The organism is Schaalia dentiphila ATCC 17982, assembly GCF_000154225.1.
Classification (GTDB): Bacteria; Actinomycetota; Actinomycetes; order Actinomycetales; family Actinomycetaceae; genus Pauljensenia; species Pauljensenia dentiphila.
In genome coordinates, this window is record NZ_DS264586.1 from 1,759,201 (window position 1) to 1,816,871 (window position 57,671).

The 57,671-nt window shown below is 63.1% G+C and carries 45 protein-coding genes, 1 tRNA gene, 3 rRNA genes and 1 other RNA gene (2 of these 50 only partly in view); 14 read left to right on the forward strand and 36 right to left on the reverse strand.

The annotated features are described in order from the left end of the window. The 4 genes from ACTODO_RS07495 to ACTODO_RS07510 form a co-directional block, all read right to left on the reverse strand. Window positions 1–873 carry the 5' portion of an exo-alpha-sialidase gene (locus tag ACTODO_RS07495; RefSeq protein WP_003792757.1) on the reverse strand. 1,350 nt of this gene lie to the left of the window's left edge, so only the first 873 of its 2,223 coding nucleotides appear in the window; the start codon lies at window positions 871–873; the stop codon falls past the left edge of the window. Between the two features lie 656 nt (window positions 874–1,529). Continuing rightward, window positions 1,530–2,555, reverse strand: a complete 1,026-nt coding sequence (gene ilvC, locus ACTODO_RS07500; protein WP_034467551.1) for a ketol-acid reductoisomerase — start codon at window positions 2,553–2,555, stop codon at window positions 1,530–1,532. 2 nt (window positions 2,556–2,557) lie between these two features. Further along, window positions 2,558–3,070: an acetolactate synthase small subunit gene (ilvN, locus tag ACTODO_RS07505; RefSeq protein ID WP_003792759.1), complete on the reverse strand. Its 513-nt coding sequence runs from the start codon at window positions 3,068–3,070 to the stop codon at window positions 2,558–2,560. Further along, the gene (locus ACTODO_RS07510; RefSeq protein WP_003792760.1) at window positions 3,070–4,836 is read right to left on the reverse strand and encodes an acetolactate synthase large subunit; all 1,767 of its coding nucleotides are present in this window, start codon (window positions 4,834–4,836) and stop codon (window positions 3,070–3,072) included. Before ACTODO_RS07510 ends, ilvN begins: the two co-directional genes overlap by 1 nt. A 334-nt stretch (window positions 4,837–5,170) precedes the next feature. On the opposite strand from ACTODO_RS07510, the gene ACTODO_RS07515 reads away from it, so the two are divergent. Then, window positions 5,171–6,763, forward strand: a complete 1,593-nt coding sequence (locus ACTODO_RS07515; RefSeq protein WP_034512319.1) for an aspartate:alanine exchanger family transporter — start codon at window positions 5,171–5,173, stop codon at window positions 6,761–6,763. Window positions 6,764–7,305: 542 nt separating this feature from the next. Here ACTODO_RS07515 and ACTODO_RS10885 read toward each other — a convergent pair. The 13 genes from ACTODO_RS10885 to pheS form a co-directional block, all read right to left on the reverse strand. Beyond that, window positions 7,306–7,461, reverse strand: coding sequence for a hypothetical protein (locus ACTODO_RS10885; protein WP_003792764.1), 156 nt, complete (start codon window positions 7,459–7,461; stop codon window positions 7,306–7,308). After that, entirely contained in the window at window positions 7,458–8,753 is a 1,296-nt protein-coding gene (locus ACTODO_RS07520) for a threonine/serine exporter family protein (RefSeq protein ID WP_003792765.1), read from the reverse strand. Before ACTODO_RS07520 ends, ACTODO_RS10885 begins: the two co-directional genes overlap by 4 nt. A 312-nt stretch (window positions 8,754–9,065) precedes the next feature. Next, window positions 9,066–9,183: ribosomal RNA gene (gene rrf / locus ACTODO_RS07525) — 5S ribosomal RNA — on the reverse strand. 122 nt (window positions 9,184–9,305) lie between these two features. Then, a 23S ribosomal RNA gene (locus ACTODO_RS07530) occupies window positions 9,306–12,430 on the reverse strand. 321 nt (window positions 12,431–12,751) lie between these two features. Beyond that, window positions 12,752–14,292: ribosomal RNA gene (locus ACTODO_RS07535) — 16S ribosomal RNA — on the reverse strand. The 16S, 23S and 5S rRNA genes sit together here, the layout of an rRNA operon. A gap of 357 nt (window positions 14,293–14,649) precedes the next feature. Next, window positions 14,650–15,912: a tyrosine--tRNA ligase gene (tyrS, locus tag ACTODO_RS07540; RefSeq protein ID WP_003792766.1), complete on the reverse strand. Its 1,263-nt coding sequence runs from the start codon at window positions 15,910–15,912 to the stop codon at window positions 14,650–14,652. Between the two features lie 70 nt (window positions 15,913–15,982). Further along, window positions 15,983–17,410, reverse strand: coding sequence for an argininosuccinate lyase (gene argH / locus ACTODO_RS07545; RefSeq protein ID WP_034512322.1), 1,428 nt, complete (start codon window positions 17,408–17,410; stop codon window positions 15,983–15,985). 42 nt (window positions 17,411–17,452) lie between these two features. After that, the gene (locus ACTODO_RS07550) at window positions 17,453–18,808 is read right to left on the reverse strand and encodes an O-antigen ligase family protein (RefSeq protein ID WP_003792769.1); all 1,356 of its coding nucleotides are present in this window, start codon (window positions 18,806–18,808) and stop codon (window positions 17,453–17,455) included. Between the two features lie 99 nt (window positions 18,809–18,907). Then, window positions 18,908–20,128 carry an argininosuccinate synthase gene (locus ACTODO_RS07555; RefSeq protein ID WP_003792771.1) on the reverse strand — a complete coding sequence of 407 codons (1,221 nt, stop codon included), beginning with the start codon at window positions 20,126–20,128 and terminating at the stop codon, window positions 18,908–18,910. 62 nt (window positions 20,129–20,190) lie between these two features. Then, complete coding sequence (argR, locus tag ACTODO_RS07560; RefSeq protein ID WP_034512658.1) at window positions 20,191–20,712, reverse strand: arginine repressor; 522 nt, start codon at window positions 20,710–20,712, stop codon at window positions 20,191–20,193. A gap of 73 nt (window positions 20,713–20,785) precedes the next feature. Continuing rightward, window positions 20,786–21,274 (reverse strand): flavodoxin domain-containing protein, encoded by a 489-nt coding sequence (locus ACTODO_RS07565; RefSeq protein WP_003792773.1) that lies wholly within the window; start codon window positions 21,272–21,274, stop codon window positions 20,786–20,788. Between the two features lie 102 nt (window positions 21,275–21,376). Continuing rightward, the gene (gene pheT, locus ACTODO_RS07570; RefSeq protein ID WP_034512324.1) at window positions 21,377–24,025 is read right to left on the reverse strand and encodes a phenylalanine--tRNA ligase subunit beta; all 2,649 of its coding nucleotides are present in this window, start codon (window positions 24,023–24,025) and stop codon (window positions 21,377–21,379) included. A gap of 1 nt (window position 24,026) precedes the next feature. Beyond that, window positions 24,027–25,112, reverse strand: coding sequence for a phenylalanine--tRNA ligase subunit alpha (gene pheS, locus ACTODO_RS07575; RefSeq protein WP_003792775.1), 1,086 nt, complete (start codon window positions 25,110–25,112; stop codon window positions 24,027–24,029). 168 nt (window positions 25,113–25,280) lie between these two features. On the opposite strand from pheS, the gene panB reads away from it, so the two are divergent. From panB to ppgK, 3 genes are all read left to right on the forward strand, one after another. Next, on the forward strand, window positions 25,281–26,141 hold the full coding sequence (gene panB / locus ACTODO_RS07580; RefSeq protein ID WP_003792776.1) for a 3-methyl-2-oxobutanoate hydroxymethyltransferase: 861 nt from the start codon (window positions 25,281–25,283) through the stop codon (window positions 26,139–26,141). A gap of 27 nt (window positions 26,142–26,168) precedes the next feature. After that, window positions 26,169–27,053: a type I methionyl aminopeptidase gene (gene map, locus ACTODO_RS07585; protein WP_208853696.1), complete on the forward strand. Its 885-nt coding sequence runs from the start codon at window positions 26,169–26,171 to the stop codon at window positions 27,051–27,053. A gap of 138 nt (window positions 27,054–27,191) precedes the next feature. Beyond that, on the forward strand, window positions 27,192–27,944 hold the full coding sequence (gene ppgK / locus ACTODO_RS07590) for a polyphosphate--glucose phosphotransferase (protein WP_003792779.1): 753 nt from the start codon (window positions 27,192–27,194) through the stop codon (window positions 27,942–27,944). Between the two features lie 52 nt (window positions 27,945–27,996). Here ppgK and rnpB read toward each other — a convergent pair. Further along, window positions 27,997–28,360, reverse strand: an RNA gene (gene rnpB / locus ACTODO_RS10340) — RNase P RNA component class A. A 52-nt stretch (window positions 28,361–28,412) separates the two neighbouring features. Between rnpB and ACTODO_RS07595 the strand changes: the two genes are divergently transcribed. After that, window positions 28,413–29,225 carry a YaaA family protein gene (locus ACTODO_RS07595; protein WP_003792780.1) on the forward strand — a complete coding sequence of 271 codons (813 nt, stop codon included), beginning with the start codon at window positions 28,413–28,415 and terminating at the stop codon, window positions 29,223–29,225. 79 nt (window positions 29,226–29,304) lie between these two features. After that, the gene (locus tag ACTODO_RS07600) at window positions 29,305–30,642 is read left to right on the forward strand and encodes an alpha-L-fucosidase (RefSeq protein WP_003792781.1); all 1,338 of its coding nucleotides are present in this window, start codon (window positions 29,305–29,307) and stop codon (window positions 30,640–30,642) included. A gap of 3 nt (window positions 30,643–30,645) precedes the next feature. On the opposite strand, the gene ACTODO_RS07605 is transcribed toward ACTODO_RS07600, so the two are convergent. Both ACTODO_RS07605 and ACTODO_RS07610 read right to left on the reverse strand, forming a co-directional pair. Continuing rightward, window positions 30,646–31,389, reverse strand: a complete 744-nt coding sequence (locus tag ACTODO_RS07605) for a zinc ribbon domain-containing protein (RefSeq protein ID WP_003792782.1) — start codon at window positions 31,387–31,389, stop codon at window positions 30,646–30,648. Continuing rightward, the gene (locus ACTODO_RS07610; protein WP_003792783.1) at window positions 31,386–32,264 is read right to left on the reverse strand and encodes a Nif3-like dinuclear metal center hexameric protein; all 879 of its coding nucleotides are present in this window, start codon (window positions 32,262–32,264) and stop codon (window positions 31,386–31,388) included. Before ACTODO_RS07610 ends, ACTODO_RS07605 begins: the two co-directional genes overlap by 4 nt. Window positions 32,265–32,348: 84 nt before the next feature. Between ACTODO_RS07610 and lipB the strand changes: the two genes are divergently transcribed. From lipB to ACTODO_RS10805, 6 genes are all read left to right on the forward strand, one after another. Beyond that, complete coding sequence (lipB, locus tag ACTODO_RS07615; RefSeq protein ID WP_003792784.1) at window positions 32,349–33,026, forward strand: lipoyl(octanoyl) transferase LipB; 678 nt, start codon at window positions 32,349–32,351, stop codon at window positions 33,024–33,026. After that, on the forward strand, window positions 33,023–34,087 hold the full coding sequence (gene lipA, locus ACTODO_RS07620) for a lipoyl synthase (protein ID WP_003792785.1): 1,065 nt from the start codon (window positions 33,023–33,025) through the stop codon (window positions 34,085–34,087). Before lipB ends, lipA begins: the two co-directional genes overlap by 4 nt. Next, the gene (locus ACTODO_RS07625) at window positions 34,084–35,568 is read left to right on the forward strand and encodes a class I adenylate-forming enzyme family protein (RefSeq protein WP_003792786.1); all 1,485 of its coding nucleotides are present in this window, start codon (window positions 34,084–34,086) and stop codon (window positions 35,566–35,568) included. Before lipA ends, ACTODO_RS07625 begins: the two co-directional genes overlap by 4 nt. A gap of 88 nt (window positions 35,569–35,656) precedes the next feature. Next, window positions 35,657–37,024: an NAD(P)/FAD-dependent oxidoreductase gene (locus tag ACTODO_RS07630; RefSeq protein ID WP_003792787.1), complete on the forward strand. Its 1,368-nt coding sequence runs from the start codon at window positions 35,657–35,659 to the stop codon at window positions 37,022–37,024. 168 nt (window positions 37,025–37,192) lie between these two features. Further along, the gene (locus ACTODO_RS07635) at window positions 37,193–37,387 is read left to right on the forward strand and encodes a hypothetical protein (protein ID WP_003792790.1); all 195 of its coding nucleotides are present in this window, start codon (window positions 37,193–37,195) and stop codon (window positions 37,385–37,387) included. Window positions 37,388–37,605: 218 nt separating this feature from the next. Beyond that, window positions 37,606–40,281, forward strand: a complete 2,676-nt coding sequence (locus ACTODO_RS10805; protein ID WP_131332791.1) for a tetratricopeptide repeat protein — start codon at window positions 37,606–37,608, stop codon at window positions 40,279–40,281. 173 nt (window positions 40,282–40,454) lie between these two features. On the opposite strand, the gene ACTODO_RS07645 is transcribed toward ACTODO_RS10805, so the two are convergent. Both ACTODO_RS07645 and ACTODO_RS07650 read right to left on the reverse strand, forming a co-directional pair. Further along, window positions 40,455–40,528, reverse strand: a tRNA-Val gene (locus ACTODO_RS07645). A 102-nt stretch (window positions 40,529–40,630) separates the two neighbouring features. Continuing rightward, window positions 40,631–41,032, reverse strand: coding sequence for a DUF3052 domain-containing protein (locus ACTODO_RS07650; RefSeq protein ID WP_003792792.1), 402 nt, complete (start codon window positions 41,030–41,032; stop codon window positions 40,631–40,633). 323 nt (window positions 41,033–41,355) lie between these two features. On the opposite strand from ACTODO_RS07650, the gene aceE reads away from it, so the two are divergent. Both aceE and ACTODO_RS07660 read left to right on the forward strand, forming a co-directional pair. After that, on the forward strand, window positions 41,356–44,100 hold the full coding sequence (gene aceE, locus ACTODO_RS07655; protein ID WP_003792793.1) for a pyruvate dehydrogenase (acetyl-transferring), homodimeric type: 2,745 nt from the start codon (window positions 41,356–41,358) through the stop codon (window positions 44,098–44,100). Window positions 44,101–44,250: 150 nt separating this feature from the next. Further along, window positions 44,251–44,820 (forward strand): flavin reductase, encoded by a 570-nt coding sequence (locus ACTODO_RS07660; protein ID WP_003792794.1) that lies wholly within the window; start codon window positions 44,251–44,253, stop codon window positions 44,818–44,820. A gap of 71 nt (window positions 44,821–44,891) precedes the next feature. Here ACTODO_RS07660 and aspA read toward each other — a convergent pair whose 3' ends face one another. The 14 genes from aspA to ACTODO_RS07730 all read right to left on the reverse strand — a co-directional run. Beyond that, window positions 44,892–46,304: an aspartate ammonia-lyase gene (gene aspA, locus ACTODO_RS07665; RefSeq protein ID WP_003792795.1), complete on the reverse strand. Its 1,413-nt coding sequence runs from the start codon at window positions 46,302–46,304 to the stop codon at window positions 44,892–44,894. Window positions 46,305–46,439: 135 nt separating this feature from the next. Continuing rightward, complete coding sequence (locus tag ACTODO_RS07670; RefSeq protein WP_003792796.1) at window positions 46,440–46,811, reverse strand: acyl carrier protein; 372 nt, start codon at window positions 46,809–46,811, stop codon at window positions 46,440–46,442. Beyond that, a complete protein-coding gene (locus ACTODO_RS07675) occupies window positions 46,811–47,314 on the reverse strand; it encodes a DUF3145 domain-containing protein (protein WP_003792798.1) in 504 nt (167 codons plus the stop codon). Before ACTODO_RS07675 ends, ACTODO_RS07670 begins: the two co-directional genes overlap by 1 nt. A 170-nt stretch (window positions 47,315–47,484) precedes the next feature. Further along, on the reverse strand, window positions 47,485–47,976 hold the full coding sequence (def, locus tag ACTODO_RS07680) for a peptide deformylase (protein ID WP_003792799.1): 492 nt from the start codon (window positions 47,974–47,976) through the stop codon (window positions 47,485–47,487). A 1-nt stretch (window position 47,977) separates the two neighbouring features. Beyond that, window positions 47,978–49,786, reverse strand: coding sequence for a proline--tRNA ligase (locus ACTODO_RS07685; protein WP_003792800.1), 1,809 nt, complete (start codon window positions 49,784–49,786; stop codon window positions 47,978–47,980). A gap of 79 nt (window positions 49,787–49,865) precedes the next feature. Further along, window positions 49,866–50,306, reverse strand: coding sequence for a hypothetical protein (locus ACTODO_RS07690; protein ID WP_003792801.1), 441 nt, complete (start codon window positions 50,304–50,306; stop codon window positions 49,866–49,868). Window positions 50,307–50,387: 81 nt separating this feature from the next. Next, entirely contained in the window at window positions 50,388–50,891 is a 504-nt protein-coding gene (locus tag ACTODO_RS07695) for a hypothetical protein (RefSeq protein WP_003792802.1), read from the reverse strand. Between the two features lie 21 nt (window positions 50,892–50,912). Continuing rightward, complete coding sequence (gene ispG / locus ACTODO_RS07700) at window positions 50,913–52,079, reverse strand: flavodoxin-dependent (E)-4-hydroxy-3-methylbut-2-enyl-diphosphate synthase (protein ID WP_003792803.1); 1,167 nt, start codon at window positions 52,077–52,079, stop codon at window positions 50,913–50,915. A 117-nt stretch (window positions 52,080–52,196) separates the two neighbouring features. Then, complete coding sequence (locus ACTODO_RS07705) at window positions 52,197–53,438, reverse strand: M50 family metallopeptidase (RefSeq protein WP_034512329.1); 1,242 nt, start codon at window positions 53,436–53,438, stop codon at window positions 52,197–52,199. 2 nt (window positions 53,439–53,440) lie between these two features. Continuing rightward, complete coding sequence (gene dxr, locus ACTODO_RS07710; RefSeq protein ID WP_003792805.1) at window positions 53,441–54,712, reverse strand: 1-deoxy-D-xylulose-5-phosphate reductoisomerase; 1,272 nt, start codon at window positions 54,710–54,712, stop codon at window positions 53,441–53,443. Then, window positions 54,712–55,260: a DivIVA domain-containing protein gene (locus ACTODO_RS07715; RefSeq protein WP_003792806.1), complete on the reverse strand. Its 549-nt coding sequence runs from the start codon at window positions 55,258–55,260 to the stop codon at window positions 54,712–54,714. Before ACTODO_RS07715 ends, dxr begins: the two co-directional genes overlap by 1 nt. Next, complete coding sequence (locus ACTODO_RS07720) at window positions 55,257–55,661, reverse strand: DivIVA domain-containing protein (protein WP_244262542.1); 405 nt, start codon at window positions 55,659–55,661, stop codon at window positions 55,257–55,259. Before ACTODO_RS07720 ends, ACTODO_RS07715 begins: the two co-directional genes overlap by 4 nt. Further along, window positions 55,658–56,878 (reverse strand): dual-specificity RNA methyltransferase RlmN, encoded by a 1,221-nt coding sequence (gene rlmN, locus ACTODO_RS07725; RefSeq protein ID WP_003792808.1) that lies wholly within the window; start codon window positions 56,876–56,878, stop codon window positions 55,658–55,660. The genes ACTODO_RS07720 and rlmN overlap by 4 nt, the downstream gene beginning before the upstream one ends. 56 nt (window positions 56,879–56,934) lie before the next feature. Continuing rightward, window positions 56,935–57,671, reverse strand: the 3' portion of a protein-coding gene (locus ACTODO_RS07730; RefSeq protein WP_003792809.1) for a phosphatidate cytidylyltransferase. 175 nt of this gene lie beyond the right edge of the window; the window shows 737 of its 912 coding nt (coding positions 176–912); the start codon falls outside the window, past its right edge — the gene reads right to left on this strand; it ends in the stop codon at window positions 56,935–56,937.

Genomic DNA, 57,671 nt, shown 5'->3' on the forward strand with positions numbered 1-57,671 from the left:
ATCGTAGGACTTCACCGAGAACAGGAAGATCGTTCCGGTGGTGCGGTCCACGACGAAGGAGGGGTCGGAGTAGCCGATCTTCTGGGCGCCGGGGGTGCCGGCGAGGGCGGTCTTGATCGGGGTCCAGGACTTACCGCCATCCTTGGAGATGCGGTAGACGATGGAGTTGGCCTGAGGCGCGTCCTGGCAGGTGTTCGGGCGACCGTCCCACGAGGCGATGATCCAGCCGTTGTTGGCGGTGGTCAGAGCGGGGATGCGGTGGCAGCTGAATCCGGCGAGGCCGGGGGACGCGAGGCGAACCTTGTCGCCGATCGCGTAGTCCTGCGGGGTCTCCAGCGGATCCGGGGCCGGGGGACGATCGCCCTGGGCGACGGTCACCGGGTCTGCGTTGGCAGTAATGCCACCGGCGATGACGTCGGTGCCGTTGCGGTCACGGGTGGCTGCCCACGTTGAGGTGGGGGTGAAGCTACCGGCTGCTACGTCTGCTGCCGTCACGGTGTGGGTCGCGGTCGTGCACTGCTTGGTCGTGTGCGCGGCCAGGTTGTGCCAGCGGCAGTTGGGGGCACCGGTGGTGAGAACGCCGGATAGGTTGGAGTCCACCGGGAAGACGGTGAGCGCATTGTCGGTGTTGTTGGTGTAGGTGAAGGTGACGGTGATGAGGTCGCCCTCGTACACCTTGTCTCCGTGGGAGTCGGTGCGAGTGGCGGTGACGGTGATCGGGGCCGATTCTTCATCGGTTGTCGCGACCACCGTGGGAGCGGCGGCGTCAGTGTCACTGGTGGGCGTTGCAAACGCGGGAACTGAGAGCGTCGCGCATAGCAGCGCTGCTCCCGAGAGGGCCGCGAGGGCACGCCCGTAGTGGCGGAGGGTCATCGTTGGTCCTTCCGATGTGGGTGGTCATTCTGAGGCGAGCAAGTCATATCTCACTCTCCACAAGATTCATCATACAAATTTAGATGCTGACCAACCAGTTATACGACATGTATGCGCCCCATCAGACCCCATGGATAACGCAAAACCATAAGGACGCGAACAACTGTCACACCCCACTTGCTCGCCAGCTTCGCTCAGAAGGAGCCAATAGCACCATCCCAACGCACACGGACAGCTTCAGGTGTCACACTCTGTGCCTAAGGCATGATAGCGGCGCGCTTCCCGCCAACAAGCCAGCTCCCAATCGGTCAAACCCCATCTCTCTTGACCGAGTGACAGAGCTCGAACGTACACCCGACACACGTTTCCAGCGCGAAGAGAAGATTGGCTTGGGACAACGATGGGACCGCGCGCGATCGCGAGCACGACACCACGACGCTACAAGCTCCAAATTGTTGCCTCGCTCGAGCTCACGACAAGCGGCGCACGCATTGCCGTCAGCACTGAGAGGCCCTCGGTCCGTCTTGGCGCATCCACAGAGGCCAAACCCGAGCGCCGCCTCTGGCTCGCGGCAGACGAACGCATAGACCAGCCCCGGCCTCGTCCCATGTAGGAACGAGGCCGGGGCGTGACGCTATCCGAAACGGAGCTCGAGATCAGCGCGCGGCGCTGCCCTCGGTGTAGTCCTCGTCGGAGTCGGTCCAGCCGAAGGCCTTGCGCAGCTTCTGGCCGGTCTTCTCGATCGGGTGGGCCTCTTCCTCGGCGCGCAGCGCCTTGAACTCGAGGGCGCCGTTATCCTGATCGGCAATGAACTTGCGAGCGAAGGTGCCGTCCTGAATGTCGGCCAGAACAGCCTTCATGGCCTCCTTGGAGGACTCGTTGATGACGCGCGGGCCGGAGACGTAGTCGCCGTACTCAGCGGTGTCGGAGCAGGACCAACGCTGCTTGGTGATGCCGCCCTCGTTGATGAGGTCGACGATCAGCTTCATCTCGTGGCAGACCTCGAAGTAGGCGATCTCGGGCTGGTAGCCAGCCTCGACCAGGGTCTCGAAGCCGGCCTGGATCAGGTGGGAGACGCCGCCACACAGGACAGCCTGCTCGCCGAACAGGTCGGTTTCGGTCTCTTCGGTGAAGGTCGTCTTGATGACGCCGGCGCGGGTGCCGCCGATGGCCTTCGCGTAGGACAGGACGAGGTCCCAGGCCTGGCCGGAGGCGTCCACCTCAACGGCGACGACGTCCGGGGTGCCCTTGCCCTGGGTGTAGGTCTCGCGGACCTTGTGGCCGGGGCCCTTGGGGGCGACCATGACGACGTCGTGGCCCTCGGGGACCTCGATGTAGCCGTAGCGGATGTTGAAGCCGTGCGCGAAGAGGAGGGCGGCGCCTTCCTTCAGGTTGGGGGCAACCTGCTCGGCGTACACGTAGCGCTGGACCTGGTCGGGCAGCAGCAGCGAGACGACGTCGCCCTCAGCGACGGCCTCGGCCACGTCCTTGACCTCAAGGCCGGCGGCCTCAGCCTTGGCCCAGGAGGAGGAACCGGGGCGCAGGCCGACGACCACGTCAACTCCGGAATCCTTCAGGTTCAGCGCGTGCGCGTGACCCTGCGAACCGTAACCAATGATGGCAACCTTCTTGGACTGGATCAGCGACAGGTCTGCGCCGTCGTCGTAGATGATTTCTGCCATTTTCATTTCTCCTTCAGTTGATCCGTGATCGAGCGCGACCCGCGGCCGATAGCCACGGCGCCCGACTGGACGAGTTCGGTGACGCCGTAGGGCTCCAGGGCCCGCAGCAGCGCCTCCAGCTTGGATAGGGAGCCGATCGATTCGATGACGACCGACTCGGGTTGCACGTCGACGACGTGTGCGCGGAACAGGTCCACGATCTGCAGGACCGAGGTGCGACGGGTCTCGTCAGCCTGGACCTTCATCATGAGCAGACGCCGTTCGACGGAGTCTTCGGGTTCAAGCTCGACGACCTTGAGGACGTTGATGAGCTTGTTGAGCTGCTTGACCACCTGCTCGATGGGCGCGGAGTCTGCGTCCACGATGATGGTCATGCGGGAGATCTCCGGGTGTTCGGTCTCTCCCACGGTCAGCGACTTGATATTAAAGGCGCGGCGGGCGAAAAGCGCGGCGACGCGAGTGAGCACGCCGGGCTTGTTTTCGACCAACACGGCCAGAGTGTGACGATTCGTCATCAGTCTTCCACCTCCCAGTCGGGCGCCATGCCCTTGGCGTAACGAATCTCATCGTTGGACACACCCGCGGCGACCATCGGCCAGACCATCGAGTCCTTGGAGACGCGGAAGTCAATGAGAACGGGGCGATCGTTGATCGACATGGCCCATTCGATGGCCTCGTCGACCTCGTCGATGGAGCGAACGGTGCGCGCCGCCATGCCGTAGGCCTGCGCGAGCATCTCGAAGTTGGGGATCTGCTCGCCCTCGACGGGGTTGAGCGTCGTGTTCGAGTAGCGCTTGCCGAAGAACAGGGACTGCCACTGGCGGACCATGCCCAGCACCGAGTTGTTGATGAGGGCGACCTTGATCGGGATGTTGTTGATCGTGCAGGTGGCCAGTTCCTGGTTGGTCATCTGGAAGGAGCCGTCGCCGTCAATCGCCCACACGACCTTGTCGGGGGCAGCGACCTGGGCGCCCATGGCTGCGGGGATGCAGTAGCCCATGGTGCCGGAGCCGGACGAGGAGATGAAGCTGCGCGGGTTGTCGAGCGTGATGAACTGGGCGGACCACATCTGGTGCTGGCCCACGCCCGTCACGTAGATCGCCTCGGGGCCGACCTTGTCGGAGAGCTTCTTGATGACTTCCTGGGGTGCCATCATGCCGTCTTCGGGCTCGGCCCATCCGATCGGGTACTTGGTACGCAGGCGGTCGAGGTAGCGCCACCATCCGGAGATATCCGCCTTGTTTTCCGACGAGGCCTGGGCAATTTCCTCGGTGAGGATCGGCAGGGCAGTCGCCAGGTCGGCGACGATCGGGATGTCGGCGTGGCGGTTCTTCGAGATCTCCGCGGCGTCGATGTCGATGTGCACGACGGTGGCGCGGGGCGCGAAGGAGTCGAGGCGGCCCGTCACGCGGTCGTCGAAGCGGGCGCCGAGGGCCACGATCAGGTCGGCGCGCTGGAGGGCACCGACGGCCGCCACGGTGCCGTGCATGCCGGGCATGCCGAGGTTGTGGCGATCAGAGTCGGGGAACGCTCCGCGGGCGGTCAGCGTGGTGACGACGGGGGCGTTCGTGACCTCGACAAGGTCGGCGAGGGCGTCGGTGGAGCCGGAGCGCACGATGCCGCCGCCCACGTAGAGCACGGGGGCCTGGGCGTCGGCGATCGCGCGGGCAGCCGCGCGCACCTGCTTCATGTTCGGCTTGTCCGCGACGCGGTAGCCGGGCAGGTCGATGGCGGGAGGCCAGGAGAAGTCCATCTCCGCGACCTGCGCGGACTTGGTGATGTCCACGAGGACCGGGCCGGGGCGGCCGGTGCCCGCGAGGTGGAAGGCCTCGGCCAGGCGCGCGGGGATCTCCGCGGGATCCGTGACGAGGAAAGAGTGCTTGGTGATGGGCATCGACGCGCCCACGACGTCAGCTTCCTGGAAGGCGTCGCTGCCGATCAGGGATGCGCCGACCTGACCCGAGATCACGACGATCGGGACCGAGTCCATGCAGGCGTCGCCCAGGGCCGTCAGCACGTTGGTAGCGCCGGGGCCAGACGTCACGATCGCGCAGCCGACCTTACCGGTGGCCAGAGCGTAGCCTTCGGCGGCGTGGCCCGCGCCCTGCTCGTGACGGACAAGAATGTGGCGGATGGACGTCGACGCCAGCAGCGGGTCGTAGGTCGGCAGAATTGCGCCACCGGGCATACCGAACACGTCGGTAACGCCCAGGGCCTCGAGGCTGGCCACGATAGCCTCGGCTCCGGTCATGCGGGTGGTGTTGGCGGTGTCGCTCACCATTCGTCCTCTCAATCGTTGGGACCGTCTCAAAGAAAAAACCCCGTCAGATCCGGCTTTCGCGCGGATGCGGGGAATTCGGCGTGCGATCCATCCTCACGTTACACGGCAGGCATCGCACGCCCGGGTACGATGACCAGAGCGCGAATTCCAATTCCGCGAACGTTGAGCATGCCTTTACCGTATCTCTCCCGAGCGCTGCTCTCTTGTTCATCTCATTGTGCGGAACTTCCGGCTCTCATCGCCATCTAGGCCAAAGGACTGAGATACACAGCACGCTTTACTGGTTAAATTGACTCATACCTCATATCACAATCCACAACACGGAGACTTCATCGTGCATCAGGTATTCGAGATTCTGAGCGAACAGCCAGTTCTGTTCCTCTTCCTTCTCATCGGTATAGGCATGGCGTTCGGCCATGTGAAAATCAGGGGCATTAGCCTCGGCGCCGCCGCCGTTCTGTTCTTTGCCATCGTGTTGGCTGCGTGGGCGCAGTCCTACGACATCGAGCTGCGAGTCACCCCTCAGCTGGGTACTCTCGGCCTGACGCTCTTCACGTTCGCGATCGGCATCAACTCGGGTGCGTCGTTCTTCCACAACCTGAAGACCGCCGTCGGCCCGATTCTGTCGATGGTTGCCCTCTACGGCATCACCGCCACCGTCGGCCTCTACCTCGGTAAGGCCATGGGCATGGACGTTCCGCTCATCGCCGGTACCTTTGCGGGCTCGGTGACGAACACACCCGCTCTGGCCGCTGCCGGCGAGGCCTCCGGCGATCCTGCACGTGCGACGGTCGGCTACTCGATCGCCTACCTCTTCGGCGTCATCGGCATGCTTGCCGCTTCGATGGCCGCACTGCACTACGGCCGCAACGATAAGGACGCTCCCTCTCCCCTGTCGAACCGCACGATCCGCGTCGAGCGCGACGACCACCCCTTCGTCGGCGACATCTACGAGAAGCTCGGCGAGAAGGTCTCCTTCTCCCGTCTGCGCCGCGGCGAGACCGGCCCAATCACCCGTCCCCAGATGTCGGACACCCTGGATCCTGGTGACCTCGTGACGGTCGTCGGTCCCCGCGAGCTCGTCGCACGTGCGGCAACGGAGCTCGGCCACGCGTCCTCTCACTCCCTCATGCAGGACCGCTCCTACCTGGACTTCCGCCGCATGACGATCTCCAACCCGAAGGTCGCCGGACGCACGGTCGCCTCGCTCGGCCTCGCCAAGGAGTTCTCCGCGACGATCTCGCGCGTGCGCCGCGGCGACGTCGACATGGTCGCTGAGCCGGGCCTCGTCCTCCAGCAGGGTGACCGTGTGCGCGTCGTCGCTCCCACGTCCAAGATGGCCGAGATTACGAAGTTCTTCGGTGACTCGAGTCATGGTCTCACGGATCTCAACCCGATCGCCCTGGGCATCGGCATGGCGCTGGGTATTGCGATCGGCGAGCTGCCGATCCTGACCCCCTCCGGCGAGTACTTCTCGATCGGTTCCGCCGCCGGCACGCTCATCGTGGGCCTCATCTTCGGCCGCGTCGGCCGCATCGGCCCCATCGCGACGGCTCTGCCCTTCACGACCTGCCAGGTGATGGCCGAGCTCGGCCTGCTCATCTTCCTCGCGCAGGCAGGCGCGAAGGCCGGTGGACAGATCCTCGAGGCGTTCACCTCGGGCGCATGGATCAGCATCTTCGCCCTCGGCTTTATCATGACGTCGATTATGGCGATCGGCCTGTACTGCACAATGCGTTGGCTCTTCAAGATGGGTGGCACGAAGCTTGCCGGTCTGCTCGGTGGCGCTCAGACGCAGCCCGCCGTTCTCGCCTTCGCGAACGGCCGCACCAACGCCGATCCTCGCGTGGCGCTCGGCTACGCACTCGTCTACCCGGTCGCGATGGTTGGAAAGATCGTCGTCGCACAGATCCTGGGCGGCATGTAGCGGTAGTTTCTCCCGCGGGTTCGATCCTGCGACAACAATGGGGCCGGTCCTTTCGGGCCGGCCCCATTCGTATGCCCTCTCGCCATCTCCTAGGCGCGTCACGGGAACTGCACCACCAATACCCATCAGGACCGCTACGGGGCCTGCTCGGCGCCATGCGGTGCCCGTGGGCGACGCCGGGGTCAGGTAACCAAAAGCCAACACGTGGCCTGCTAGGCCTGGCTGCGGTGCCCGTGGCCGGTGGCGTGGCCTGGTAGCAAAGAAGCAGCGCCTGATCCGACGCAATCGCCTGATCTATCCTCGCGGCGTCGCCTTTGTTCCGGGCACCGCATGGCCTGCCCGCCCGCTCGTCGCCCGCGCCGCGAGCTGCGCTCGGCGCGTCGCCTCGAAGCCCGGCCAGGCCCCGCAGGCCCTGCGATGCCCTCCACAAGGGCGACGCTTGCTCAGTACGTTGTCATAACCCTCTATGCCTGCTAACTCGGCCTACGCACAAACGAGGCCGCGACCGGTTTCCCGGCCACGGCCTCGTCAATGAATGAGCGTCAGCGCGAAATCAGCGCGACGAGCACTCGAGCAGTCACTGCCGCCACGCACACAATGGCGATGTTACGTCCGACGGCGCGGATCTCGTCGCGGTCGATCTCGTACTCAATCTCGAATGACGGCGGCTTCAGGCCCGCCTCGATGTCGAACTTCATGCGTTCTCCTCCTCATACTCCCACAGGTTCGGGACTCGTTCTTCCTTTTCGACGAGCCAGTTCTTATCCGTCAGCATACGGGAGAGCGCCAGGCCCATGCCGATCGCCACGATCGTGAACATGACTGTGAAGAGAGCTGTGAGGGCATCGTCGATCTGCTGGTTGTTCAGGTAGGTGAGCGCACGGTACAGCGGCACGCCCGGGATCATGATGACGACAGCGGGGACGGACAGGGTCACGCGCGAGAAGCGCGTCCTGCGGGCCACGAAAACTGCGAGAAGGCCGGCGGCGAGAGCGGCGAGGCCAACGGCAGCCGGAGCGGGAACTCCGAGTTCCAGATGCAGCGCGATACGAGCCGTATTGATAACCGCACCGATGAGAGCGGCCGTCGCACAGACGCGTTGCGGCGAGTTGAAAAGCATCGCGAACCCGTATGCGGCCACAAAGCTCGTGAGGAAGCGCAGGAGGTAATGCAGCCAGGGAACGAGCGAGACACCGTACTCGGGGGTCACGGACCAACCGAAAACAGCCGAGATCGCCCAGACAGCCACGCCGGCCGACATGACGAGCATCGTGACGTAGACGAGGCGGCCGACGCCGCCTTGGAAGTCTTGTCGCACCAAATCAATCAGACCCGTCACCAGCGGGAAGCCGGGGACCAGGAAGAGCAGCGCGGAAATGAAGCCAGCCTGATGCGTCGACTCAATGCCGAGGAAATGCTGTGCGGGAGCAACGAGAAGTATATAGATCATTGCTGCGAGAGCGCCACAGGCCATCCACACGCCGAAGTGGTTCATGTGGCGGATCAGCATCTGGCGGCGCAGTGCCTGCCCGAAGAACGAGGCGACGGCGACGGCAGAGCATTCGACCCATCCCCCACCGTTCAGGAATGCGAAGGCCGCACAGGCGAGACCGGAGGCAAGCGCGTTGGAGAACCAGTCGTAGAGGCCGGGAACCTTCGCGATCTTGTCGAGTTCATCCGATACGTCCTCGACACGCACAGACTTGCCGTGCAGAGAGGCCACGTAGTTGTTGATGCGGTCGATCTTGTCTGCGTTCACGCCCATGAGGCGCTGCTCAGCGAGCTCCGTGCGGAATGTACCGTTCGCGTAGGCAGTGGCGATGATCTCCGTGTAGGTGACCTGTGCTCGGTGCTCAGAAATTCCGACAGCGCGCGCGAGGTCTGCCATCGACTTTTTCACGCGGTACGCACTCGCACCAAACGAGAGAAGCATCTGGCCGAGTCGGAGAACGACCTGGGATTGATGGGCAAGGCGATCGTGCGCCGCCATGCGTTGAGCAAGAACCTCATCTTTGCCACCGTGGTGGTGAGGCCCGTGCGGATGTGAAGAAGTGACCATGGGTATAGCATCGCACGCGATACAGCGATATGCGGGCGACGTTGGTCCGTGACGTGCGATGTTTCATGTGGTGGACACATGACACGTGTACTGACCGCCAGTCCCAGGCGCGGAGAGATCGCAACGGGGGAAGGGCGTGTCGAAAGGCGGACGACAAAGAAGCGGCCGGAGACGTGACGTCTCCGGCCGCAAAAACGAGAGGGACGGCACGCTATCGCGGTCCGTCCCTCTCGATTCGGTGTGTTGTGGCGGTGTCCTACTCTCCCACAACCTGTCGGTTGCAGTACCATTGGCGCTGCCGGGCTTAGCTTCCAGGTTCGGAATGGGTGCTGGGCGTTTCCCCGGTGCTATGACCACCACAAGATTGGTGTTCAACACTCTCCCCCGTAGTGTTGTGGCGGGGGTGTGGGTTGATCGTGGTTTGTATAGTGGTTGCGGCTGTTGTGCTGGTGTTTCTTGTTCACCCCAACGGTGTGTTGGGTGGTTGTTTAGTGTTGGCCCATTAGTACCAGTCGGCTCGCGAGCACATTGCTGTGCTTCCACCTCTGGCCTATCGACCCGCTAGTCTGGCGGGGGCCTCTCACCCCACGGGGGGGCGTGGAAATCTCATCTTGAAGCAGGCTTCCCGCTTAGATGCTTTCAGCGGTTATCCCTTCCGAACGTAGCTAACCAGCCATGCACCTGGCGGTACAACTGGCACACCAGAGGTTCGTCCATCCCGGTCCTCTCGTACTAGGGACGGCCCTTCTCAAATTTCCTGCGCGCACAGAGGATAGGGACCGAACTGTCTCACGACGTTCTGAACCCAGCTCGCGTACCGCTTTAATGGGCGAACAGCCCAACCCTTGGGACCAACTCCAGCCCCAGGATGCGACGAGCCGACATCGAGGTGCCAAACCATGCCGTCGATATGGACTCTTGGGCAAGATCAGCCTGTTATCCCCGGGGTACCTTTTATCCGTTGAGCGACCACGCACCCACGTGCCATGGCCGGATCACTAGTTCCTGCTTTCGCACCTGCTCGACCCGTCGGTCTCACAGTCAAGCTCCCTTGTACACTTGCACTCGCCACCTGATTACCAACCAGGCTGAGGGAACCTTTGAGCGCCTCCGTTACATTTTAGGAGGCAACCGCCCCAGTTAAACTACCCACCAGGCACTGTCCCCAACCCGGATCACGGGCCAAGGTTGAGGTGACCGCTTGAACCAGAATGGTATTTCAACGACGACTCCACCACCGCTGGCGCGGCAGCTTCACAGTCTCCCACCTATCCTACACAAGTCCAAGCGAACACCAATACCAAGCTATAGTAAAGGTCCCGGGGTCTTTCCGTCCTTCTGCGCGAAACGAGCATCTTTACTCGTACTGCAATTTCACCGAGTTCGCGGTTGAGACAGCGGAGAAGTCGTTACGCCATTCGTGCAGGTCGGAACTTACCCGACAAGGAATTTCGCTACCTTAGGATGGTTATAGTTACCACCGCCGTTTACTGGGGCTTAAATTCACCGCTTCACACCCCAAAAGGGGGTGTTGACGGTTCCTCTTAACCTTCCAGCACCGGGCAGGCGTCAGTGCGTATACATCGCCTTACGGCTTCGCACGCACCTGTGTTTTTGATAAACAGTCGCTTCTCCCTATTCTCTGCGACCCCACAACCCCACACCCACGCATGATGGGCCGAAGTCACGGGGTCCTCCTTATCCCGAAGTTACGGAGGAATTTTGCCGAGTTCCTTAACCACGATTCACTCGAACGCCTCGGTATACTCTACCTGACCACCTGAGTCGGTTTAGGGTACGGGCGCGTCATGCCCTCACGTCGAGGCTTTTCTCGGCAGCTTAGGATCACCACAAGTCCACACACGCGTGTGTCCCTCATCAGTTCTCACCCTAGTGCCCCCCGGATTTGCCTGGGAGGCGGGCCACAACCTTAAATACGCACAACCATCGGCGCACTGCAGCTACCTGTCTGCGTCACCCCTGTTAACACGCTTGCCTACCATCACCGGGGCCCCAAGACCCACACACACCAACACGCCCGAAAGCGTGGAGGCGGCGTGAGCAAATTGGTTAGCACAATGACTTCAGCATGGGCGGTCATAACGCGGTACCAGAATATCAACTGGTTGTCCATCGACTACGCCTGTCGGCCTCGCCTTAGGACCCGACTAACCCAGGGCGGATAAACCTAGCCCTGGAACCCTTAGTCAATCGGCGCTGCGGATTCTCACCGCAGATTCGTTACTCATGCCTGCATTCTCACTCCCACACAATCCACCAGAAGTTCCCTCCAGGCTTCACCTCGTGCAGGACGCTCCCCTACCCAACAACACACCGACATCCAGTTCCTGGTGCCAGCTCTGCGTGTTGTTGCCACAGCTTCGGCGGTACGCTTGAGCCCCGCTACATTGTCGGCGCAGAACCACTTGACCAGTGAGCTATTACGCACTCTTTCAAGGATGGCTGCTTCTAAGCCAACCTCCTGGTTGTCACCGCGACTCCACATCCTTTCCCACTTAGCGTACGCTTAGGGGCCTTAGCTGATGATCTGGGCTGTTTCCCTCTCGACTACGAAGCTTATCCCCCGCAGTCTCACTGCCGCGCTACACCTAATGGCATTCGGAGTTTGGCTGACGTCAGTAACCCATAGGGCCCATCGGCCATCCAGTAGCTCTACCTCCACCAGGGACCACGCGACGCTGCACCTAAATGCATTTCGGGGAGAACCAGCTATCACGGAGTTTGATTGGCCTTTCACCCCTACCCACAGTTCATCCCCCAGGTTTTCAACCCTGGTGGGTTCGGTCCTCCACACAGTCTTACCTCTGCTTCAACCTGACCATGGGTAGATCACCCCGCTTCGGGTCTAGAACACGCGACACACGCCATCTTTCAGACTCGCTTTCGCTACGCATACCCCACACGGGTTAAGCACGCCACGTATCACTAACTCGCAGGCTCATTCTTCAAAAGGCACGCCATCACCCCTCAAGGCTCTGACGGCTTACAGGCACACGGTTTCAGGTACTATTTCACTCCCCTCCCGGGGTACTTTTCACCATTCCCTCACGGTACTATGCACTATCGGTCATCAAGTAGTATTTAGGCTTACCAAGTGGTCTTGGCAGATTCACACGAGATTTCACGAGTCCCGCGCTACTCGGGTACCACACCCACACCACACGCCACCGGTCCGTTTACACGACTATCACGCTCTACGGTCAGACTTCCCAGACTGTTCAACTCCCAACAACAAGTGATGCGATCCCCCGGCAGAAAGATCCAATATGGCCCCACAACACCAAACACGCAACGGCCGCCGCCTTTGACACGCATCTGGTTTAGCCTCCTCCGCTTTCGCTCGCCACTACTCACGGAATATCTTTTCCTGCGGGTACTGAGATGTTTCACTTCCCCGCGTTCCCCCCACCACCCTATACACGTTCAGATGATGGTAACCCAGCACAACCCAGGTTAGGTTCCCCCATTCGGACACCCTCGGATAATAACGCTCGCTCGCCAGCTCCCCGAGGCATATCGCAGGCCGCAACGTCCTTCATCAGCTCTTGATGCCAAGGCATCCACCGAATGCCCAATAAAACTAAACAAAACACAAAAAACAGTACAGAACAAATATGCTCGCAACCACTATACAAATCACAAACAACCCACCACACACACCCACACCCAACAAACCATCAGGCCGGCTGCGCGGGCAACCACCACAACACGTGGCGGACGCCAACACGGTGTTGAACGTGAACCCGACAGTGTGCTCGCTCGTATAACTTCTTATGCCCAACCCAGTAACGCACCCACACCCACCACCCACATCGGGTGGCGTACACATGCAGGCACAAGAAAACAACCCAACACACCAACCAAAAGGCCACCATGCTGCATTGTTCCCCAACAAATGGGCTCCCTAGAAAGGAGGTGATCCAGCCGCACCTTCCGGTACGGCTACCTTGTTACGACTTCGTCCCAATCGCCAATCCCACCTTCGACCACTCCCCCCGCACAAAGCGGTTAGGCCATGGGCTTCGGGTGTTACCAACTTTCGTGACGTGACGGGCGGTGTGTACAAGGCCCGAGAACGTATTCACCGCAGCGTTGCTGATCTGCGATTACTAGCGACTCCACCTTCATGGGGTCGAGTTGCAGACCCCAATCCGAACTGAGACTGGCTTTAAGGGATTCGCTCCACCTCACAGTATCGCAACCCTCTGTACCAGCCATTGTAGCATGCGTGAAGCCCAAGACATAAGGGGCATGATGATTTGACGTCATCCCCACCTTCCTCCGAGTTAACCCCGGCAGTCCCCCACGAGTCCCCACCATCACGTGCTGGCAACATAGGGCAAGGGTTGCGCTCGTTGCGGGACTTAACCCAACATCTCACGACACGAGCTGACGACAACCATGCACCACCTGCACACGACCAACTAAATGCCACCACATCTCTGCAGTGCCGCCGTGCATGTCAAGCCTTGGTAAGGTTCTTCGCGTTGCATCGAATTAATCCGCATGCTCCGCCGCTTGTGCGGGCCCCCGTCAATTCCTTTGAGTTTTAGCCTTGCGGCCGTACTCCCCAGGCGGGGCACTTAAAGCGTTAGCTACGGCGCAGAAACCACGGGTGGCCCCCACACCTAGTGCCCAACGTTTACAGCGTGGACTACCAGGGTATCTAATCCTGTTCGCTCCCCACGCTTTCGCTCCTCAGCGTCAGTAACGGCCCAGAGACCCGCCTTCGCCACCGGTGTTCTTCCTGATATCTGCGCATTCCACCGCTACACCAGGAGTTCCAGTCTCCCCTACCGCACTCAAGTCAGCCCGTACCCACCGCACGCCCCCAGTTAAGCCAGAGGATTTCACGGCAGACGCGACCAACCGCCTACAAGCCCTTTACGCCCAATAATTCCGGACAACGCTCGCGCCCTACGTATTACCGCGGCTGCTGGCACGTAGTTAGCCGGCGCTTCTTTACCCACTACCCTCACCACAACCTTGAGTTGCGGCTTGACCATGAGCGAAAGAGGTTTACAACCCGAAGGCCTCCATCCCTCACGCGGCGTCGCTGCATCAGGCTTTCGCCCATTGTGCAATATTCCCCACTGCTGCCTCCCGTAGGAGTCTGGGCCGTATCTCAGTCCCAATGTGACCGGTCACCCTCTCAGGCCGGCTACCCGTCAAAGCCTTGGTAGGCCATCACCCCACCAACAAGCTGATAGGCCGCGAGCCCATCCCCCACCAGAAAAAACCTTTCCACCAACCCCCATGCGAAGATCAGTGAATATCCAGTATTAGCACCCGTTTCCGGGCGTTATCCCAAAGAAGGGGGCAGGTTACTCACGTGTTACTCACCCGTTCGCCACTCATCCACCCAGCAAGCTGGGCTTCAGCGTTCGACTTGCATGTGTTAAGCACGCCGCCAGCGTTCGTCCTGAGCCAGGATCAAACTCTCCGAACAAAAACAAAAACGTTAAAGCCCAGAAAAACCAACCAACCAAACAAGGCCAGCCAGCAATCCCAACCAAAAACACTCAAAAACAAAAAACAGGCATAAAAAACAAACAAACACACTATCGAGTTCACAAACAACACCCACACACCCCAGAAAACCAAGCCAAAAACCCAGCCACCAGAGCAGTGAACCACCACCACAAACCCACTCACAAGCTCGCGGCGACAGGTGAATAATCTACCCACCCCCACACCCAAAGTCAAACCAAAACACCGTGACCCCCACCACACACCCCACAAACCCACCAAACACAACGAAAAGAGGGTGCCCGATTGTTATCGGACACCCTCTCTCCCAGAAAGCTCAGCTGAGCTCCAGCACCGCGAGGTTCTTACGGCCCTTACGAATGAGAGCCAGTCCACCGGCGAGAACGTCTTCTTCGCGCAGAACAGCCTCTGGATCCTCAACCTTGACGTTGTTGATGGAGGCGCCGCCGGAGGAGATCGTACGGCGTGCCGCAGTCTTGCCCTTCTCAAAGCCGAGGGCGACGAACGCATCGGCCACAGTCGACTCACCGACGGTGAGAGAAGCGCGCGGCAGATCGGCGGTTGCTGCGGCCAGGGTAGCCTCATCAAGATCACGGATGTCGCCACCGCCCCACAGGGCGTCGGTCGCCGCGAGGACGCGCTCGAGCTGATCGGCGCCGTGCACGAGCTCGGTGACGGAGGCAGCCAGTGCTTTCTGCGCGGCGCGCTGGTGCGGACGCTCGGCGACCTCGACGGCCAACGCTTCGATCTCTTCACGCGACTTGAACGTGAATATCTTCAGGAAGCGCACGACGTCGTCGTCCGCGACCTGGAGCCAGAACTGGTAGAAGGCGTAGGGGGTCATCATTTCGGGGTCGAGCCAGATGGCACCGCCCTCAGACTTGCCGAACTTGGTTCCGTCGGCCTTGGTGATAATCGGCGTGGTCATCACGTGGGTATCGACGCCTTCGACCTTACGGATCAGGTCGACGCCGCCAACCATGTTCCCCCACTGGTCGTTACCGCCGGTCTCGAGCGTGCAACCGTTGCGGCGGTAGAGCTCGAGGAAGTCGTTGGCCTGGAGCACCTGGTAGGAGAACTCCGTGTAGGAGATACCCTCGTCCGACGCGATACGGCGGGCAACGATGTCCTTATTGAGCATGGTGCCCACGCGGAAGTACTTACCGATCGTGCGCAGCAGGTCGATCGCACTCATCTCCTGCGTCCAGTCCAGGTTGTTCACCATCGTGGCCGCAGCGGGTCCCTCGAAGTCGAGGAACTTCGAGATCTGCGAATGCAGGCGATCCGCCCATCCCTTCACGACCTCGGTCGACTGAAGCTGACGCTCGCCACTCTGACGCGGGTCGCCGATCTGCCCGGTGGCACCGCCCACGAGAGCGAGCGGACGGTGACCGGCGAGCTGCAGGTGGCGCATCACGATCAGCTGAACCAGGTGTCCGTGATGCAGAGACGGCGCGGTCGGGTCATAGCCGCAATAGAAGGTGACAGGTCCGGCGTTCAGGTGCTCGCGGAGCGCCTCGAGGTCGGTGTGCTGAGCGAGCAGCCCACGCCACTGCAGTTCGTCCAGAATGTCTGTCACGAAAGTTGTCCTTCCTTGCGGATTCGACGGATGAGTACCGTTATAGTGTATCGGCTTGCGAGTACTGGCGTTAGCGCAGCGCCGTAGCCGCCCACTTGCGCGCATCGGCGAGGCCTGCCTCGGCCTCGGCGATCTGCTCACGGACGCGCTCAGGGGCAGTGCCACCACGCCCACGGCGGGCACCGACTGAGCCTTCGACAGTCAGCACCGAACGGACCTCGGGGGTCAGGGCCGACGAGGCCTGGGCGAGCTCCTCGTCGGTCAGGTCAGCGAGCTCCACTCCCCTGGCCTCGGCCAGGCGCACGCACGCACCCGAGATCTCGTGTGCGTCGCGGAACGGAACGCCCTGCTTGACGAGCCATTCGGCAATGTCGGTGGCGAGCGAGAATCCCTGGGGGGCCAGCTCCTCGAGACGGTCGAGATGAATCGTCATCGTGTCGATCATGCCTGCGACGGCCGGACACAAGATGTCGAGGGTGTCGATCTGGTCGAACACCGGCTCCTTGTCCTCCTGAAGATCGCGGTCGTAGGCAAGCGGAATACCCTTGAGCACCGCGAGCAAACCGGTCAGGTCACCGATCAGTCGGCCAGCCTTGCCGCGGGCCAGCTCCGCAACGTCGGGGTTCTTCTTCTGAGGCATGATCGACGAACCCGTGGAGTACGAGTCGTCCAGCGTCACGTAGCCGAACTCCTTCGTATTCCAGATGACAATCTCCTCGGACAGGCGCGAAATGTCGATGCCGATCTGCGCGCACACGAAGGCGAACTCAGCGACCACGTCACGAGCAGCCGTGCCGTCGATCGAGTTTTCGACGGAGTCGGTGAAGCCAAGTGCAGCCGCAATACGACGCGGATCCATACCCAGCGTATTGCCGGCGAGCGCACCGGAACCGTACGGGGAGATAGCCGCGCGCTTGTCCCAGTCATGCAGACGTGCGACGTCGCGCAGCAGCGGCCACACGTGTGCCAACAGATGGTGCGCAACGAGGACAGGCTGAGCGTGCTGCATGTGCGTACGACCCGGCATCACCGCGTCGCCGACGCGCACAGCCTGCCCGATGAGAGCCTGCGCGATATCAAGAACGCGACCGGCAAGGTGACGGGCCTCCTCGCGCAGGTACACACGGATGAGCGTGGCAATCTGATCGTTGCGGGAGCGTCCAGCGCGGAGCTTGCCGCCCAGCGTCGCTCCGGCTCGCTCGATGAGGCCACGCTCAAGTGCAGTGTGGACGTCTTCGTCGTCGGGCGCGGGCACAAAAGCGCCCGAAGCGACATCGGCGTCGAGGCGTGCCAGAGCATCGTGCATATCGGCGCACTCCTGGTCGCTCAGAAGGCCAACGCGATGCAGCTCATCAGCGTGCGCGTACGAGCCAGCGATATCCACGTGTGCCAGGCGGAAGTCGAAGTGCGTCGACACGCTCAGTGCAGCCAGCGCCTGTGAAGGCCCTCCAGAAAAACGGCCACCCCACAGCGAGACGTGCGTTTCGGACTTCGACATGAGTTCCTCCTGGGTCGGTGACAACGATGCTGTTCGCATGTCTTAAGAATATTCGAGATGTTGGCGGGCCGCCGACGGCCAGACCACGGGAACCTCGCCTCGGACCTTCACCCACGTCGCGATCATGACGAAGAGCATCCAGTTGCCCTCGAAGAGCAGGCGCGACTCAGTAAACGACTGAATAAACATCGCGATGATGATGACCGCCGGAATGACGTCCCACAGGTTATCGTCGATATGGGCCACGGCGACTTTCACAACGCGGTAGAGCGTCCAGACGATGGCGACGGTGATCATGGCTGCTCCCACAAAGCCTGTCGTGAGCGCCGCCTCGACGTACACGTTGTGCGCTTGATTAGTCGGCGTCCCATCGGGCCGGATGACGAGAGAGGCAAAAGGTTCCTTCTCCGTGGGCCAACCAATAAACCAGCCCCACCCGCCGATCGGACGCTGCCTGACGAGCGGCGCCACCGCATGCCAGATGACGGAACGCCCGCTCATGTCGGGGCTGCGCCCGAAAGCATCCGCAATCATGTGGCGGCAGAAGAACGCTGCGATCGCGGTGAGAACACCGATGCCTGCGAACATGCCGACGACACGTAGACGCAGATGCACCGGAACGCGACGCTGAACGACCAGGCCGGCGACGACAACCAGGCAGCCGACCGTCGACAGAGCGACGGTCGCGGACTGGGTCAACAACATGACGACGCCACATGCCGTCAGCCAGAGCGCCGTCGGCAGCCGCGCCGCACGAGTCTGCATATATCGGAGAATCAGGCACACGGCCAGCAAGAGCGCGACAAAAGCAAGAGGGTTTCTGTTGCCCGGGAAGCCTTGAATTGGCCCTCCTTGAAGGAGGTATCCATCCACCCAGTAGTAGGAGGCGGGAAGCAGACCTCTCCCCCACATGATGGGAGGGGCGAGCGGGCCGTGACCACAGAATGCGACCAGGGCTTCGAGCACGAACGACGATCCGATGATCCACTGGAAAGCTAGGATGAGCGCGCCCACGATCTCGGTCAGCGGGAGTGCGACTGCCACACCAATCGACACGAGCGTCAGCGCTACCGACAAGACGGCGTACTGCGCGCTCTGCAAAGGGGCCACGGACCACGCGCACGACAGAGCGCACCAGGCGACAAAGAGACACGTCGTAGTTGGAAAGCGACGCAGCAACAGCGAGCGACCGGAGGTACGGAAGAGCACCACAAACGACACAAGCAGGATCAGCATCGGAACAAGCGAGCCAATCTCCCCGAAGATGCCACGAACGCCTTTGCCGGCAAAACCGACAAAGAACATCGCAGCAACCGTGTAGCGCATCATGCGCGTGCGCAGGGCGTCATCACGATCGCTCCCCACGGCATCGCTCACGGCGCTCGCCTCATACGTCATACACGAAACAGTAAGCGAGGCGGGAGCAGCCTTCTCGCCGCTCCCGCCTCTTGAAACCCAACTGAGACATTCTCTGTGAGAACGCCCTCAACCTATCGTTCAGTAACCCATGTTCACGCCGAAACGCACATCGCGGGCCGCTGCAAGCTTCGACTGCAGGCCGTAGATGTCGATAAAGCCGCGCGACGAGGACTGATCGAAGGTATCGCCGGTCTCGTAGGTCGCAAGGTTGAAGTCGTACAGCGAGGACTCGGAGCGGCGACCGTTCACGGTCGCACGTCCGCCGTGCAGCACCATGCGGATATCGCCGGAGACATACTCCTGCGTGTGCTCGATGAAGGCATCCATCGACTTCTTCAGCGGCGAGTACCACTGCGCCTCGTACACAAGTTCTCCCCAGGTCTGCTCCAGTTGACGCTTGTAGCGGCGCTGCATGCGTTCCAGCGTCACCGACTCGAGAGCCTGGTGCGCCTCGATGAGCGCGACGGCACCGGGGGCCTCGTAAATTTCACGGGACTTGATGCCAACGAGGCGGTCCTCGACCATGTCGATACGACCGATGCCCTGAGCGCCCGCACGGCGGTTCATTTCCTGAATGGCCTCGAGCGGCGTGACAGGGCGGCCGTCGATGGCGACTGGGATGCCCTTATCGAAGGTGATGACGACCTCGTCAGGCAGCGGCGGGTAGGTCGGATCGTCGGTGTAGTTGTAGACATCCTTGGTCGGAGCATTCCAGAGGTCTTCGAGGAAGCCGGTCTCAATGGCGCGGCCCCACACGTTCTGGTCGATCGAGAAGGGATTGTGCTTGGTTGTTTCGATCGGCAGGTTGTGCTTCTCGGCGTAGTCGATCGCGACGTCACGCGTCAGCGCCAGGTCACGGACAGGGGAAATGCAGTCCATGTCGGGCGCCATCGAGGTAATCGAAACTTCGAAACGGACCTGGTCGTTGCCCTTGCCCGTGCAGCCGTGGGCGACTGTCGACGCACCAAACTCGCGAGCCGCCTTCACCAGGTGCTTGGTGATGACGGGACGCGACAGTGCCGACACGAGGGGGTACTTGCCTTCGTACAGAGCGTTAGCCTTGAGCGCGGGCATGCAGTACTCTTCTGCGAACTCGTCGCGGGCGTCTGCCACGTAGGCTTCCACGGCGCCACAGTCGAGGGCGCGCTGGCGAATGACCTCAAGGTCTTCTCCGCCCTGGCCGACATCAACGGCAACGGCGACGACCTCGCGGCCGGTCTGCTCACCGATCCATCCGATGGCGACAGAGGTGTCCAGGCCACCTGAATACGCCAGGACGACGCGATCTTTGCTCGACATGTGGGTTCCTTCCAATTGTTGGGTTCGTAATGCCCGGGGCGTCAGTAAGAACGAGGCCGGGGCTAGTTTTCGGGGAGCGCGCCAGGTTCAGCGAGGGCCAGCAACGAGCGTTCGACGTCGGCCGCGCCTTCTTCGCTGCGGCAGATCACGAGGATTGTGTCGTCGCCAGCGATTGTTCCGGCGATCTCGTCGCGCCTCACTGCGTCGATCGACGACGCAAGGAGGTTGGCTGCACCCACCTGGGTACGCAGGACGAGCTGGTTTCCCACCTTCGCGGAGGTGACAAGGAGCAGCTGGCACCAGCGCGCCAGACGGACGTTCGCGGCTTCAGCGTCGTGGGTATGACCGCCGTCATGGTCCGGCACCGTATAGATGAGCGCCCCGGACGTGTCACGGATTTTCGTCGCACGCAGGTCCATCAGATCGCGAGAGAGGGTCGTCTGGGTGACGTCAATCCCCCGCTCGGCCAGGCGAGCGCGCAGTCCCTCCTGGCTACCGATCGACTCGGACGCCAGAAGATCGCGGATCATCTCATGCCGCGCACTCTTGGTGCTCGGAAATGCGGGTGTTGCACTCATATGCATGATCATACACATGCATGCATATAAATAAGCAAGCGGGCGAGGAATGTCCCTCACCCGCTTGCCATCAACGTTCTCAGGCGCCCAACTGTGCCGCGATATCGTCGGCCCATGCGTCGATCGCGTCCCAGTCACGGAAGTCGCCCTCAACGACACCGGCGAGGCGCGCAACCGAGCGCTCGCGCAGCGACAGAAGCTCCGGCTTGTAGCGCCCCGGGAAGGTACGCAGCTCACGGCAGTTCACGTGGGTGAGGAGCGGACCGACACGGTTGCCATCCTGCTCCGAGTGCTTCGGCACGCCATTCATGCCGACGGAGAAAGCCCACACCGGCTTGTCGCGCAGATCATCCTTGAAGCGCTCCATGAAGTCGTGAGCCTCAGGCATCCACTGGAGAATGTAGACGGCAGAGCCGACAACCACGGCGTCGTAGGATTCAACCGTGGTCACGTCAGCAGGCGCGACACGATCGACGGTGAAACCCGCCGCTTCGAGGCGCTTCGCGATGGCGTCGGCGACCTCATCCGTCGCCCCGTGCTTTGATGATGCAGTAACAAGGATGTGCATGTATCCATCGTAAGGCGAATACCGGTCGAATCGATGGGCACAACGCCCCAAATGAGTGGCGTGCCACACCGCCGATTCGACCGGTCTGTCGCTTCGTGGACCTTATGCGCGCAACGACGCCCCAAGGACCTTGGCTGCCTTCGCGACGACCTGCTCGCGCACCTGCGACGATTCCTTCGCAGTCAGCGTGTGGTCGGCTGCGCGCAGTCGCAGCGCAAAGGCGAGAGAGCGGTGGCCCTCGGGCACTTGATCGCCCTCGTAGATGTCGAACAGCGTCACGGACTCGGCAAGCTGGCCGGCTCCCTGGCGCACGATCTGCTCGACGCGCGACGCGGGAATATCGGAGGGCACGACGAGAGCGATGTCTTCCTTGGCCAGCGGGAACGTCGAGACACCCTTGACCTGGATGGGGGCCTCGCTCATCTGAGAGATCAGTGCATCCATGTCGATCTCGAACGCGCACGAACGGGCCGGCAGGCCGAAGGCGCGGCACGCAGTGGGTGACAGCTCGCCAGCAAGAGCCACATCAACGAGGTCACGGCCAGCGCGCACGAAGACGCGCGCGACGCGGCCGGGGTGGAACGGTGCAACCGCAGCGGGATCCGTCGCCGGAGCAGGCATGGGGGCACCCTTGTGCGCGGGCGCCTCATCCATCCAGGCACGGGTCACTTCAACGCGAACGCCGAGACCCGACGCCACGCGACGCACATACTCGAGGGCGTCGGCCCAGTCGTAAGCGCGGGCGTTCGCCAGGACACCGGCCGGAACAGCCTGACCGGTCAGAACACCGCCAATGTGCCACGGCTGCGCAGGAATACCAGCTTCAAGCGCCGCGATCACCTCGTCGGAGGGACGTTCCTCGGCGCTGGGCAGGTCCGCCGGGACAGTGCCCACGGGGCGGGCAACCTTGGCGACCTCGAAGATTGCGACGTCTGCGTTGGAGCGCGACACGTTACGGCCGGCGACGTCGAGAAGGGTATCGAGCACCGTGGTGCGCAGCCAGGGGGCGTCATCCGCCATCGGGTTGCGCAGGCGCAGGGCCTCGCGACGCGGATCGTCGGCGGGAATACCCTGACGATCCCAGGTGTCGGACACGAACGGGTAGGACTCGACCTCAACCAATCCGCCATCGGCCAGCGTAGCGGCGGCCAGACGGCGCGCCTTCTGAGCGACAGTCAGACCGTGGCCAGCCGGAGCAGTCGGTATCACGACGGGGATATTGTCGTAGCCGTCGAGACGCGCGACTTCCTCGACCAGGTCTGCCGGGAGCGTGAGATCGGGACGCCACGAGGGAGCCGTCACCGTGAACGCGCCATTGTCGGGGCCTTCGACGACGCAGCCGACGGTGCGCAGTAGCTCGGCGATGCGCTCGGGAGCGTGAGCAACGCCGGTCAGGCGCTCGACCTCGCCGACGGGCAGCGAGATGACGACGGCCTTACCGCGCTGATCCACGTCGGTGACACCGGCATCGACGGTGCCTCCGCCGTATTCCAGGAGGAGCTCGACCGCACGCTGGGCAGCCACCGCAGGAAGCTGCGGGTCGGTGCCGCGCTCGAAGCGCTTCGCGGCCTCGGAGTGCAGCTTGTGCCGGCGCGAGCTGCGGGCGACGGACACCGAATCGAAGTGTGCTGCCTCGAACAGCACGTCGGTCGTACCTTCGCCCACCTCGGAGTACGCACCGCCCATGACACCGGCGATGCCGATGATGCGCGAGCCCTCTCCCTCGGGCGAGTCAGTGATGAGCAGATCCTGGGGGTCGAGCTCGCGCTTTTCCTCATCCAGGGTCACAAGCGTCTCGCCCGCGCGGGCACGGCGCACGACGATCGGGGCGGCCAGGGCGCCCAGGTCGTAGGCGTGCATCGGCTGACCGAGGTCAAGCATGACGTAGTTCGTGATGTCGACGGCCAATGATAGCGAGCGCATGCCCGCGGCCTCGAGCCGCTCGACCATCCAGCGTGGAGTCGGAGCGTTGGGGTTCGTGCCGCGCACGATACGCGCAACAAAACGGTCCACTCCGACGCGGCCACGGATCGGCGCGTCATCGGAGAAGACGACCGGGAAACCGTCGGAGTTTGCCGTCGGCGGCTCAGCCGCGATCACGCCGGGCAGGCCGGGGTCGCGGAAGGAAGCGCCCGTCGAGTGCGAGTACTCGCGAGCAATGCCGCGTATCGAGAAGCAGTAGCCGCGGTCCGGGGTCACGTTGATCTCGAGGACCTCTTCGCCCAGGCCGAGCCACGTCACGATGTCAGTTCCAACCGCGGGAATCTCGCGGTCAGGGAAGTACTTCGGCAGCACGATGATGCCGTCATGGTCCTCCCCCAGTCCGAGTTCGCGCGCGGAACAGATCATGCCGTCAGAGACATGACCGTAGGTCTTGCGCGCGGCGATCTGGAAATCTCCGGGCAGGATCGCGCCCGGCAGCGACACGACAACGAGGTCATCAACGTCGAAGTTGTGGGCACCGCAAATGATGCCGCGGCTCGGCAGATCGGAAGGCTCCTTACCGGTGCCGGGAGCATCGTTGTACTCGCCAACATCCACGCGGCAGTAGTTCACGATCTTGCCGTTCGAAGCGGTCTCCTCGACGCGGGTCAGGACACGACCCACGACGAGTGGGCCGGTGACGCGCGCCGGGTGGATCTCTTCTTCCTCCAGGCCAACCTTCACGAGGGCGGCGGCAAGCGCCTGTGCATCCGTCCCCTCAGGAACGTCAACGTGGTCGGACAGCCAGCTCAGCGGAACCATAGGCATGTCAGTTACCCCTTCCATTCACTCCGAACTGCTGGGAGAAGCGAACGTCTCCCTCAACGATGTCATGCATGTCGGCAATGCCGTGGCGCAGCATCAGCGTGCGCTCGATACCCATGCCGAACGCGAAACCCGAGTAGACCTCGGGGTCGACGCCGTTAGCGCGCAGCACGTTCGGGTTGACCATGCCGCAGCCGCCCCACTCGATCCAGCCGGGGCCGCCCTTCTTCTGCGGGAACCAGAGATCCATCTCAGCGCTGGGCTCCGTGAACGGGAAGTACGAGGGACGCAGACGGGTCTTCGCCTCAGGACCGAACATGGCCTTGGCAAAGTGGTCGAGAACGCCCTTCAGGTGAGCCATCGTCAGGCCCTTATCGACGGCGAGGCCCTCCACCTGGTGGAACACCGGCGTGTGGGTCGCGTCGAGCGCATCGGAGCGGAAGACCTTGCCGGGGCAGGCAACGTAGAGCGGCACGCCACGCGACAGCATCGCGTGCGACTGAACCGGAGAGGTGTGCGTGCGCATCACCAGGTGAGCACCGTCCTCGGTCTCGGCGCCGACGCTACGGCCATCGATGTAGAGCGTGTCCTGCATCTGGCGAGCGGGGTGATCGATGTCGAAGTTCAGGGAGTCAAAGTTGAACCACTCGTGCTCGATCTCCGGCCCCTCGGCAATATCCCAACCCATCGCCACAAAGAAGTCCGCCACCTCTTCCATCAGGGTCTCAAGGGGATGACGTGCACCCGCCGGGCGACGCGTGGTCGGCAGCGTCACGTCGACGGACTCCTCGACCAGCATACGAGCCTCATGCTCAGCAGCAAGAACGGCCTTGCGCTCCTCAAGCGCTTCGGTCAGCACCTTGCGCGCCTGTCCGAGGTTCTTACCAGCGAGACCGCGCTGCGCGGGTTCCAGCGAGCCGATCGTACGATTCGCGATCACGAGCGGAGCCTGATCACCAAGGAGCGCCGCACGGACGGCCTTCAGGGCATCAAGCGAATCCGCAGCTTCAATATCGGCGAGGCCGGCCTCGCGAACGGCGTTAACGGCTGCCTCGTCAAGAGGATCAAGGTCAGGGGCATTGCCAGCCATGTCCTGCTTCCTTCTTCTTTCCAACTGGGGTCATTACTGCGCGCAACACGCGCACCGACAACCATCCTACCCGTTCGCCTCTCCTCACAGCTCACCGGATCCACGGGCGCGCTACCCTGTAAGACGTGAATGCGCTCTCGCGCTCCAACAGCTCACCGAAGGATTTCCGTGTCCCACATTACGCAACCGGCGGGCGGGGCCCCGGCCTCGTCGCAGACGCCAACCCTCTTTTCCGCTCAGCGCGTGCGCATCCAGCACATCGCGCGTGCCAAGGCAGAGGGCATTCCCCTCACGATGCTCACCGCCTACGACGCTCTCACCGCTCCCATTCTCGAGGCTGCGGGCGTGGATATGCTGCTCGTCGGTGATTCGCTCGGCAACGTGATTCTTGGCCACAGCTCGACGCTGCCCGTCACTCTGGAGGACATGGAGCGCGCCACCGCCGCCGTTGCTCGTTCGACTTCGCGCGCCATGATCGTGGCGGATCTACCTTTTGGCACGTACGAGGACACGGCTGAGCATGCTTTTGCCTCCGCAACGCGTCTCATGAAGGCCGGGGCACACGCGGTGAAGCTTGAGGGCGGGCAGAGCCGCGCCCATATCATTGCGGGCCTCGTCTCGGCAGGCATCCCCGTATGTGCCCACCTGGGCTACACGCCCCAGTCCGAAAACACTCTGGGCGGACCTCGCATGCAGGGCCGTGGAGCCGGCGCCGATGCGCTCCGCCGCGACGCCGAGGCCGTCCAGAAGGCGGGTGCTTTCGCCGTCGTCTTCGAGATGGTACCCGCGTCGATTGCCACCGAACTGACCCAGAGCCTGAGCATCCCGACCATCGGTATCGGCGCAGGTCCGAATACCGACGGCCAGGTGCTCGTCTGGTCCGACATGGCCGGATACTCCGACTGGACGCCGTCGTTCGTTCGCAAGTTCGGTCAGCTCGGACCAGCCCTGCGCGAGGCTGCATCCGACTACGTCAAGGCCGTGCGCGAGCGCTCCTTCCCCGGACCCGACAACTACAAGAACGACTGACGCCACCCGCTGAGAAGAGGAAGACACATGGAAGCATCCGCACTCGCTCACCGCGCCCCTCTGGGCACTCTGAAGCCGGGACGCGTCTCACCGATGCGCGCTGTGCCAGAGCACATTGAGCGCCCCGAGTACATGTTCCACGACGGACCCGAGCGCGTCACCGCCTCGGAGATCAAGAGCCCCGAGACCATCGCGAGGATTCGCGAGGCCGGACGCATCGCGGCGGGCGCCATCGAGGCCGTCGGCGCGGCCATCGCGCCGGGCGTCACCACCGAGGAGCTCGACCGCATCGGCCACGAATTCATCATCGCGCACGACGCCTACCCCTCGTGCCTGGGATACATGGGCTTCCCCAAGTCCATCTGCACCTCCATCAATGAGGTCATTTGCCACGGCATTCCGGATGACCGTCCACTCGAAGACGGCGACATCATCAACATCGACATCACCGCCTACAAGGACGGCGTGCATGGCGACACCTGCGCGATGTTCGAGGTCGGCGCTGTCGACGAAGAATCCCATCTGCTCATCGAGCGCACGAAGAACGCGATGATGCGCGGCATCAAGGCCGTCGGCCCGGGCCGCGAAATCAACGTCATCGGTCGCGTCATTGAGGCCTACGCGAAGCGTTTCGACTACGGCGTGGTGCGCGACTACACCGGACACGGCGTCGGCGAGGCCTTCCACTCCGGCCTGATCATCCCCCACTACGACGCTGCCCCGGCCTACGACACGGTCATGGAACCCGGCATGGTCTTCACAATCGAGCCGATGCTCACCCTCGGCACGATCGAGTGGGAGCAGTGGGATGACGACTGGACGATCGTCACCGCCGATCGTTCCCGCACCGCCCAGTTCGAGCACACGATCGTCGTCACAGAAGATGGGGCTGAGATTCTCACGCTTCCGTGACGCTCATTCCTAGAGGCCCGCCTTTGACTCTCACAGTCTGGGGCGGGGTTCGCTATTAGTCGTGACATCCCATACAATTCAGGTACGGGGGCTTCAGGGGCCCGCGGACAACAGGACTTCATTACCCGAGGAGGGGTCATGGCTCAGGTCGCATGCGGCATCGATATCGGCGGATCGGGCGTCAAGGGCGCGCTCGTTGATCTGGACACCGGCGAGTACGTCGGCGATCAGGTTCGAATTCCCACCCCCACCCCCGCGACGCCCGATGCTGTCGCAGCGGTGTGCCGCGAGGTCATTGATCAGCTCGACGTCAAGATCGGCGTTCCGATCGGCGTCACCTTCCCCGCCCCCGTCTTTGACGGCGTCATCCCATACATGGCGAATCTCGACCAGTCGTGGGTCAACATCAACGTCGACGAGCTGATGGAGCGCTACCTCGGCCGCGCCGTCGTTGCACTGAACGACGCAGACGCGGCGGGCATTGCCGAGGTCGCCTACGGCGCAGCCAAGGGCCGCGACGGCGTCATCGTGTTCACCACTCAGGGCACCGGTATCGGCTCAGCAATCATCGTTAACGGTACGCTCCTGACCAACACCGAGCTCGGCCACCTCGAGATCGACGGCACCGACGCGGAGAAGAACGCGTCCTCGGGTCAGAAGACCCTCCAGGGCCTGAACTGGGAGCAGTGGGCACAGCGCCTCCAGCGCTACTACAGCCACGTCGAGTTCCTGCTCAACCCCGACCTCTTCGTGGTCGGCGGCGGCGTGTCTGAGAACCACGAGAAGTTCATGCCACTCCTGGATCTCAAGACCCCGATGATCCCCGCGAAGCTGCTCAACACCGCCGGTATCGTCGGCGCCGCCTACTACGCGGCGCAGCGCAGCGCCTGAACGCTGGCACCCGAACACACAGAAGGACCCCGACGCGCGTCGGGGTCCTTCTGGCATCTGTCGGCCTGTACGCCGGGTTCTGTCGCGCACGCCGTTACCGGTCGTGCGGTGGCGACCATCTATCTAGGACCGTCGTTACCGACGGCCTCCAGCGACCTACCCGCAGGCATTGGACGGGCCGCCCTGCCTGCTGCTCGGTCTTGCTCCGGGTGGGGTTTACCTAGCCGACGCAGTCACCTGCGCCGCTGGTGAGCTCTTACCTCACCTTTTCACCCTTACCGCCGCATACGCGTCGGTGGTTTGTTTTCTGTGGCACTGTCCCGCGGGTTACCCCGGGTGGCTGTTAGCCACCACCCTGCCCTGTGGAGCCCGGACGTTCCTCGAGCGTTTCCGCGCGCGGCCGCCCGGCCGGCAGATCCGCATCGATCATAGCGCGCGTGGTACCACCCCCGCGATAGGGTGGTCACCATGCTGATCTGGTTGCCCCCGTCAGAGGGAAAGAACGCGCCTTCGCAGGGTCCGTCTTTGGACCTCAACGCACTGTCCCGCGCAAGCCTTGCGACAAGCCGTCGCACCGTATGCGACGCGCTCGCAGCTCTCGGAGACGGCCCCGAAGCAGCAGCCATCCTGAAGGTCGGCGCCAGGATCAACCTGTCCGTTAACACCGCGCTCGATTCCGCCCCCTGTGCCCCAGCCTCGTCGCTATTCACCGGAGTGCTGTACGAGGCGATCGAGGAGTGCGCGCCAAGCGCGTGGTCGGGTTTAGGTGCGGCGCACGTGTCGATCTTCTCCGGGCTCTTTGGCGTTCTCTCCCCCAGCGACGTCATTCCGGACCACCGCCTTGCGATGGGCGTGTCCCTGCCCGACCTCGGCGTCCTGTCGACCTGGTGGGCACCGCGACTCGATGAGGCCCTGTCCCCCGAGGCATCGGAGCGTATCATCGTCGACGGCCGATCCGGACCCTATCGCGCCGCGTGCAAAGCACCGTGGGCGCGCGTCTGGGAGCTGCGCGTCGAGCGCGAGACGGAAGGCAAGCGCTCGGTCATCTCACACGATGCGAAGCGCTGGCGCGGCGCCATCACCGGCCTGCTGCTAGCCTCTGACGGCTATCTGGCCGAAGAAACCTCGGCAGCGGAGAAGGCCCTGGAGGAGGCCGCGTACTCGTTGTCACTCGGTGACGCGAAAGGACACGAACACCGCGTGACTGACGTGGAATATGGCGCCGAAAAGCAGACGAAAAATGGCGGATCAACACGCACAGTAACGTTGGTCACGCACTGATAGGTAGGCTATCCTTTATCCGGAACCTGCAGGGTGCAGGACCGGCCGAGGCATCGGCCATCAAGCGGAAACCATAGGCATGATCAACGAGGACTACCTGGCCAATATTCGCCCCACCCACCGTCAGCTTCAGTGGCAGAGGATGGAGATGTACGCGTTCATCCACTTCGGCATGAACACGATGACGGACCGCGAGTGGGGCGAGGGCCACGAGGATCCCGCCCTGTTCAATCCGGGCAACGTCGATGTCGATCAGTGGATGCGCGCCCTCGTCAGCGCCGGCATGACCGGCGTGATCCTCACGTGCAAGCACCACGACGGCTTCTGCCTGTGGCCGTCGGCCTACACGAAGCACTCCGTGGAATCGTCGCCGTGGAAGGACGGGCGCGGCGACCTCGTGCGCGAGGTGTCCGAGGCGGCCGCCCGTCACGGCCTCAAGTTCGGCGTTTACCTGTCCCCCTGGGACATGACAGAGCCGACCTACGGCCAGGGCGAGGCCTACAACGACTTCTACATCAACCAGCTTATCGAGCTGCTCACCCACTACGGCCCGGTCTTCTCCGTGTGGCTGGACGGCGCGTGCGGCGAGGGGCCCAACGGCAAGGTGCAGGTCTACGACTGGCAGCGCATCTACGACACGGTCCGCGCTCTGGCACCCGAGGCCGTCATCTCCGTGTGCGGTCCGGATGTGCGTTGGTGCGGCAACGAGGCTGGGTCCGTTCGAGCTAACGAGTGGTCGGTCGTTCCGGCTTCTCTGCGCGAGGCCGAGCGCACCGCAGAGAAGTCTCAGAAGGCCGACGACGGCGAGTTTTCCCGTCAGGTGGCCTCCGGTGACGAAGATCTGGGCTCGCGCGAGGCGCTGGCGGACTATCCCGGCCCTCTTGCCTGGTATCCGGCCGAGGTCAATACCTCCACGCGCAAGGGCTGGTTCCACCACGACGTTGAGGACTCCCAGGTGCGCACCGTCGACGAGCTGTTCTCGATCTGGAAGGGCTCGGTCGGCGGTAATGCCACCTTCCTCCTGAACGTGCCCCCGAACCGCGACGGCATCCTCGCAGACGCCGACGTCGACGTCCTGGCACGCCTCGGCGAGAAGATCACGGACTTCAGTTCGCGTCGCATCGAAGCGTCCCGCGAGGACGACGGCGACGTCGTGACCCTGAGCTTTAACGCACCGCACGCGCTTGGCGCGATCGTCCTCGAGGAGGACATCTCCCAGGGACAGCGCATCGACGAGGCCGTGGTGACCGCGTGTGTCGACGGCGACGGTGAGCAGGAGATCGCTCGCGTGCACTGCGTGGGCTACCGCCGCATCGTCACCCTGGAAAAGCCCGTGACCGCCACCCGGGTGCGGGTGACGGTCACGAAGACCAGGCAGGGCTTCTACCTGGCGGACGCCTACATTATCGAGGCCTGAGCCTCAGCGCGGCGTGTTCGCCGCCGTGCGCACGACGATCTGTGCCGTATCCTCGGTCAGGTAGAGCTCGTCGGCGGGCGTCAGGCGAATGCGCTCAAGTTCCATCGGGGTCAGGTCGGCGGCGACGCCGATGCCATTACCATCGCGGACCTCGATAACGGCGAGAGCGCCGTTGCGGCGGCGCGCGTCCTCGTACTCCTCGAGAAGGTCCGCGGGCAGACGATCGGCGAGTTCACGACGTGCAGCGATGACGCGACGCAGTTCCTCATCGGAATCGGCGACGTCGGCCTCGAACTGGGCCTTGAGCGCCTCGATGTCGGCGGCGATGGCCTGAGCCTCGGCCTTCATCTTGTCCTGGGCCGCACGGGCAGCCTCGACGCGCTCCTCGGCCTCCACCTGATCGTCCTCGAGCTTGGCCAGGCGGCGGTCCATCTGAGCGATCTCGTGTTCCATGGCCGAGATATCGCGCAGGGGCACCTGGTTGTTGTCGATACGGCTCTGCTGGCGCTTCCGACGCTCAGTGACCTTCGCGATCTCATCCTCAATGCGAGTCACCTCGCGCATCGTATCCGCGATAACGGCACTCTGGCTGATCGCGGCGCGCTGCAGGTCAGCAACACGGCCGGCGAACTCGCGAACTGTCGCGTGCGCGGGGTGAGAATCGCGCTTGTGGCGCAGCGCCGACTCCTTCTGGTCGAGCTTCTGGAGCTCGAGAAGCTCGAGCTGGTCGGTGTGCGATGCTTTCACGCTAGTTCTCCCTGGGTGACTCGGTGGCTGGTCCATGGCTCGGTGACAATCGTAGAGACTTCCACGCGAAGTTCCACATCGGCCGCGCGTGCAGCCTCGCGCAGCTTTCGTGCGAGCACCGGGAGCCACGGGGACTCCGTCGCCCAGTGGGATCCGCACAGCAGCGCGGGAGCGCCGCCCTCGAGGTGCTCGGAGGCGGGGTGATGGCGCAGGTCCGCCGTGAGATACGCATCAACTCCCGCGGCGCGCGCCACCTCAAGCGCGCTATCCCCCGCGCCGCCCAGAACGGCTACGCGCTGCACGGTGGCGTTCTCGTCGCCGCCCACAAAGAGACCGGAGGGGCCCGCAGGCAGCACGGATGCGACGTGGTCAGCGAAGGAGCCGAGCGTGGTCTCGTCGACGGTGCCGACGCGCCCCAGACCGATCTCGTGTCCCTCGGCGTCGGTGCCACACGGCTCCAGCGGCGTGGTATCGCGCAGACCGATCAGATCGGCGAGCGCCGTCGCGACGCCGTCGCAGGCGACATCCGCGTTGGTGTGCGCATTGAACAGGGCGATACCGGAGCGGATCAGAGTCGTGACGACGCCGCCCTTCGGGTCGGTCACGGGCAGGAAGGACGCGCCGCGCAGGAGCAGCGGATGGTGGGTGATCACCATGTCGAAAGACTGCCCGTCACCGGAGGGACCTGCAACGGCCTGGTCCGCGATGGCCGCCGTAGGATCAAGCGCGAGAAGGATCGACCGTACGGGTGCGGCAGGGTCGCCGACAATGAGGCCAACCCGGTCCCAGGACTGCGCCGTAGCCGCCGGGTACCACGACTCCATGAGCGCCATGACGTCACCAACGGTCCAGGTGGAGGCGCAGACTCCGAACATATTCTGATGAGACGAAGACTGCATAGATCAAGCATACCGGACCCCCATCTAGCAAGGGACCCTGCCCGCGACTATGATCACAACGTGCAGATTTTGAGCCTACTCGACCAAGGGTTGGTCGATTACACGCAGGTTGACGCGCTTCAGCGCTCCCTGCACGAGGAGGTCCTCGCCGGCGGCGAGGACACACTCATCGTTTCTCAATTTACGCCCACGTGGACGGCGGGCCGCCACACGAAGCCTGAGGACATTCCTTCCACGACTGTTCCCGTGATTCGCACCGACCGCGCTGGTTCCGCGACGTGGCACGGCCCCGGACAGGTCGTCGTCTACCCCGTCGTTTGCCTGCGCGAACCCGTCGACCTCGTGCAGTGGATCCGCGCCGTCGAGGCCTCGGTGGTCGACACCGTGCGGGAGGTATGGGACCTACCCGTCCACCGCGTCGAGGGCCGCGCGGGCGTGTGGCTCACCGAAGAGGGGCGCCGCGACCGAAAGATCTGTGCGATCGGCCTGAAGGTAGCGCGCGGAGCGACCCTGCACGGCATCGCCCTGAACGTCGATATCGACCCGGTCCACGCTTTCGAGGGCATCATCCCCTGCGGCCTCACGGACGCCGATGTGACCTCCCTGTCGTGGGAAGGCATCCACACAACTGTCTCCGACGCCGCATCCGAACTTCTCCCACGCATGGTGGAGCACATCTCCCCGTGCCTGGCGACCACTCCCACTTCCGTTTCCTATACGACGAGGTCAACGCTATGAGTACCCTGCCCGATCCTGAAGGACGCAAGCTCCTGCGCATCGAGGTGCGTAACTCGCAAACTCCGATCGAAAAGAAACCCGAGTGGATCCGCACGACCGCCAAGGCCGGCGAGAACTACCAGGACATGCGCTCGCTTTCGCACGCCAAGGGCCTGCACACGGTGTGTGCCGAGGCCGGCTGCCCCAACATCTACGAGTGCTGGCAGGACCGCGAGGCGACCTTCCTGCTCGGCGGCGCACTGTGCACCCGCCGCTGCGACTTCTGCGATATCGCGACGGGGCGCCCCACCGAGTACGACAAGGACGAGCCGCGTCGCATCGCCGAGTCCGTGCGCGACCTCGACCTGCGCTACGTCACGATCACGGGCGTGACCCGAGACGATCTGCCCGACGGTGCCGCGTGGCTGTACGCCGAAACGTGCCGTCTCATCCACGAGCTCAACCCGGGCACCGGCGTCGAGCTCCTCGTCGATGACTTCCGCGGCCAGGACGCCTCGATCGACATGGTGATCGACGCCGGCCCGCAGGTGTTCGCGCACAACCTCGAGACGGTGCCGCGCATCTTCAAGAAGATTCGCCCCGCCTTCAACTACGATCGCTCACTCGCGATGATCAAGCGCGCCCACGACGGCGGCATGGTCACCAAGTCGAACCTCATCCTGGGCATGGGCGAGACGCGCGAGGAGATCAGCGCGGCGATGCGCGACCTGCACGAGTCGGGCTGCGACCTGCTGACTCTCACGCAGTACCTGCGTCCCTCTCCCCTGCACCACCCGATCGACCGCTGGGTCCACCCCGAGGAGTTTGTCGAGCTGGCAGCGGAGGCCGAGGAGCTGGGCTTCGCCGGCGTCATGGCAGGTCCCCTCGTGCGTTCCTCGTACCGCGCGGGCCTGCTGTGGGCTAAGGGCATGCGTGCCCGCGGCTTTGAGATCCCCGAGCAGCTGCGCCACATCGAGAACTCCGGCTCGACGCTGCAGGAGGCCGGCTCCGTCCTGGCGCGCCTGAAGGAGCGCTCGGAGCGTCATGCGGTGATGGCCGCGAAGGCCGCCTCGGCCTCGTGATCCCCGATTATTCGCCCGCGCGTGCACTGCTCGCGGCGGCGCGCCGCCACCCGAAGCGGCTGTCCCTGGTGGACGCGGCAACCGGCGGGGAGTGGACCGTACGCGAGGCGGCAAACACCGTCGCCCGCCTCGCCGCAGCTTTCGACACTGCTGGTATCGGCGAGGGAACGCGCATCGCGGTCATCGGGGCGAACTCGCCGTGGCACTACATCGTCCACGTGGCGGCCTCGTGGCTGCGTGCGGTCACGGTTCCCCTGTCTCCGCGTATGCCCTCAGGCGCGCTCGCCTCGATGTGCGAGCAGGTGGGCGTCTCGTGGGTGTTTCTCGACGAGGCCTGCGCACCCCACACTTCCGCGCTGACCGACGTGGGCGCACAGGTCGCGTCGTTCACGGATCTGGCGGCGTGGGCGGATCGCACTGCCCCCATCGGGCGCTCCCCCGCGCGCTGCGGGACCGAGCTCGCCGCCATCTTGTTCACGTCGGGCTCTACGGGCATTCCTCGCCCCGTCGGGCTCACGCACGAGGTCATGTGGTGGGGATCGACGAACTTCCGTGAGGGATTCGACTACGCTCCGACCTCGTCGGTCGTGGGCGTGTGCGCGCCCGCGAGCCACATCGGGGGTTTCAACGGCACCTCGATGGACGTGTGGACGCACGGCGGAACCCTGGTCACGCTCGGTTTTCCGGGATCCTTCGACGCGCGCGGCGTCATCGACGCGATCGAGCGCTACGGCATCACGATGATGTTCGCCGTGCCCGCGATTGTCCGCGCTCTCCTAGACCAACACGCGCGCGGCGGCGGCGACCTGTCGTCGTGGGTCCGTCCCCTCATCGGCGGCGACGCGATGACGGCGGACCTGGCAGAGGCGATGCGCGCAGTCGGCCTGTCCCCCATTCACGTGTGGGGCATGACCGAGACCTCCGGGGCCGGCACGGTCGCGACCCCCGGTTCTTTCGCGCCGGCCGGCTCGCTGGGGGTTCCTTTCCCGTACGTGGACCTGCGCGTCATGGCCTCCGATGAGCGCGAATCCGGCGTCGATGAAATGGGCGAGATCTGGGTGCGCGGTCCGGGCGTCGTGAGCGGCGAGGAGTGGCTGCGTACAGGCGACCTGGCGACGAAAGACAAGGACGGCTGGCTGCACATGGTGGGACGCGCCCACCGCATGATCAACACAGCCGGAGAGCTCGTCGCTCCCCCGACGGTCGAACGCGCCCTGCGGTCCCTCAAGGAGGTATCGGATGCGCTTGTCGTGGGACTGCCGGACGAGCGCTGGGGGCAGATCGTCGCGGCGCTGATCGTCCCTTCTGCGCTGGGCCGGGCCCAGGCCTCGTCGTTGAGTGCCGATGCGCTGTCCGAGGCCCTGCGCGATTCCCTCGCACCGTGGGAGAAGGTGCGTCGTGTCCTGGTCGTCGACGCGCTCCCGACCACGACGACGGGCAAGCCCGATCCGGTCGCGGCAGCACACCTCTTCGACGCGTGAGGACATTGCGCCGGGATGCGCCAGACCTCACAAAGTGCGAGCACCATATTTAGGTAAGATTAGCCTTGCTTAATTGAAGGAGAGTCTTATGTCCCGCCACCGCATTGTCATCATCGGTTCCGGCTTCGCAGGCCTGACGGCAGCTCGTCGACTGAAGAATGCCGACGCCGACATCACCATCCTGGCCCGCACATCGCATCACCTCTTCCAGCCTCTGCTGTACCAGGTGGCCACGGGCATTCTCTCCGAGGGCGACATCGCCCCCACCACGCGCGAGATCCTGCGCGGCCAGAAGAACGTGACCGTCTTGCAGGCCCTCGTCGAGGAGATCGACGTCGAGGCGCGCGTCGTCAAGTGGCGCAACCACAACAAGTACGAGCAGACCGAATACGACACCCTCATCGTCGCGGCGGGTGCGGGCCAGTCCTACTTCGGCAACGACCACTTCGCGGTCTTTGCACCGGGCATGAAGACCATCGACGACGCCCTCGAACTGCGCGCGCGTATTTTCGGCGCCTTCGAGCTGGCCGAGATCGAGACCGACCCGACTGCGGTCGATAAGCTCCTGACCTTCGTCGTCGTGGGCGCGGGTCCCACCGGCGTCGAGATGGCCGGACAGATCCGCGAGCTCGCCTCTCACACGCTCAAGGGCGAGTTCCGCAACATCGACCCGACCAAGGCGCGCGTCATCCTCGTGGACGGCGCAGAGCACCCGCTCCCCCCGTTCGGCGAGGAGCTCGGCATCAAGACCGAAGAGGCCCTGGCTAAGCTCGGCGTCGAGATGAAGATGAACGCCTTCGTCACCGGCGTGGACTCCGAGGGCGTCACCCTCAAGTACAAGTCCGGCGAGGAAGAGCGGATCGAGTCCGTGTGCAAGGTATGGGCCGCCGGCGTCGCCGCGAGCCCACTGGGCCGCGCGCTGGGCGAGGCCACGGGCGCCGAGGTGGACCGTGCGGGGCGCGTCACCGTCAACAAGGACCTCACGCTGCCGGGCCACCCCGAGATCTTCGTGCTCGGCGACATGATGGCCTTCCCGGGCGTCCCCGGCGTCGCGCAGGGAGCGATCCAGTCCGCGCGCTTCGCCGCCGACACGATCGCCGCTCGCCTGGCCGGGCGCACCCCCAAGGCCACGGAGTTCGTCTACAACGACAAGGGCTCCATGGCGACGATCGCGCGTTTCAAGGCGGTCGTGAAGATGGGAAACACGAAGCTGACCGGCTTCGTCGCGTGGGCGGCCTGGTGCTTCCTGCACCTGCTGTACATCGTCGGCTTTAAGTCGCAGGTGGGCACGCTGGTCAGCTGGTTCTTCAGCTTCCTGTCCGGTGCACGCCCCCAGCGCACGACCACCAACCAGCAGCTGGTGGGCCGCCTCGCCCTGGAGCAGCTCGGCGCTGGCGCCTCCGGCAAACTCGTCGTCGGTGAAGAGGTCGTCGAGGAGCACGAGCAGGAGGACTGACGTGCCACGCTCTGACGGTTTGCTCTGGCGTGCCGTCGAGCGCACCGACAGCGCGCTGACAAAACTGCAGGCAAATGATGAGGGGCCGGAAGTTATCGCTTCCGGCCCCACTTCTATGCTTCGTTGAGTATCAACACTTGCCATGCAACAACTCTGTAGACTGTGCCCATGAGCACAAACCGTAACGTTGCCAATCTGTCGATCACAATCGTCAAGACCTTGGTCAAGATGGCAGGGCTCGGCCGCGTTGCTGACATGATCGACGGCAGCCAGGAGTGTCTCAACTTGCTCGCCGATATTAAGAACGATGCTCTTGGCAACCCCAATGCTGAGATGATTCGATCACTCAACGGCACAGTATAATCCGTACTTGATGCCATTCAGGGCGCGCTCCAGCGGGCCGATCTGAGTAGGAAGCAGATTTAGGACGCCGTAGCTCAGTTATCCGATGCAGCGTGCCAAACGATTAAAGACCTAGCAGAGGACGACGACGCCCTTATCCGCGCGGTAGAGCAACCCGAGCGCTTCAATGAGGAATTAAAAGCAAAGCTGCACCACTTCCTGACGGCTTAAGCACGGATATGCAGGCCAACTACGAAACTGTTCTCGATCAAATCGCGGAAAAATTCCTTACCCTCGCACCCTGGTCACCGAGCTTTGATCGCGTCGCTCTCATTAGCCTGCTGCGCTGTTTTCCAGCCCTATCAGAACGCATCGACCGTCTTCACCAGCAGATCAATGAGGGGTTCAGCAGTGTGCGTGAAGATGCTGCTGCGCACCACCAAGACCTCAAGGACAAACTAACGTCAATTCACAAAGATCTCCAGGACATAACTCCCAACAATCATCCAGTAACATTGAACAACAGAGTCTGGGGAAGTCGCCCAGCTAGGCTGAAGCATTGGATTGACCGCCATCCCACCAACAATGGGACGACCCTACAGGACGTATTCTTCAACTCTCCGTCATCCCAACGTGGTTCACACAGCGTACTAGTTGCTCGCGCGGGTAGCGGAAAGACTTCCCTCGCCGCCTCCATCGCGAACAGGTGTGAATCCGATGGTTGGTCGCTCGTCGCCTGGATTGACGCATCAACTCGCAGCACCATCGAAAGCGGATTGATCGCGCTGGGCGAGTCAGTTCTGGGAGTACAGACAAACACCCAGCGAGAGATAAGACTCAGGGGTGAACAAGTATTAGCAACTTTCCGAAACGTCAGCAAGAACAAATGTCTGTTCGTTTATGACAACGCGGAAGGTGTCGACTATCTCGAAGGCGTTTTGCCGGACGGGCCTGGGGTTCACATCCTTGTCACTACGCGGCGTAATAGCGGGTGGTCTAATCAAGAAGATTGGAATGTCTTCACACTCGGCAACTTTTCGCGCGACGAGTCAGTGACACACCTTTTGAGCGTGACGAGAGATACAGATCAAACAATAGCGGATAAGCTCGCCTCGCATCTTGGCGATCTTCCACTTGCTATAGCTCAAGCGGCGGCAACGTGCTCGAGATACTATTCAAACCTGCATGACTATTATGCTGACCTTCAGAACGCTAATGTTGAAGAACTGTTGGAACCAATCGAAGGAGGTCATTACAGCAACGGTGCCATCACATCCCTTCAGTTGGCTGCAAGTTCAGCACTCTCTTCTATAAGAGATCCCCAGGTCCTCACAGAAGCTCAGACAATCTTAGCCGCCCTATGCTATTTGGCGGAATCTGGCGTACCTACCCAGTGGCTCAAATCTAGAAATCACCTTCCTTCACAAAGAGCCTACAAAGTACTGCAAGACACCTCGATTATCGATCAGTCAAACGATGGTAAGACCACCAGCATCCATCGCCTCCAATCTGCAGCGATTCGCGGCAAGTTGACTAAGGTCGAACAGGAACACGCAATTGACCACGCATGCGAGATACTAGATCACATTGCAGGATCACTCAAAGAATGCGACGATGCAGAAGTCAGGCGAAGTTCGATAATCCACCTAGTTGACAGCATTCTCAGAATCGGCGTTTATGATCAATCTTTATCGGAGCGATCATTGTCTAGTTTGCTCAAAACGTCCATCACCTGCCTCGAACAGTGCTACCGACTCGACACCTTTGACGTCGCATTACGTTTGCAAACTCTGCAGGACACATTCAGCGTCGCTCACCTACACCGCAGCGACCGCCTAGCGTTTGCCGACCTCCTCGGAAACTGTCTCAGGTCGGTTGGATACGCCCAGCAGGCAATTGAGCTACACTCGCACATACGCGACGAAGCATCCAGCTCCGACGAGCACTACTATGCATACCAAAATGACCTAGCAAAAGACTTCCTTTTTGCGGGAAGATTCAACGAGGCGCTCACATTATTCGAAGACACGCTGAGTCACGTCTCGACCAAAACGCCGGCAACTGCCGCCTACGAGATGGATCTTGCACACGCATACTTCCTAATGGAGCAACCCGACGAAGCGATTGTCCACTACAGGGAGGCACAAAGTATCTTAGCAGACTACCACCAAAGCAACGAACAGGAGGTGTTTCGAGCAGCACTCGGTATAGCACTGTGCGTACCGAGTGATGACTTCTACGACTACAAGGACATTGAACGTCTCAAGAACACCCTGGACTGCGCAGAAGGCACGCAGTGCGCCGAAACCCCTGAGTTTCTGATTGCAACAACTATTCTTGTGGAACAGCTGATGTTCAAGAATTACTACATAGAAGGCATAAGGCGTCTCTCCAAGGTTCTTCAGCAGCAATACAGTTCTCTGGGCTCTTCACACCCATACGTGTTAGACGCGCAAGAACAGGTAGTGGAACTTCTAGAATGTGCAGGCATGAACGATACGGCAACAAAGTTGCTTAATATGTTCATCATTAGTCTTGAGAGCGAAGCTCACCGACATTACACGCCTCTTGCAGTTCTCTACAGAAAGCTGTCCGAAATATGTCTTCGGACCGGCAAGATCGATGAGTCAATATCAGCTTTCACAAAAGTACAAGAGATGAAACGAAAAGGTGAGGAAGAACTTAACACTGCGCAGACGAACAACAACTGCATGCGATTCACCTGCAAGTTTGAGAGCGCAATCACACTACCCAAGGAGGCGCGCAGTCAATTATGGAGAGACAAAGACGCCGAAGCTCGAGGTAGCTCCGATGGCCGCTACGAACTTTCCATTGCTTTAGATAAACAAGACCTCTTACAGAGTCAACTCAACACTCTTGCGAACAAACTCGAGCCATTTCAAGATAATACCTAGTTGAAGTCTCGAAGCTCTAACAAAGGCTCCTCCAATAGGTGCAACGATGTGGTGCCTGTCGAGCATCGTCGAGGAGTATGGCGTAGAAGTCCACCACCAGACTCCCGCTAGATAACAGTGACGCTAGATGACGGCGGGGCCGGAAGCTTTCGCTTCCGGCCCCTCGCCGTTTGTGGGCCCTACCGGGCTCGAACCGATGACCTTCTGGGTGTAAACCAGACGCTCTAGCCAACTGAGCTAAAGGCCCCACGCACGCGCCAATCTACCAGAAGCGACGGGTACGGTCACGTCCGAGGCCGAGCGTCACAGCACAGAACTGCGCTGGCCCACCCAGGCCTCGTCGAAAAAACTAGCGGCGCGAACGCGGACGGGCCGTCAGGCGCACGCCCGCCCAGTTCTGCCCCAGCGCCGTGGAGGTCGTCGCGTGCAGGCCAGCGATCTCAGCGGCCTCCTCCACGTCACCCACGCGCACCGAATTGGGGCGCCCCGCCTTGGGGATCAGCACCCAGATCAGCCCACCGTCATCCAGGTTCGACATCGCGTCCACGAGCACGTCCGCGAGGTCCTCTTCCTCGGCGTCGTCCGCGCGCCACCAGACGATCGCGCCGTCCACGACGTCCGCGTAATCGACGTCAACGAGCGGATGTCCCGTCTCCTCTTCAATCGCATCGCGCACGGCCTGATCGACGTCGTCATCGACGTAGAACTCCTGCACGATCGCATCGGACGCAAAACCCAGGCTCACTGCCATCACGCAGCACCGCCCATCAACGAGCTGGCGCTCAGTGTCATATCAACGTTCACGCCTTCATCCTAGGGCATTGGAGCTACTGGAATGCAAGGGATGGACCACAATGAAAGACCCCCGCGAGCACTCCCCCGCCAAAGCTGGGCAATTACCCGACTGTAGGCGACCGCAGTCCGGTGATACGCACGTCATAGTACTTATCCAAGGCAAACACTCGCAAAGCCACCCCAACAGTGGGACAATGGTCCTGATATGTGCGGTGTCGCCAGAGGACACCGCTCACGCACGCTGCGCAAGCAGCACCGAGTCAAGCGAGAAGGTACACCGTGAGCCAACTCCACGAGTCCCACCCCGTCGTTAACGGCCTGATTCCTCAGGTTCCCGACAACGATCCCCAGGAGACCGCCGAATGGGTTGAGTCCCTGTCCGGGCTCATCAACGAAAAGGGCGGTCCCCGCGCACGCTACATCCTGCTGCACATGCTGGAAGAAGCGCGCCGCAACGGCGTTCAGCTCCCCCAGGAGTACACGACCCCCTACGTCAACACCATCCCCGTTGACCAGGAGCCGTACTTCCCCGGCGACGAAGCCATGGAGCGCGAATACCGCCGCTGGATCCGCTGGAACGCCGCCGTCCAGGTGACGCGCGCTCAACGCCCCGGCGTCAAGGTGGGCGGACACATCTCTTCCTACGCCTCGGTTGCCACCCTCTACGAGGTCGGCCTCAACCACTTCTTCCGCGGCAAGGACCACCCCGGCGGCGGCGACCACGTGTTCTTCCAGGGACACGCCTCCCCCGGCCCCTACGCCCGTGCCTTCCTCGAGGGTCGTCTCTCCGAAGAGCAGATGGACGGCTTCCGTCAGCAGGTCTCCACGGAGCACGGCCTGCCCTCGTACCCGCACCCGCGCCAGCTTGAGCACTTCTGGGAGTTCCCCACGGTCTCGCTCGGCCTGGGTCCCGCCGAGGCCATCTACCAGGCCTGGTTCGACCGCTACCTGCACATGAACGGCATCAAGGACACGTCACAGCAGCACACATGGGCCTTCATTGGCGACGGTGAGATGGACGAGCCCGAGTCCCGCGGCATGCTCCAGCTCGCCGCTCAGCAGCGCCTGGACAACCTGACCTTCGTCATCAACTGCAACCTGCAGCGTCTCGACGGCCCTGTGCGCGGTAACGGCAAGATCATCCAGGAGCTCGAGGCCTTCTTCAAGGGCGCCGGCTGGAACGTCATCAAGGTCATCTGGGGCCGCGGGTGGGACCAGCTGCTCGCCGCCGACAAGGACGACGCCCTCGTCCACGTCATGAACGAGACCCTGGATGGCGACTACCAGACCTTCCGCGCGAACGACGGCGCCTACGTGCGTGAGCACTTCTTCGGCCGCGACCCGCGCACCAAGGAAATGGTCAAGAACTGGACCGACGAGCAGCTCTGGGAGCTCAAGCGCGGCGGCCACGACTACCGCAAGGTCTACGCAGCCTACAAGGCAGCCATGGACCACACCGGCCAGCCGACCGTCATCCTCGCGCACACGATTAAGGGCTACGCCCTCGGCTCGCACTTCGCCGGCCGTAACTCGACGCACCAGATGAAGAAGCTGACCCTCGAGGACGCCAAGCAGCTGCGCGATCGCCTCCAGATCCCGATCACGGACGAGGAGCTCGAGCGCGATCCCTACATGCCGCCGTACTACATGCCGCCAGCCGATCACCCGGCCCTGCAGTACATGAAGGAGCGCCGCGAAATCCTCGGCGGTTGGGTGCCCGAGCGCCGCGCCGACCGTCAGCCGAAGCTTCCCGCCCTGCCCACGCGTCCCTTCGAGGCGCTCTCGAAGGGTTCCGGCAAGCTCGAGGTCGCCACGACCATGGCTCTCGTACGCCTCATCAAGGACCTGCTCAAGGACAAGGAGGTCGGCAAGTACTTCGTGCCGATCATCCCCGACGAGGCCCGTACCTTCGGTCTGGACGCGATCTTCCCGTCGGCGAAGATCTTCAACACGACCGGCCAGTCCTACACGCCCGTCGATGCGGACATGATGCTGTCCTACCGTGAGTCCGAGCAGGGCCGCATCCTGCACACGGGCATCACCGAGGCCGGCTCCTCCGCCGCGTTCCAGGTCGTCGGCACGGCGTACGCCACGCACGACCTGCCGATGGTGCCGATCTACATCTTCTACTCGATGTTCGGCTTCCAGCGCACCGGCGACCAGTTCTGGGCCGCGGGCGACCAGCTGACCAAGGGCTTCGTCATCGGCGCGACCGCCGGCCGCACGACGCTCGCAGGCGAGGGCCTGCAGCACATGGACGGCCACTCTCAGGTCCTGGCTGCCACGAACCACGCGTTCGTCTCCTACGATCCGGCCTACGCGTACGAGATCCGCCACATCATGGCGGATGGCCTGCAGCGTATGTACGGCGACGCGGACGGCCGCGATCCGAACGTCATGTACTACATCACCGTCTACAACGAGCCGATTCATCAGCCTGCGGAGCCGGAGAACGTCGACGTCGAGGGCATCATCAAGGGTATCTACAACGTCGATGAGCACCAGAACTTCGGTGGTCCCAAGGCTCAGCTGCTCGCCTCCGGCGTGGGCGTGCCGTGGGCGCGCGAGGCTCGCGAGCTGCTGGCCCGCGACTGGGGCGTGGATGCCGCCGTGTGGTCCGTGACCTCGTGGAACGAGCTGCGTCGTGATGGCCTGGATGCTGAGGAGCACAACTTCCTGCACCCGTCCGAGCCCCGCCGCACGCCCTACGTGTCGACGAAGCTCGCGGGTCGCGAGGGTCCGTTTGTGGCTTCCTCCGACTTCGACCGCATGCTGCCCGACCAGATCCGTCAGTGGATCCCCGGTGACTACCACGTGCTCGGCGCGGATGGCTTCGGCTTCTCCGACACCCGTCGCGCGGCCCGTCGTTGGTACCACATCGACGCCGAGTCGATGGTCGTGCGCACACTGGCTGCCCTGGCCGACAAGGGTCAGGTTGACCCGTCCGTCGTCCAGCAGGCGATCGAGAAGTACGACCTGTTCAACTACTCGATCCAGGGCAACGACCATGCTGGCGAGGAGTGATCGTCGCTAGGCCCGCGCTCCTCCATCGCGGTGCCCAGCGGTCATGAGAACGAGGCCGGGGATCCCCACGCGGGGTCCCCGGCCTCGACGTTTGCGCCAAGCAATGGGATCGGCACTGCCTGCCCGCCCTATCCGGCAGACAATAGACCCATGCACGTTCCCTACGAAACCGAGAAGTTCTACTACGGCTTTCCCGTCTACATCCTGGCCTACCCGGACGAGGCCGTCGGCGTCGGCATCACGACGGGTTCGTCGTCATACTCGCTGGGGCAGATGGTCATGATCGGCTGCGACTCAACGACGCATGCTGCCCGCGCGATCAAGCGCTCTGGCGTATGCTCCCTCAATCTGTTCGGTGCCGAAGCCATGGGTCTTTTCGAGTACGCGGGAACAGTTTCCGGCGGTCACAAGCTCCGCGACGCGCACGTGCCTTCGAGCGATCACGACGGCATCCCCGTGCTCGACGGCTCCCAGATGAGCCTGCTGTGCCGTGTCCTGGAGGCCACGGATGACGGCATTTACACACACTTCCGCTGCGCGATCACTCAGCGCCTGGTCGACTCCGCACTGATCGATGGTCACGGCCGCTTCCGCTACGAGGAGCTGCGCACCGTCGAATACGTGGGCGACTCTCGCAGGCGCATCTACCGTTACTTCTCGGACAGGGTGGAGCGTTTTGGCACTTTCGTGCGCTCCTTCAAGGAGTCTCTCCTCCCCTAGCGACGCCAGCGCACAATGAAGGCCGGGGATCCCCACGTGGGGTCCCCGGCCTCGTCTATAAAATGAGTCGCTCAGTCTTCCTCTGTACCCGCGTACTTCGGGTTCGCGAGGTTGTCCGGCGAGAGGATGCGCTCGACCTCTTCCTCCGAGAGGAGCTCCATGTCGTGGATGACTTCGCGAACGGTCTTGCCCTCCGCCGCGGCGCGCTTACCCACTACATCGCCCAGATGGTGGCCGATGACGTCGTTGAAGTACGTGACGATGCCGATCGAGTTTTCGACGTAGCCGCGGCAGACCTCGGCGTTCGCAGTGATGCCAGTGATGCAGCGTTCACGCAGCGTATCGCATGCGTTGACGAGCAGGTTGATGGACTCGATGAGCGCCTGTGCGATGACGGGCTCCATGACATTGAGCTGGAGCTGACCGGCCTCGGCGGCCATGGTAACGGTCTGGTCGTTGCCGATGACCTTGAAGCACACCTGGTTAACAACCTCGGGGATGACGGGGTTGACCTTGGCGGGCATGATCGACGAGCCTGCGGCCATCTTCGGCAGGTTGATCTCGTTGAGGCCGGCACGCGGGCCGGAAGCCAGCAGACGCAGGTCGTTGCAGACCTTGGACAGCTTGACGGCGCTGCGCTTAATCGTGGCGTGCATGGACACGTAGGCGCCCGTATCCGACGTGGCTTCGAGGAGGTTCGGGGAGCCGACGACGCGCGCCCCCGTGATGCGGCGCAGGTGGCGCACGACGACCTGCTGGTAGCCGTCCGGAGTGTTTAGGCCGGTGCCGATCGCAGTCGCGCCGAGGTTAGTCTCCAGGAGCAGTTCAGCGTTGTTGACGAGGCGCTCATCCTCCTCGCGCAGCGTGTGCGCGAAGGCGGAAAACTCGCTACCCAGGGACATCGGGACGGCGTCCTGCAGCTGCGTGCGGCCCATCGTCAGAATGTGGCGGAACTCGGCGCCCTTCTCATCAAAAGCATCGGCGAGTTCATCGATCGCCTTGCGCAGGCGGTTCACCTTGCGCCACAGGGCGATACGGAACGCCGTCGGGTACGCGTCGTTCGTCGACTGGGAGCGGTTGACGTGATCGTTGGGGTTGATGATGTCGTAGCGGCCCTTCTCCTCCCCCAGGATCTCGAGCGCCAGGTTCGCGATAACCTCGTTCGCGTTCATGTTGACGGAGGTACCGGCACCGCCCTGGAACTGGTCGACGGGGAACTGGTCCATGCAGCGGCCGTTTTCGACGATCTCATCGCAGGCGGCGATAATTGCCTCGGCCTTGGCCGGCTTCATCGCCTTGAGCTGCATGTTCGCCAAGGCGCACGCCTTCTTCACCTGCGCGAACGCGCGGATGAGTTCGGGTGCTTCATTGATCGTGCGACCCGAGATCTGATAGTTCTCGATTGCTCGCAGCGTATGAATGCCCCAGTACGCGTCCTTGGGTACTTCGCGGGTGCCGAGCAGATCTTCTTCGGTGCGGGTCAACGTTGTTCCTTCCGTCTGTTCGCCGGCCGGTTCATTCCGGCAGGTGCGCCTCCATAGTAGGCCCTGTAGGCCCGAAATTCCGGCACTTTACGAACATTGGAAACGTCATTGAAGCTCCGCTGGCAAGGTTTTTCGCTAGTGATTGGACGCGGCGTCAGAAACGGCGTCAAGCAGGTCCGCGAGCGTCACCCACTTCTCAATCTGAGAGTCGTTAAGCGTCACCTTCGCCTCGCGCTCCACGCGCGCGACGACGGCGTAGAGGGATACGTCGTCCATATCCAGATCGCCGCGCAGCGTGAGCTCTCCGCGTGCGTCTACGGGATCGAGGTCGGCCTCATCGACCACGGCCTCCATCGCGGCCTCGCGGGCGCGATCCTGGGCGGTCTCAGCGGCACTTTCGGACGAGGCAGGGGCCGCGTCGGGCGCCTCGTCGGGCACATCGGGGTTGACCAGCTGCGCTAAGCCTGCACGCAGCTGGTCACCGAGCAAATCGGCAATAGAACCCATTAGCCCACCCGATTGTTGAGCCAACGCACGGGCGCACCGGCACCGGCGTGGCGGAAGGACTCAAGTTCGTCATCCCAGGCCTGGCCGAGAGCCAGGTCGAGACCCTCGCGCAACTCCTCGTACGTCGTGGCGGACTCCAGGGCCGCACGGATGCGATCCTCGGGCACGACGACGTTACCAATGGTGTCCATCTGGGAATGGAAGATACCGAGGGAGGGCGTGTGGCACCAGCGGCCACCGTCGCTCGAGGCCGTGGCCTCCTCCGTCACCTCGTAACGCAGGTGTTCCCAACCGCGCAGAGCGGACGCCAAACGGGCGCCCGAGCCGATCGGTCCGACCCACGAGAACTCGCAGCGAACCATGCCCGGCGCCGCTTCCTGGTCCGACCACTGGAGGTGCACCTCCTGGCCGAGCGCGGTACCCAGCGCCCACTCGATGTGCGGGCACAGAGCGGGCGGTGTTGAGTGCACGAAAAGTACACCGCGGGTGTATGACCCTCTCATTGTTCCTCCTGGTGGCTTTGTCAGGATCGTCTTCCCCTACGCCCTAAACTGCCGCGAGTCGCAATGATCTGCGCCGAGACGACGCACACGATGTGGTTACAGGATAGTCGAACGCGCCGGGGAATGCATTCCATTCCCCGGCACGTCCACGCCTCGACGAGGCCAGATGCTCAGAAGCCAGCGTTGCGAATGTCGCGCAGCGCCTTCTTGCGGGTCGCCCGATCGAGGCGGTCGATGTAGATGTGGCCGTCCAGGTGGTCGCACTCGTGCTGGATGCAGCGCGCCATGAGCTCCTCGCCCTCGACAACGACCTTCTTGCCGTCCAGGTCAGTGCCCTCGCAGCGCGCGTACCAGGCACGTTCAGTCGGGTACCACAGCTCGGGAACCGATAGGCAGCCCTCGTCGCCGTCCTGGTACTCATCGTCGCTCAGAGCGACGATGCGGGGGTTCAACACGTAGCCGATCTCGCCGTCGATGTTCCAGGAGAACGCGCGCAGGCTGACGCCAATCTGGTTGGCGGCCAGGCCGGCGCGGCCGTCCATGTCGACGCCCTCGAGTAGATCCTCGACGAGCGCCTTCACATTCGGCGTGATCTCCGTGATGGGATCACAGACGGTGCGCAGGACCGGGTCACCGATGATACGGATGGGACGAATAGCCATGTCATTCCCCCTTCAGGGCCGCAGCGTGAAGCTCGCGCAGGCGCGCAACGGCTTCCTCGACGGGTACGACGATGGTCTCGCCGGTGCCGCGCACGCGGATCTCCACGTCGCCGTCGGCCAGCGAACGTCCAACAACCAGGCCGAAGGGCACGCCCACGAGCTCGTAGTCCTTGAACTTCACGCCAGCACTCACCTTGCGGCGATCGTCGACGAGAACATCCAGGCCGGCCGCGTCGAGCTCCTCGCCCAGAGACTGCGCGGTCTCAAAGACTTCGTCACCCTTGCCGGTAGCCAGGACATGCACGTCAAAGGGGGCGATCTGCGCGGGCCAGCTCAGACCCTTGTCATCGCAGTTGGCCTCGGCCAGGGCTGCCATGACGCGGGTAACGCCGATGCCGTACGAACCCATGGTGACGACCTGGGTCTTGCCGTTCTCGTCGAGGACAGTCAAACCGAGAGCCTTGGCGTACTTACGGCCCAGCTGGAAGATATGACCGATCTCGATGCCGCGCTCCAGGTGGAGGGGGCCCGAGCCGTCGGGAGCCAGGTCGCCCTCGCGCACCTCGGCGGCCTCGATCGTACCGTCAGCGGCGAAGTCGCGGCCCATCACGAGATTCAGGACGTGACGCTGCTCGGCGTTTGCACCCGTCACCCAGGCGGTTCCCTCGACGACGCGCGGGTCCACCAGGTAACGCACGGAACCGGAGGCGTTGCCCTCCTCGTCCACGACGCGCTTCGGGGAGTTCGGTCCGAGAACCGTCGGGCCGATGTAGCCGCGCACCAGCTCGGGGTGCGGCTCGAAGTCGGAATCCGACGCCATCTCGACCTCGGCGGGAGCCACGGAGGCCTCGAGACGCTTCATGTCAACGTCACGGTCGCCGGGCACGCCCACGACGAGGAGCTCGTGCTCGCCGTCCGGGTGCGTCAGCGTCACGACGACGTTCTTCAGCGTGTCGGCGGCGGTCCAGGGACGGTCCTCGCGCGGATACTGATCGTTGAGCAGATCAACGAGCGACTCGATGGTCGGAGCGTCGGGGGTCGGAACCTCGAGGGGCGCGGGCACGCCGGACGCATCCTGAGCCTCAGGCACGGGGGTCGTCACGGCCTCGGCGTTGGCGGCGTAGCCACCCGGGGACGCCACGAAGGTGTCCTCACCGATCGGCGAGGGGTGCAGGAACTCCTCGGAGCGGGAGCCGCCCATCGCGCCGCTCATCGCGGAGACGATGACGTAGCGCAGACCCAGGCGCTGGAAGATGCGCTCGTAGGTATCGCGCTCAGCCTGGTAGGAGGCGTTCAGACCCTCGTCGTCAATGTCGAAGGAGTAGGCGTCCTTCATGACGAACTCGCGGCCGCGGATCAGACCGGCACGCGGGCGGGCCTCGTCACGGTACTTCGTCTGAATCTGGTACAGCGTGGCGGGCAGGTCCTTGTACGAGGAGTACATGTCCTTCACCAGCAGGGTGAACATTTCCTCGTGCGTGGGGGCAAGCAGGTAGTCGCCGCCCTTACGGTCGTTGAGCTTAAATAGCGTCGGCCCGTACTCTTCCCAACGGTTCGTCGCCTTGTAGGGCTCGGCGGGGATCAGGCCCGGGAAGTGCACTTCCTGAGCGCCCATCGCATCCATCTCCTCGCGGACGATGTCCTCGATCTTGCGCAGCGTGCGCAGGCCGAGGGGCAGCCACGTGTAGATGCCGGGGGCGGAGCGTCGAATGTAGCCGGCACGCACCAGAAGCTTGTGCGAATTGACCTCGGCGTCGGCCGGGTCCTCACGCAGGGTTCGCAGGAAGAAAGTCGAGAGATTTCGAAGCATGCTCCAAGAGTACGGCACGCAAAGGCCCTGGGGCCACCGGCACAGCCGTGGAGCCTCCCATCGAGGCGTTGGGAAGCCCTCAGATGACCGCGCGGGCACCCAGCTCGCGCTCACGGGCGCCCGGGTGCGACGCGTAGTACCGGCGAGCCATCCAGCCCGGGTACGCCCACGCGGGGAGCCCGCCCAGGTACAGGGCTCGCACAGCGACGCCGACCATTGCAGCGAGAACCAGAGCGATGAGCAGGCAGGGACCTGCCGTGGCAAAGCCCGAGGCCTCACGGGCCATCAGGTCCCCCGTCAGGAACCACAAGAGGGAGAGGAAAGGCATGAGCGGCCACACGAGCGCCGACATCTCACCAGCCGCGCTTCCACTACCGATCTCCAGACGCACCGACATACGTCGGGCGCTCGCGCCGAAACCGAGCCACGCCCAGGCCCACACGGATGCGATGACGAGACCCACCATTGCGATGACGGCAGTAGAGTTGGACACAGCGTCCCCCTTCGGACAATGCAACATCCCCGTTGGCGTTGCGTACAGGCCGATACTACAACACCAACGGGGAGTAATGTCCAACCGAAACGGCGGGAACGAGACTAATCAGGCATCAACGAGCCCGCCTACGCACGCATCGCGCAGATCGCGCAGCATCGACAACGAGGACAGCGACTCGGCTGCGACACCCGCCCACGCGAGCACTCGGTCACGCCCCTGCGCCTCGTGACGTTCACGGATGTGCAGGAGCGTGCGCGAGGGAGACAGCTGCAGCAGAGCGATGACGCACGTGCCCGAGGCCTCGGCGCCTTCCGGGGCGGCCGGAGGCGCGACGCGCATGAGAATGTGGTCCTCGTCCTCAATGTCAATGATCGTGGACTCATCCTCCGGCTCGAACACGTGGCCGAGGACATCCCACACGACGGACGCGGGCGCATCGATCGCGATGCCGCGATCAACCACGACGTTCGCACCGGGCAGGATGAGATCTCCCGGGAGCGACACGTCCGCCTGCGAAGCCGTCAGGCCGATGCGCCGAGGAAAGCCGGTGGCCGCAACGGCGCATGCGCCGGCGACGAGGGACAGAGCGGCAAGAGTGCGAATACGCATCCGATAGTCCTTATCAACAACTTAGAAATCGATGCCCGGGAGCTTGACGTCCGGGGCGGTGATTGGGCCGACCTCGACGCTGCCGGAACCGGGCTCCAGGCCCAGTTCCTCCGCGAGGGCATTCGCACGGCGAATGAGGGTCTCGACGATCTGGTCCTCGGGCACGGTCTCGACGACCTCGCCACGAATGAAGATCTGTCCCTTGCCGTTGCCGGAGGCGACACCCAGGTCGGCCTCGCGAGCCTCGCCCGGACCGTTCACGACGCAGCCCATCACGGCCACGCGCAGCGGGACCGTCAGGTCCTTCAGGCCCTCGGTGACGTCCTCGGCGAGCGTCCACACGTCCACCTGGGCGCGACCACACGACGGGCACGAGACGATCTCGAGAGTCTTCTCGCGCAGACCCATGAACTCCAGCATCTTCGTGCCCACCTTAATCTCCTCAACGGGAGGAGCGGACAGCGAGACGCGAATCGTGTCACCGATCCCCTCGGCCAAAAGCACCGAGAAAGCGGACACGGACTTAATCGTTCCCTGGAAGGCGGGACCGGCCTCGGTGACGCCCAGGTGCAGGGGCCAGTCCCCCGCCTCGGACAGCATGCGGTAGGCCTGGATCATCGTCAGCACATCGTGGTGCTTGACCGAGATCTTGAAGTCGTGGAAGTCGTTCTCCTCGAACAGGGAGGCTTCCCAGATCGCGGACTCGACGAGGGCCTCGGGCGTGGCACGGCCGTACTTCTTCAGCAGTCGAGGATCGAGCGATCCTGCGTTCACACCGATGCGCAGCGACACGCCGTGATCGGAGGCGGCCTTGCAGATGTCCTTCACCTGGTCATCGAACTTGCGGATGTTACCCGGATTCACACGCACGGCACCACAGCCGGCCTCGATCGCCTGGAAGACGTACTTCGGCTTGAAGTGAATGTCAGCGATCACCGGGATACGCGACTGCCTCGCGATGATAGGCAGCGCGTCCGCGTCCTTATCCGTCGGGCAGGCGACGCGAACGATGTCGCAGCCGGCGGCCGTCAGCTCGGCGATCTGCTGGAGGGTCGCGCCGATGTCGTGCGTCTTCGTCGTCGTCATGGACTGGACGGAAACCCGCGCGCCACCGCCCACGGGAACGTCACCCACCATGATGCGACGCGTCTGCTTGCGCGGGAACGGCGATGCCGAGACTTCGGGCATACCAAGATTGATTTCACTCACCGTGTCATTATCGCGCACAGTGGCCTTCCTTCCCACACGGACCACGAACGCGTGGTCAGAGTCGCTTTTCGGGCAGATGTGTGAACCTGCCTGCGCTCAGCCGAGCGACACCGGCTTCACGATGTCTGCAACGATCAGAATGACGCTCATCGCGACCAGCAGGCCGCCGACAACCCAGGTAACGGGAACGAGGCGAGCCGTGTCCGCCGGGCCGGGATCCTCCGCCCCACGCACGCGGGCCACCGTTCGGCGCACACCCTCATAGATCGCCCCGAGAATGTGCCCGCCGTCCAGCGGCGGCAACGGGATCAGGTTAAAGACGAAAAGGGCCATGTTGAGCGATGCCAAGAGGCTCAGCAGCACGGCGACAACCTGACGCGTGTCGCGCAGACCCAGCGCCTGCGAATCACCCGTCACCTCGCCGGCCAGGCGCCCCACGCCCACGACGGACACGACACCCGAGGAGTCGCGCTTTTCGTCAGTAAACACGGAGCGGCCGACCTGCCACACAGCCTGAGGCAGGCGGGTCACGACCGCCGTCGTCCCGGTGAACATCTGCCAGTTCGCCGCTGCCACATCGGCGGGCGACGCCGACACGTACTCGTATCCAGCCGTCACGCCCACCAAGCGCGCCCCCTGAGCGCCCGTCACAGGAGAAACACTCAGGTCCACGGTGCTGCCGTCGCGCTCCACCGTCAGCACGGCAGACTCGCCCTCCTGGGTGGCCCCAACCGCGTGCTGCAGCTCCGCGAAGGTGGCAACCGGCTGCCCATTCCACGCGACGACCGTGTCCCCGGGGCGAACCCCTGCCTCGTACGCGGGGGAAGCGACCTCACCGGAAGCGCTCATGATCGTGGCCGGGACGTCCGCAATCGTGCGCGAGGCCGTGGGAGCACCGATGCCGATCATCGTCACCGCCGACAAGACGATGCAGATCAGCAGATTCATGAGCGGGCCACCAAGCATGACCGCGATCTTCTTCGGGGCGCTCAGACGGTAGAACGCGCGGTGTTCCTTGCCCTCAGGGATCTCCACGGCCGAGGCCTCACGAGCTTCCTGCGCGAGCGTCGGCTTACCGCCGCGACCCACGAGCCGAGTACCCGGTCGTGCCGGCGCGTACATGCCGACGATCTTCACGTAACCGCCAAGCAAAATCGCGCGCAGCGCATAGGTTGTGTCGCCGATCTTCTTCTTCCACAGGGCCGGACCAAAACCCACCGCGTAATCGGGGACCAGCACCCCAAACTTCTTCGCGGGGAGCATATGCCCCACCTCGTGCAGGGCAACCGAGGCCAAGATTCCGATAACGACAACGACAATACCGACGATTGAGCCCACGCTCACATATCCTTCCACTGGCCGACGCGAACGAGTTCGCGCGCACGCTGATCAGCCCAGCGCTGTGCGGCCACGATGTCATCCAACGAGGGGTCAGCGACGCCCTCGTGCTCATGCACAACGCTCGCCACCGTGTCCACGATCGCAAGCCACGGCACCTCCCCCGCGATAAACGCGTCAACTAGCACCTCGTTCGCGGCGTTGAGCACCGCGGGATGCGTCGCCGAGGCCGCGACCGCGAAGCGAGCAAGGTTGATCGCGGGGAACGTCTCGTTATCCACCGGCTCAAAGGTCCACTCCGATGCGGAGACCCAGGTCAGCGGCTTCTCGACGTCCTGGAGGCGCTCGGGCCAGGTGAGCCCAAGCGCAATCGGCAGACGCATATCCGGAGGTGAGGCCTGGAGCGTCGTCGCACCGTCGTACCACGTCACCATCGAATGCACGATGGACTGCGGGTGCACGGTCGCGATGATGTGCTCGGGCGCGACGTCGAACAGCAGGTGGGCCTCAATGAGTTCCAACCCCTTGTTGATCAGGGTCGACGAGTTGATCGTGACGACGGGCCCCATCTGCCACGTCGGATGCGCCAAGGCTTGCTCGGCGCGCACGCCACGCAACTGATCGCGCGTGCGGCCACGGAAGGGGCCACCCGACGCGGTCAGCACGAGATCTGCGACCTCGGAGCGGCCAGACACCAACGAAGAGGTGAGACCGCGTTCATGCACACCCGAAGCCAACACCTGGGCGATTGCCGAATGCTCGGAATCCACCGGGACGATCTGCCCCGGGAAACGCATGGCGTTCTTCACGAGCGCACCACCGACGACCAGCGACTCCTTGTTCGCCAGCGCCAGGCGCGCACCGCACTTCAAAGCGGCAAGCGTCGACGACAGGCCCACACCGCCCGTAATGCCGTTGAGCACCACCGGCGTTGCTCGCGGGTACAGCTGCGCCGCACGCTCAACGGACGCGCACACAACCTCGACGGACGCGTTCTCGCCGACGAAAACCTCCGGGCACGTGCCACCCATCGACTCCACAGCAGCCGACAATTCCTCGCGAACGTCGCGAGCCACGCCCACGTACGCGGGATTCAACGCGACGATCTGCACGGCAAGCTCGGTGATCGACGCACCGCCGGCGCTGAGGCCAAGGACGTCGAAACGCCCGCGGTTCGCCTCGATGACCTCACGTGCCTGGGTACCGATCGATCCCGTCGAGCCAAGCAGGACGACGGGGATAGTGGACGTGTGTTCTTCCACCGACACGGGCATCAGTCAACCGCAAGCAGAATCTCGACGGCACGCCCGAGGTAGGCGTCCACGGGGCCCTCCATGTAGGCCTTCTTGCCGCGCTTGGGGCGGAAGGTCGACAGACGAATCTCGTCAGCGGTCAGCTCCCCGGCCTCGTCGAAGTACGCCGCGATGCGATCCAGCAGATCGTCAACTTCCTCGCAGGAGTAGCCACGTCCCGACGTCGGGTGTGCGAAGCGCTCACCGCGGGGGCGCTGCAGACGCGGGTACAGGGTCGTCGCACGGTCGGCGACCCTGTCGTACCACGCTGCCTCACCCTCAGCTGCGACCGAATCCGCGCGATCACGTTTCACGAAAGCCGCCTCCAGGCGGTTCATCGCAGCGTCCACGGCATCGATGTTGTAGCCGCGATTCTTCAGCTCAAAAGTGGCCAGACGCACCTGCTCGGAGCTGAACTGCTCCGGGGGAACACCGCCCTCATAGGCGCGGCGAGCGTCTTCGAAGAACGCATCAACCTGTGCGCAGTCGTAGCCCTTCGAGAAGAGACCAACCCTAGGAAACTCAGTCATGACTGCTCCTTTTCCTGTGTCATGGAACGAAGAATCTGTTCGACGGCCTCAGGCGTGCCGAAATCAGCATACTCAGAAGAAACGGTAGTCGGCTCCGTAGCTGGCAGCGTCGCAGCGTGAACGTCACTGCCCACACTGTTCGCACGGCACGCCACTCGCCTGCGCTCGGCGTGACGCAGCATGTCAATGAGACGGTCGATCTCTGCATCGACCTCCTCGTCATTGAAGCCGCGCAATTTCGTAGAAAACTCCACATCCAGAGCCTTCTGAGCCGTCACGATCCTCTCAGGATCCATCTCCTCGCCAGTCAGTGTGCGTTCGACGTCCGCGAGAAAAGTCAGGACCTCGCTCACGTCGTAGCCCATCCGCAGGAAACTACGGGAAAAATCTGTCCTGATCACGCGCGCACCTCCCCGACCGGGCGCTTACCGTCAGCGACCACCGTCGCCAGCTGCCCGCACGCGCCGTCAATATCCGAGCCGCGCGTATCGCGGATCGACGTCGCGATGCCGTTGTCCTGCAGGCGCTTGACGAACGCCTCCTGAGCAGCCCGCGTCGATGCCGTCCAGATGGACCCGGGCGTCGGATTCAAGGGGATGGGGTTCACATGCACCCAGCCGTGGCCGCGCTTATTGAGTTCATCGGCCAGCAGCTGCGCGCGCCATTCCTGATCGTTCATGTCCTTGATGAGCGCGTATTCGATCGACACGCGCCGACCCGTCGCGAGGAAGTACCCGCGCGCCGCATCGAGCAGCTCGCCGACCTTCCACCGCGAGTTGATCGGGATCAGCTCGTCACGAAGATCGTCGTCGGGCGCATGGAGCGAGACCGCGAGCGTCACCGGCATGCCCTCCCCCGCCAGTTTCTTGATCGCGGGGACCAAGCCGACCGTGGACACGGTGATGTTGCGGGCACTCATACCGAAGCCTTCCGGCGCCGGATCGATCAAACGGTGGAGCGCGGCGACAACCGTCTTGTAGTTAGCGAGGGGCTCACCCATGCCCATGAATACAACATTCGACAGCTTCGTCGGCCCACCCGCGAGCTTGCCGTCTCGGCACGACGCCTGGGCCTCGCGAACCTGGTCAACGATCTCCGCTGTCGACAGGTTACGCGTCAGGCCCATCTGTCCCGTCGCACAGAACGGACAGGCCATGCCGCAGCCCGCCTGCGACGACACGCACAGCGTCGTTCGCTGGGGGTAACGCATGAGAACAGACTCGACCTGCGCGCCGTCGTACAGGCGCCACAAATCCTTGATCGTGCGCCCACCGTCAGCCTCTAGGGATACAACCTTCGTCACGAGCTTGGGCAACAGGGCATCCGAGACCGCTTCATGCATCCCAGCCGGGATATCGCTCATGTTCGCAGGATCGGCCTGAAAATGCGTGAAGTAATGGCGCGACAGCTGATCGGCGCGGAAAGCGGGCAACCCCAGGTCCTTCAGCACCTGCTTGCGGGCTACAGCATCCAGATCAGCGAGATGCGACGGAGCCTTTCCACGCCGCTTCGCGGTGAACGACAGGACCGGCTTAGCGTCCTTGTGAGTCGCCCCCTCCGGCGGCTGATCGGTCGGACGAACCTCACGGCGCGGGCTGCGACGCTGCAGATCCGACACCCCCAGGGTGTTCGGCGTACGCGCCTGCGCCCCACGGGGCCCCTTCGTCGATTGACTCAATGGCTAGACTCCCAAGAAATACCCGGCAGCGCCCACGCAAAAATGAAGTAGGCAACCGGCGCGCTCATGAGCAGCGCGTCCACTCGGTCGAGAACACCACCGTGGCCCGGCAGGATCTGCGACATGTCTTTCAGGCCGGCCTCACGCTTAATGAGAGACTCGGTCAGGTCGCCCATCGTACCCACAAAGGCGATGGAGATACCCGCAACGACACCCCACCACCAGGAAGCTCCCAGCAGCCACAGCCCGACCACGCCGACGGCGATAGCCGTCAAGGCAGAACCTGCGAAGCCTTCCCAGGATTTCTTGGGAGACAGTGCGGGAGCCATCGGGTGCTTGCCGAACATGACGCCAGCAGCCCAGCCGCCGGTGTCGTTGGCGATGACCATGAGCTCAAAGACGACGAACACCCAGGCGTTGTGCCACGCCGCCATCATGAGCACAACGAACGAAGCCAGGAACGGCACGTAGACGGCGGCAAACGTTGACGACACAACGTCGCTCATTCGCGACTGTTGACGACGGTCCAGGAGTCTCCACGCCGCGCAGACGAATACCGTGATGTACAGGGCGAAGAGCATGCCCTCTGTGCCCAGCCACCACGCGCAGGTCACCATGCCGATAGCGCCGACATACAGGGGCGTCACCGTCAGCGTGATGCCCATGCGAGCGAAAGCACCCGCGAGTTCCCAGATTCCAACCAGGCACACGAAGGCGATGACGCCCACAAACG

What these genes read in the sequence shown, in the direction of transcription:
- lipA (WP_003792785.1), top strand. Translation starts at nt 33,023, where the DNA reads ATGAGTACCCTGCCCGATCCTGAAGGACGCAAGCTCCTGCGCATCGAG.
- ilvN (WP_003792759.1), bottom strand. Translation starts at nt 3,070, where the DNA reads ATGACGAATCGTCACACTCTGGCCGTGTTGGTCGAAAACAAGCCCGGC.
- ACTODO_RS07670 (WP_003792796.1), bottom strand. Translation starts at nt 46,811, where the DNA reads ATGGGTTCTATTGCCGATTTGCTCGGTGACCAGCTGCGTGCAGGCTTA.
- map (WP_208853696.1), top strand. Translation starts at nt 26,169, where the DNA reads ATGGAAGCATCCGCACTCGCTCACCGCGCCCCTCTGGGCACTCTGAAG.
- ispG (WP_003792803.1), bottom strand. Translation starts at nt 52,079, where the DNA reads ATGCCCGAAGTCTCGGCATCGCCGTTCCCGCGCAAGCAGACGCGTCGC.
- ACTODO_RS07595 (WP_003792780.1), top strand. Translation starts at nt 28,413, where the DNA reads ATGCTGATCTGGTTGCCCCCGTCAGAGGGAAAGAACGCGCCTTCGCAG.
- ACTODO_RS07715 (WP_003792806.1), bottom strand. Translation starts at nt 55,260, where the DNA reads ATGACTGAGTTTCCTAGGGTTGGTCTCTTCTCGAAGGGCTACGACTGC.
- argR (WP_034512658.1), bottom strand. Translation starts at nt 20,712, where the DNA reads ATGCATATGAGTGCAACACCCGCATTTCCGAGCACCAAGAGTGCGCGG.
- ACTODO_RS07695 (WP_003792802.1), bottom strand. Translation starts at nt 50,891, where the DNA reads ATGCGTATTCGCACTCTTGCCGCTCTGTCCCTCGTCGCCGGCGCATGC.
- def (WP_003792799.1), bottom strand. Translation starts at nt 47,976, where the DNA reads ATGGCTATTCGTCCCATCCGTATCATCGGTGACCCGGTCCTGCGCACC.
- ACTODO_RS07510 (WP_003792760.1), bottom strand. Translation starts at nt 4,836, where the DNA reads ATGGTGAGCGACACCGCCAACACCACCCGCATGACCGGAGCCGAGGCT.
- pheS (WP_003792775.1), bottom strand. Translation starts at nt 25,112, where the DNA reads ATGGCTGGCAATGCCCCTGACCTTGATCCTCTTGACGAGGCAGCCGTT.
- ACTODO_RS07690 (WP_003792801.1), bottom strand. Translation starts at nt 50,306, where the DNA reads ATGTTGCATTGTCCGAAGGGGGACGCTGTGTCCAACTCTACTGCCGTC.
- ACTODO_RS07550 (WP_003792769.1), bottom strand. Translation starts at nt 18,808, where the DNA reads ATGACGTATGAGGCGAGCGCCGTGAGCGATGCCGTGGGGAGCGATCGT.
- ACTODO_RS10885 (WP_003792764.1), bottom strand. Translation starts at nt 7,461, where the DNA reads ATGAAGTTCGACATCGAGGCGGGCCTGAAGCCGCCGTCATTCGAGATT.
- ACTODO_RS07610 (WP_003792783.1), bottom strand. Translation starts at nt 32,264, where the DNA reads ATGTTCGGAGTCTGCGCCTCCACCTGGACCGTTGGTGACGTCATGGCG.
- ppgK (WP_003792779.1), top strand. Translation starts at nt 27,192, where the DNA reads ATGGCTCAGGTCGCATGCGGCATCGATATCGGCGGATCGGGCGTCAAG.
- ACTODO_RS10805 (WP_131332791.1), top strand. Translation starts at nt 37,606, where the DNA reads ATGCAGGCCAACTACGAAACTGTTCTCGATCAAATCGCGGAAAAATTC.
- ACTODO_RS07635 (WP_003792790.1), top strand. Translation starts at nt 37,193, where the DNA reads ATGAGCACAAACCGTAACGTTGCCAATCTGTCGATCACAATCGTCAAG.
- argH (WP_034512322.1), bottom strand. Translation starts at nt 17,410, where the DNA reads ATGTCGAAGTCCGAAACGCACGTCTCGCTGTGGGGTGGCCGTTTTTCT.
- ACTODO_RS07675 (WP_003792798.1), bottom strand. Translation starts at nt 47,314, where the DNA reads ATGAGAGGGTCATACACCCGCGGTGTACTTTTCGTGCACTCAACACCG.
- ACTODO_RS07685 (WP_003792800.1), bottom strand. Translation starts at nt 49,786, where the DNA reads ATGCTTCGAAATCTCTCGACTTTCTTCCTGCGAACCCTGCGTGAGGAC.
- ilvC (WP_034467551.1), bottom strand. Translation starts at nt 2,555, where the DNA reads ATGGCAGAAATCATCTACGACGACGGCGCAGACCTGTCGCTGATCCAG.
- dxr (WP_003792805.1), bottom strand. Translation starts at nt 54,712, where the DNA reads ATGCCCGTGTCGGTGGAAGAACACACGTCCACTATCCCCGTCGTCCTG.
- ACTODO_RS07565 (WP_003792773.1), bottom strand. Translation starts at nt 21,274, where the DNA reads ATGCACATCCTTGTTACTGCATCATCAAAGCACGGGGCGACGGATGAG.
- ACTODO_RS07630 (WP_003792787.1), top strand. Translation starts at nt 35,657, where the DNA reads ATGTCCCGCCACCGCATTGTCATCATCGGTTCCGGCTTCGCAGGCCTG.
- ACTODO_RS07650 (WP_003792792.1), bottom strand. Translation starts at nt 41,032, where the DNA reads ATGGCAGTGAGCCTGGGTTTTGCGTCCGATGCGATCGTGCAGGAGTTC.
- ACTODO_RS07555 (WP_003792771.1), bottom strand. Translation starts at nt 20,128, where the DNA reads ATGTCGAGCAAAGATCGCGTCGTCCTGGCGTATTCAGGTGGCCTGGAC.
- ACTODO_RS07660 (WP_003792794.1), top strand. Translation starts at nt 44,251, where the DNA reads ATGCACGTTCCCTACGAAACCGAGAAGTTCTACTACGGCTTTCCCGTC.
- pheT (WP_034512324.1), bottom strand. Translation starts at nt 24,025, where the DNA reads ATGCCTATGGTTCCGCTGAGCTGGCTGTCCGACCACGTTGACGTTCCT.
- ACTODO_RS07520 (WP_003792765.1), bottom strand. Translation starts at nt 8,753, where the DNA reads ATGGCGGCGCACGATCGCCTTGCCCATCAATCCCAGGTCGTTCTCCGA.
- ACTODO_RS07600 (WP_003792781.1), top strand. Translation starts at nt 29,305, where the DNA reads ATGATCAACGAGGACTACCTGGCCAATATTCGCCCCACCCACCGTCAG.